Here is a 55,640-nt window from a genome sequence, read left to right on the forward strand (position 1 = left end):
CACGCGCCGCTGGAGGGCCGGATGTCGATCGACCTCGGCCGCCAGCGCCTCCCGCTGCCCGAACCCCTCAGCCCCGATCACCAGTTGCTCCGCATCCAGCAGGGCCGGCGCATCATCGTCGGACTGCGCTCCGAAGCGGTCCGGATCGCCCCGCCCAGCCAGGCCCGCCCCGGTGAGGTCGCGCTCAGCGGCATCGTCGAGCACGTCGAGTACCAGGGGCACGAGGCGCTCGTCCACCTCAACACCGGTTCGCAGCCCGCCGTGGTGCCGGACCTGGAGTCGGCCCGCCCAGACCGTGGCAGTGTGCGCAGGCGCCGTGGCGGCCAGGGCGGGGCCGGCGTCCTGGAACGGCTCAAGGAACGCGCCACCGGTCAGTCCGGCGCGTCCGTTGCCGTCCTCGACGATCCGGGACTCGAGCCGCTCCCGGCCGGCGTGCACAGCCCCGACCGTCCCGCGGTCACCTCCAGCGACCTCGTCGTCCGCACCGGTCCCGACATGCGGCTGCGCACCGGGGGCCAGGTCCCGCTCCTGGTCGACCTGGCGCACCTGTACGTCTTCGACCACCAGGGCCGCCGGATCTGCCCCCTCCCGAGGGACGTCCCGGGCCTGGAGGTGTAGGGCGACGGCACCGCGGCCCGCCCGCCGCCCGCCTCCCCGACGGTCTCACCGAGGCCGTGGGCGGCGGACGGGCCCCGGCACGTGACGGACGTCTCTGGCGCCAGAAAACTAACGGCGCTAGTTTAGGGCGCGGACGACCTCGTCCGTCACCGCGTCCGGGAGGAACAGCCATGAAGGCCCATGACGGTATGTACATCGGCGGCGCATGGCGGCCCGCCGCCGGAGCGGACACCATCGCGGTGGTGAACCCGGCGGACGAACAGGTCATCGCACACGTCCCGGCCGGCACGGCCGAGGACGTCGACGCCGCCGTACGCGCCGCCCGCACGGCCTTCCCCGGCTGGGCCGCGACCCCGCCCGCCGAACGGGCCGCCCGGATCGGCGCGCTGCGCGACGTGCTGGCCGCCCGCAAGGACGAGATCGCCGAGACGGTCACCGCCGAACTGGGCTCGCCGCTGCCGATGTCGCAGATGGTGCACGCGGGTGTGCCGGTGCTGGTCGCCGGTTCGTACGCCGAACTGGCCGCGACGTACGCCTTCGAGGAGCGCCACGGCAACTCCACCGTGTTCCTGGAGCCCGTCGGCGTGGTCGGCGCGATCACCCCGTGGAACTACCCGCTGCACCAGATCGTCGCCAAGGTGGCCCCCGCGCTCGCCGCCGGCTGCACGGTCGTCCTCAAGCCCGCCGAGGACACCCCGCTCACCGCGCAGCTCTTCGCCGAGGCCACGGAGGAGGCCGGTCTGCCCGCCGGTGTCTTCAACCTCGTCACCGGCCTCGGCCCGGTCGCCGGACAGGCCCTCGCCGAGCACGAGGACGTCGACCTCGTCTCCTTCACCGGCTCCACCGCAGTCGGCAGGCAGATCGGTGCCACGGCGGGCGGCGCGATCAAGCGCGTCGCGCTGGAGCTCGGCGGCAAGTCCGCCAACGTCATCCTGCCCTCGGCCGATCTGGCCAAGGCGGTCAACGTCGGCGTCGCCAACGTGATGTCCAACTCCGGCCAGACGTGCAGCGCCTGGACCCGGATGCTGGTGGACGCCGACCGGTACGAGGAGGCCGTCGCCCTCGCCGCCGCGGCCGTCGCCAAGTACGTACCCGGCGAGCGGGTCGGTCCGCTCGTCAACGCCAAGCAGCAGGCCCGGGTGCGCGGTTACATCGAGAAGGGCATCGAGGAGGGCGCCCGCGTCGTGGCGGGCGGCCCCGAGGCGCCGCTCGCCACCGGGTACTACGTCAGCCCCACCGTGTTCGCCGACGTCACCCCGGAGATGACTATCGCCCAGGAGGAGATCTTCGGCCCGGTCGTCTCGATCCTGAAGTACGAGGACGAGGCGGACGCGCTGCGCATCGCCAACGGCACCGTGTACGGGCTCGCGGGCGCCGTCTGGGCCGGCGACGACGCGGAGGCCGTCGCCTTCGCCCGCCGGATGGACACCGGTCAGGTCGACATCAACGGCGGCCGCTTCAACCCGCTCGCCCCCTTCGGCGGCTACAAGCAGTCCGGCGTCGGCCGCGAACTCGGTGCGCACGGCCTCGCCGAGTACCTTCAGACGAAGTCCCTCCAGTTCTGAGTCCGATCCCCGATACCGCACCCCGATCAGTAAGGAGCCAGTCCGTGGTCCGCGCCGCCGTACTGCCCGCCGTCGGAGCTCCGCTGGAGATCACCGACATCACCCTGCCCGAGCCCGGCCCCGGCCAGGTCCGCGTCCGTCTCGCCGCCGCCGGGGTCTGCCACTCCGACCTCTCACTGTCCAACGGCACCATGCGGCTGCCCGTCCCCGCCGTCCTCGGCCACGAGGGAGCGGGCACCGTCGTGGCCGTGGGCGAGGGCGTCGGCCACCTCGCCCCGGGCGACGGCGTCGTCCTGAACTGGGCGCCGTCCTGCGGAAGTTGCCACCACTGCGGCATCGGTGAGGTCTGGCTCTGCACCAACGCCCTGGCCGGTGCGGCGAACATCCACGCCCGCACCGCCGACGGCACCGAACTGCACCCCGGACTGAACGTCGCCGCCTTCGCGCAGGAGACCGTGGTCGCCGCGAACTGCGTGCTGCCCGCCCCGGACGGCATCCCGCTCACCGACGCGGCCCTGCTCGGCTGCGCGGTGCTGACCGGGTACGGCGCGGTCCACCACAGCGCCCAGGTCCGCGCCGGCGAGTCCGTCGTCGTGTTCGGCATCGGCGGCGTCGGCCTCGCCGTGCTCCAGGCCGCCCGGATCGCGGGCGCGTCGAAGATCATCGCGGTGGACGTCTCCCCGGAGAAGGAGGACCTCGCACGCCGGGCGGGTGCCACGGACTACGTGGTCGCCTCCGCCACCACGCCCCGCGAGATCCGGGGGCTCACCGGTGGCCAGGGCGCGGACGTGGCCGTCGAGTGCGTCGGCCGGGCCGCCACCATCCGCACCGCCTGGGAGTCCACCCGCCGCGGCGGCCGCACCACGGTCGTCGGCATCGGCGGCAAGGACCAGCAGGTGACGTTCAACGCCCTGGAGATCTTCCACTGGGGCAGGTCCCTGACCGGCTGTGTGTACGGCAACAGCGACCCGGCCCGCGACCTGCCGGTGCTGGCAGACCACATCCGGGCGGGCCGCTTCGACCTCTCGATGATGGTCACCGAACGGATCGCGCTGGACGGCATCCCGGCGGCCTTCGACAACATGATCGCCGGCAAGGGCGGCCGCGCCCTGGTGGTCTTCTAGACCCGTTCCGGTCCGGATTCCGGCCGGACGGTGGTGGGCAGCCGGGCCTCCGTCTCGCCCTGCTCGAAGAGCCGGGAGGCCGGGCCCACGATCAGCGGGTCCGGCTCCCCGGCCACCGCCGCGTCCCTGTCCGGGTAGTCGAAGCGGTGCAGGACGTGCCGGATCGCCTCCAGCCGGGCCCGCTTCTTGTCGTTGCTCTTCACCACGGTCCACGGAGCGTCCGCGGTGTCCGTGTGGAAGAGCATCAACTCCTTGGCCTCCGTGTACGCGTCCCACTTGTCGAGCGAGGCGAGGTCGACGGGGCTCAGCTTCCACTGCCGCACCGGATCGGTCTGCCGGCTCCTGAACCTGTTGCGCTGCTCGTCGCGCGAGACGGAGAACCAGAACTTCACCAGATGGAGGCCGTCGCGGGCGAGCATCCGCTCGAACCCCGGGGCCTGGTGCATGAATTCGAGGTACTCCGACGTCGAGCAGAACCCCATCACCCGTTCCACGCCGGCCCGGTTGTACCAGGACCGGTCGAACATCACGATCTCCCCCGCCGCCGGCAGATGCGTCACGTACCGCTGGAAGTACCACTGGGAGCGCTCGCGTTCGGTGGGCTTCTCCAGCGCCACCACCCGCGCACCACGCGGATTGAGGTGCTCGGTGAACCGCTTGATGGTGCCGCCCTTGCCGGCGGCGTCCCGCCCCTCGAAGAGGATGACGAGCCGTTCGTCGTGCTCCTTGATCCAGTGCTGGAGCTTGAGCAGCTCGATCTGCAGGGCGCGCTTGTCCCTGTCGTACGCCTTGCGGCCGAGCTTCGTGGTGTACGGATAGTCCTCCCGCCAGGCGTCACGGGCCCGGCCCTCGGGCGTCACCGGCACCGGGTCGCCGGCCCCCTTCGCCTTCTTACGGCCGGTCCGCTGCCTGGCGCTCCGCGTCATGAGGGGGTCCTTCCGCCGCAGGGGCCGGATTCTTCCGCGTCGCACCAGTCTGCGGACGCTTCCGGGAGACCGCCACCCCGGCCAGACAGAGCAGTCCGCCGGCGACGGTGAGCAGTGCCGGGACCTCGTCCAGCAGGAGCCACGACATCAGCACCACGAGCGCCGGCACCGCGTAGGTGGTGGCGCCCATCCGTCCCGCCGTGGTGCGGGCGAGGGCGTAGGCCCAGGTGGTGAAGGCCAGCGCGGTGGGGAAGAGTCCCAGGTAGACCATGTTCAGGGTGGCCGACAGGGGTGCGTCGGCCGCGTCGGAGACCAGCGCACCGGCGAACGGCAGACACGCCACGGTCCCGACCAGACAGCCGAACGTGGTGATCTGCAGCGCCGAGCCGTGCCGCAGCGCGGGCTTCTGCCCGACGACTCCGCCCGCGTACGCCACCGCCGCCAGCAGACAGAGCAGCACACCCAGCACCGAGGAACTTCCGTGGCCCGACATGGACAGTCCCACCACCGCGGCGCCCGCGAAGGACACGCCCATGCCCAGCAGCAGCCGGCGCGGCAGTCCCTCGCCGAGCAACCGGGAGCCGAGCAGGGCGATCAGCAGGGGCCCGATGTTCACGACCATCGCGGCGGTGCCCGCGTCCACCTGCTGCTCACCCCAGTTGAGCACCACCATGTACAGCCCGAACCACAGCAGCCCGGACCAGAGGATTCCCGGCCAGGCCGCGCGTGAGGGAAGACCCTCCCGGCGTACGAGCAGGAGGGTGCCGAGCGCCAGGGAGCCGGCCAGCAGCCGTCCCAGGGCCAGGGCGCCGGGGGAGTAGGCCTCGCCCGCGCTGCGGATGGAGACGAAGGCGGAGGCCCACAGCACCACGGTGGTGCAGGCGGCGGCCGTGGCCCGCCGGTCCCGGTGTTCCGGAGGCGCGGCGGCGGAGGGGAGCGTCGTCATGGACCTGACCGTAGGGCCAGGACGGTTCGGTGCCCACCGAATAGTCGGAGCTCCGGCCGGAGCGCCCCTAGGGCCTTTCGTTTGGATCATGCCGGGCTCGCGGGGTCCGGCACCGCACCTCGCGGAGTTGTCGTCGGTCGCCATGGCTCCGCCATGACTCCCTCCTCCGCCTTGCGATGCGCGGCACCGGACCCCGCTCCCTGATCCGGCCTGATCCAAACGAAAGGCCCTAGCGCACGTTCTGCGCGGGAGGGGCGTACTGGAGGGCGAGTCCGTCGATCAGCGCCCGCAGGCCCGTCTCGAAGGCCCCCTCGTCGACCTGCTGACGGCGTTCCGCCAGCAGATGTGCCTGGCCCAGGTGGGGATAGTCGGCCGGGTCGTACGCCGTCTCGTCGTCCACGAAGCCCCGGGCGAACGAGCCGAGTGCCGATCCGGTGATGAAGTAGCGCATCAGGGCGCCGATGTAGGTGGCCTGGGCGGGTGGCCAGCCCGCGCGGACCATGGCGCCGAACACCGCGTCGGCGACCCGCAGGCCGGCCGGGCGGCGGCCGGGGCCCTGCGCGAGCACCGGGACGATGTGCGGATGTGCGGCGAGCGCCGCACGGTAGGAGACGGCCCAGTCGTGCAGTGCCGCCCGCCAGTCACGGGCGTCGGACGCGTCGAACATCGACAGGTCGACCTGTGCGGAGACGACGTCGGCGACCGCGTCCAGGATCTCGTCCTTGTTGCGGAAGTGGTTGTAGAGCGACGGCCCGCTGACCCCGAGCTCGGCCGCGAGGCGGCGCGTCGAGACGGCGTCGAGCCCCTCGGCGTCCACGAGGGCGCTCGCCGTGTCGACGATGCGGTCTCTGCTGAGGAGGGGCTTGCGCGGGCGGGCCATGCGGCACATAGTAGGCCCTGCACACCTAAAACTAGCAGTGCTAATTAAAGTGAGGGTCGAAGGATGAACCTGGAGCTCAGCGAGGAGCAGGAAGCCGTCCGGCAGCTCGCCAAGGACTTCGTGGCCCGTGAGATCGCCCCGCACGCCGTCGAGTGGGACCGGGCCGAGAACATCGACAAGTCGATCGTGAAGAAGCTGGGCTCCCTCGGCTTCCTGGGGCTGACGGTCTCCGAGGAGTACGGCGGATCGGGCGGCGACCACCTCGCGTACTGCCTGGTCACCGAGGAGCTCGGCCGCGGGGACTCCTCGGTCCGCGGCATCGTCTCGGTCTCCCTGGGCCTGGTCGCCAAGACCGTCGCCGCGTGGGGCGACGAGGACCAGAAGCGGCAGTGGCTGCCGCGGCTGACCTCCGGTGACGCGGTCGGCTGCTTCGGCCTCACCGAACCGGGCACGGGATCGGACGCCGGGAACCTGACGACCAGGGCTGTGCGGGACGGCGGGGACTACGTCATCAACGGCAGCAAGATGTTCATCACCAACGGCACCTGGGCCGACGTGGTGCTGCTCTTCGCCCGCACCAAAGACACCCCCGGCCACAAGGGCGTGTCCGCCTTCCTGGTGCCGGCCGACACCCCCGGCCTCACCCGGCGCACCATCCACGGCAAGCTCGGTCTGCGCGGCCAGGCGACCGCCGAACTGGTCCTGGAGGACGTCCGCGTCCCTGCCTCCGCCCTCCTGGGCCCCGAGGGCAAGGGTTTCTCCCTCGCCATGTCCGCGCTCGCCAAGGGGCGGATGTCGGTCGCTGCCGGCTGTGTCGGCATCGCCCAGGCGGCCCTGGACGCGGCCGTGGGGTACGCGGGCGAGCGCGAGCAGTTCGGCAAGTCCATAGCGAGCTACCAGCTCGTCCAGGAACTCATCAGCGACATCTCCGTGGACGTGGAAGCGGCCCGCCTGCTGACCTGGCGGGTGGCCGACCTGATCGACCGCGGCCAGGACTTCGCGACCGCCGCCTCCCGGGCGAAGCTCTTCGCCTCCGAGGCCGCCGTCCGCGCCGCGAACAACGCCGTCCAGGTCTTCGGCGGCTACGGCTACATCGACGAGTACCCGGTCGGCAAGCTGTTGCGCGACGCCCGGGTGATGACGCTCTACGAGGGCACCAGCCAGATCCAGAAGCTGATCATCGGCCGCGCCCTGACGGGGGTCTCCGCCTTCTGAGCCGCCGCGTGACCCGAACGGGTGTCTGAGTACGGATCTGAGTACGCGGACGGATGTGGTGTCCGCCACATCGCCCGATGCTGGGCTGCATGAGTGAGACGACAACGGTCAAGCAGCAGAACACCGCCGCCTTCTACGGCCAGGCCGTCGCGTCCTTCGGGATCGCGATGGGGGCGGTGACTCTCGGAATCTACTTCCTCGACGCCGACGTCTGGGTGCGCGCCTTCCTCGCCATCGGCGTTCTCTACCTCGTCACGTCCGCCTTCACGCTGGCCAAGGTGATCCGTGACCGGCAGGAGGCCGGCCAGATCATCAGCCGGGTCGACCAGGCCCGGCTGGAGAAGATCCTCGCCGAGCACGACCCCTTCCAGAAGCTCTGACGATCTCCCCACAGGATCTCTAAGCGCTTGCTCAGGATCGGGGTATGGTGTTCGTCCTGCTGACTGAGAGGGGCGACCGAAGATGAGCACGGCGGAGGAGACCGACGGCGAGAACACGCCGTGGGCCGAAGTGACGCCCGAGGCCGCCCGGCGGCTCCTCGTCGCGGCCGTCGACGCCTTCGCCGAGCGCGGGTACCACGCGACCACCACCCGGGACATCGCGGGCCGCGCCGGAATGAGCCCCGCGGCGCTCTACATCCACTTCAAGACCAAGGAAGAGCTGCTTCACCGGATCAGCAGGATCGGGCACGACCGGGCCCTGACCCTCCTGGAGTCGGCGGCCGACGGTGAGGGCACGGCCACCGAGCGGCTCGCGGGCGCCGTGCGGGCCTTCGTCCGCTGGCACGCCGAGCGGCACACCACCGCACGCGTGGTCCAGTACGAGCTCGACGCGCTCGCCGAGGAGCACCGCACCGAGATCGTCGAACTGCGCCGCAGGAGCGACGCGGCGGTGCGCCGGATCATCGGCGAGGGTGTGGCGGCGGGCGAGTTCGACGTCGCCGACGTGCCCGGCACCGCGCTCGCCGTGCTCTCGCTCTGCATCGACGTGGCGCGGTGGTTCAACGCGCAGGGCAGCCGCACGCCGGACGAGGTGGGGGAGCTGTACGCGGGGCTCGTGCTGCGGATGGTCGCGGCCGGGCGCTGACGCCGACACGCGGTGCGGTCCGGACCCCCGCGGGGGTCCGGACCGCATCCGTACGGCTCAACCGCATCCGTACGGCTCAGAAGTAGTAGCGCGACACCGACTCGGCGACGCACGCCGGCTTCTCGCCGCCCTCGCGCTCGACCGTGACGACGGCGGTGACCTGCACGCCGCCGCCCGCCTCCTCGACGCTCTTCAGGACGGCCGTCGCCCGCAGCCGGGAGCCCACGGGCACGGTGGAGGGGAAGCGGACCTTGTTGGTCCCGTAGTTGATGCCCATCTTGATGTTCTCGACCTGCATGACCTGCGGTACGAGCGCCGGCAGCAGCGAGAGCGTGAGGTAGCCGTGCGCGATCGTCGTGCCGAACGGCCCGCCGGCGGCGCGCTCGGGGTCCACGTGGATCCACTGGTGGTCGCCGGTGGCGTCGGCGAAGAGGTCGATCCTCTTCTGGTCGACCTCCAGCCAGTCACTGTGCCCCAGCTGCTCGCCCACGCCGTCGCGCAGCTCCTGCGCGGACGTGAAGATCCTCGGCTCTGCCATGTCCCTGGTCCCTGCCTTCCCACTCTCGACCGGATGTCTAAGCGCTTGCTCAGCATGGTTGGAGGGTGCGTTCCTGTCAACGACGGACCGTCCGGGAACGGGCCACGTAGGGTTCGATGAGTGCCCCAGATCCCACAGACACTCCATGAACTCACGGTCGGCCAGCTCTCCGCGCGCAGCGGCGCCGCGGTCTCGGCCCTGCACTTCTACGAGGCCAAGGGCCTGATCAGCAGCAGCCGTACGAGCGGCAACCAGCGCCGCTACACCAGGGACGCCCTGCGCCGGGTCGCCTTCGTCCGTGCGGCGCAGCGGGTCGGCATCCCGCTGGCCACCATTCGCGACGCCCTGGCCGAGCTCCCCGAGGAGCGCACGCCGAACCGCGACGACTGGGCCCGGCTCTCCGAGGCCTGGCGCTCCGAGCTGGACGAGCGGATCCAGCAGCTGGCCAGGCTGCGCGACCACCTCACCGACTGCATCGGCTGTGGCTGCCTGTCGTTGGAGAACTGCGTCCTGTCCAACCCGGACGACATCTCCGGTGACCGGATGAGCGGCTCGCGTCTGATGCCGGAGGGCAAGGCCGCGGGAAGGCGGTGAGGGCTCGGGCGGTGTGACCCCGTCCGGCTGCTCCGGGCGCCGGACGGGCTGCTCCGGGCCTCAGGCGATCGCTGCCAGGTCGCTACGCCGGTTCCGCCGGGCCTTCGCCAGCGCGTCCGGGGTGAGCACGGGCTGCGGCACCACGATCCCGCACCCGGTGCAGACGGGACCGGACCACGGTTCGCTGTCCAGGTCCTGCCGCCAGACGATGCGGGCCTGCGCGCACACCGGGCAGCCGGTGCCCGGCTCCGACTCCAGGGCCGAGATCAGCCGGACCAGTACCTCCGCGAGCGGCGCCGCCGGGTGGACCGCCGGGTCCTCGCACCGCGCGACCCCGTTCCCGCCCCAGGTGCGCCGGTGCCAGTCGTCGAACGCGGCCGGGCGGCGCAGTCCCTCGTGCTTCTCCCGCTTGCGGCGCTCGGCGAACCCCGCCTCGTAACCGAGCCAGACCGCCCGCGCGGTCTCCAGCTCCTCCAGCGCGCGCATCAGCCGCGCCGGGTCGGGCGACCGGTCCTCGGGGCCCATTCCGTGCCTGGCGCACAGATGGTCCCAGGTCGCCCGGTGACCGTACGGTGCGAAGCGTTCCAGGCATTTGCGCAGCGAGTACCGCCGCAGTGCCAGATCGCTCCGCGGATCGCGGACCTGTCTCGCAAGACTCCGGAAACCGGCCATGGCGCCGCCACCTCCGTCGCTCGTACTCCGTTGCCCGTACTTCGGCGTCAGTGAGTGGACGTACGCCTGCCCGGATCGGCTCCATTCAAAGGCCGGTCCGTCCAGCATCTGAGATGACTACTCGTCAGGCAGCGGCGTGTGGCGATTCGGAAAAGGTGACCGATGTTCACCTTACCCGTGGGTCATACCGCCGGTAACCTCCGGCGCACCGGCCTCTCCGAGGAGCACGCATGCCCCCACGCACCCGCATGTCCCTACCCACCGGCAGGACGCGAGCCGCCACCGTCGCGGCCGTCCTCGCCCTCGGCTCGTCCCTGTTGGCCTCCGCGCCCCACGCGGGCGCCGCCGAGGCGGATCCCGTCCCCGTCGTCGACTACTGCCAGGGGCAGTGCGACGACATCCTGCCGCCCGGCGAGAACGGCAACGCCACCCTCGTCGAGATCCTCGGCAACAAGGCGTTCGGCACCCATCCCGCGCACAGCGACGACCAGCTCGACCGTTACGACGGCCTGGTGGCAGGACACACCGGCCTCACCGACCAGAAGCTGAACGACTTCTTCAACGACGCCTCGTTCGGCGTCGCGAAGGACCAGGTCGAGTCCGTCACCGCGCCGCGCGACGACGTCACCATCACCCGCGACAAGGTGTCGGGCGTCCCGCACATCAAGGGCACCACCCGCTACGGAACCGAGTTCGGCGTCGGCTTCGCGGCCGGTCAGGACCGGCTGTGGCTGATGGACCTCTTCCGCCACATCGGACGCGGAGAACTGACCTCGTTCGCCGGCGGTGCGCTGGCCAACCAGGGCCTGGAGCAGCAGTTCTGGCCGCAGGCCCCGTACACCGAGGCCGATCTGGAGGCCCAGGTCGAGTACATCAGGACCCATGAGGGCGCCCGCGGCGAACAGGCGATGGCGGACGCCCAGGCCTACGTGGACGGCATCAACTCCTACCGGGAGAAGTCGAAGAAGGGCCGCTACTTCCCCGGTGAGTACGTCCTCACCGGCAAGATCGACGCCATCACCAACATAGGTGAGATCCAGCCGTTCAAGCTCACCGACCTGATCTCGATCGCCTCGGTCGTCGGCGGCCAGTTCGGCGGCGGTGGCGGCGGCGAGGTGCAGGCCGCGCTGTCCCTGCTGTCGGCCCAGCAGAAGTACGGCGTCGCCGAGGGCACCGAGGTCTGGGAGTCGTTCAGGCAGCGCAACGACCCCGAGGCCGTGCTGACCATCCACGACGGCACCTCGTTCCCGTACGCGAACAAGCCCGACAAGGCCGTGGGGGCGGCGCTCCCCGACCCGGGCTCCGTCACCACCGAGCCGCTCATCCACGACCGCACCGGGTCCGCGGGCACGAACGCGAAGGCACCCGTCAAGGCACCTGCCACGCTCAAGAAGGCCCAGGGCATCTACGACGACGGGGTCATCCCCGAGGGCTCGCTCCCGGGCTCCGGTTCCGGCGCGCAGAAGCGCGGCATGTCCAACGCCCTGCTGGTCTCCGGCAAGCACACCGCGAGCGGAAACCCGGTCGCCGTGTTCGGGCCGCAGACCGGCTACTTCGCCCCGCAGCTGATGATGCTCCAGGAGATCCAGGGCCCCGGCATCAGTGCCCGCGGTGTCTCCTTCGCCGGCGTCGGCATGTACATCCAGATGGGACGCGGCCAGGACTACGCCTGGAGCGCCACCTCGGCCGGCCAGGACATCACCGACACGTACGCCGTCGACCTGTGTGAACCCGACGGCTCCACGCCCACCAAGGACTCCACGCACTACCTCTACCGCGGGACCTGCACCGCCATGGAGAAGCTGGAGCACACCAACTCCTGGAAGCCGACCGTCGCCGACTCCACGGCGAAGGGCTCCTACCGGATGCAGGTGTGGCGCACCGGCTACGGCATCGTCACCCACCGCGCGACGGTGGACGGCAAGCCCGTCGCGTACACCACCCTGCGCACCACCTACCGGCACGAGGCCGACTCCATCATCGGTTTCCAGATGCTCAACGACCCGTCGTACGTCACCGACGCCGCCTCCTTCCAGCGGGCGGCGAGCAACATCGACTACGCCTTCAACTGGTTCTACGCCGACTCCCGCACCGCCGCCTACTACAACAGCGGCATGAACCCGGTGCGCGCCCCGGGCGTCGACCCGGCCCTGCCCGTCAAGGCCGGGAAGGCGTACGAGTGGAAGGGCTACGACCCGGCGGCCAACACCGCCGAGCACACCCCGTTCGCCGAGCACCCGCACTCCAGCGGCCAGGACTACTACGTGTCCTGGAACAACAAGCAGGCCGAGGGGTACGCCTCCGCGGGCTTCGGGCTCAGCGCCGTGCACCGGGCCGACCTGCTCGACGACCGGGTGTCGAAGCTGGTCGAGGAGGGTGGCGTGACCCGTGCCTCCCTCACCCGGGCGATGGCGGACGCCGCGCTCACCGATCTGCGCGGCGAGCAGCTGCTTCCCGAGCTGCTCAAGGTGATCCGCTCCCAGCCGGTCACCGACCCGGAGCTGAACACCGTGGTCCAACAGCTGGACTCCTGGCGGGCGTCGGGCGCCCAGCGCAAGGAGAGCAGCCCCGGCTCGCACGCGTACACCCACGCCGACGCGGTCCGTGTGATGGACGCGTGGTGGCCCGAGCTGATCGAAGCGGAGTTCAAGCCCGGGCTCGGTGACGACCTGTACGGGGCGCTGACCGCGAACCTGGCCACCGACGAGTCCCCGGCCGCCAGCCACGGGCCGAGCGGCGCGCACAGCGGTTCCGCGTTCCAGTACGGCTGGTGGGGCTTCGCCGACAAGGACCTGCGCCAGGTGCTCGGGCAGCCGGTCAAGGGCCCGCTGGCCAAGTCGTACTGCGGCAACGGCGATCTGAGCGCCTGCCGCACGGCGCTGCTGACCTCCCTGAAGCAGGCGGCGGCGGTGCCGGCGGGCGAGGTGTACCCGGCCGACGACACCTGCAAGGCCGGTGAGCAGTGGTGCACCGACTCGATCATCCACCGGGCACTCGGGGGGATCGCGCAGAAGGCGATCCACTGGCAGAACCGGCCGACGTACCAGCAGGTGGTGGAGTTCCCGGTGCACCGTTGAGCCGAACAAGCTGCCGGGCGGGCAAGTCCAGCCCGTCCGGCAGCGATCCAAGCCTGTCCGGCGGGCAAATCAAGCCCGTCCGGCGATTGAGGACAAAACCGGTTCGCCGGGCGGGCCCGCGCACAACGGCCCGCCCGGTGACCGGGCTCACCGGTACTGCAAGTACCGTCTCCGCACCGCCCGGAACGCGGCGAGATCCGCCGCCCACGCCCCCACGACCTCATCCGTGTCCGCACCCGCGTCGATCATCGTGCGGACCCGGGTGTTGCCCGTGAGCTTGTCGATCCAGTTGTCCGCCCGCCAGGCGAACCCGCTCCACGACTGCTTCGCCGTGACGAGCAGCGCGATCCCGGTGCGCACCGGGTCGAACACCTCGCGGTCCAGCACGTGCACCTGGACCCCGCCCACCGTCTTGCCCTGGAACTTCGAGAACGTCGGCGCGAAGTACGCCTCGCGGAACGCCACTCCTGGCAGGTCCAGCGCGTTGGCCGCGGCCGCCCAGGTGTGGTCGACGCCCTCCGCGCCGAGCAGCTCGAAGGGGCGTGTCGTGCCGCGCCCCTCGGAGAGGTTCGTGCCCTCGAAGAGGCAGGTGCCCGAGTACACCAGCGCGGTCTCGGGCGTCGGCATGTTGGGGCTCGGCGGCACCCACGGCAGCCCGGTCCCGTCGAAGAAGTCCGCGCGCGACCACCCCGACATCTTCACGATCTCCAGCTCGGCCGGACGGTCCGCGAGGAACTCCCCGTTGAACAGCAGCGCCAGCTCGGTGACCGTCATGCCGTGCGCCTGGGAGATCTCCCGGCGCCCCACGAAGGTGCCGAACGCGGGGTCGAGCACGGGCCCGAGCGCGGCCCGTCCCGTCACCGGGTTCGGCCGGTCCAGCACGACGAACCTCTTCCCCGCGAGGGCGGCCGCCTCCAGGCAGTCGTACAGCGTCCAGATGTAGGTGTAGAAGCGGGCGCCCGCGTCCTGGATGTCGAAGACGATCGTGTCCACGCCGGACGCGGTGAAGACGTCGGCGAGGGCCTGCCCGCTCTTCAGGTACGTGTCGTAGACCGGCAGACCGGTCGCCGGGTCGTCGTACCGCCCCTCCGAGCCGCCCGCCTGGGCCGTGCCGCGGAAGCCGTGCTCCGGGCCGAAGACAGCGGTCAGGTTCACGCGCTCGTCCGGGTGCATCACGTCGACGATGTGGCGCACATCGGACGTGATCCCGGTGGGGTTGGTGACCACACCGACCCGCTGCCCCTTCAGAGTTGCGTAGCCGTCCGCCGTCAGCCGGTCGAAGCCGGTACGGACCCGGCCGTGCCCGCCCCCGTGCCCCTTGCCGGGCGAGGGGAGGGCGGCCGCGGGTCCGGCCGAGGCGGCGGTCGCCGCGAGCGCTCCCACCGCGCCGCCGGCGGCCAGCAATCCACGTCTGGACAGGCTCATTCAGCTACCTCCATGATCGCGACGTCTGTCATGGTCACGCACGCTAGCGCGCGTGACGGCCGCAGGGAATGAGCCGGACGGGACAGCTGTGCATCGAGTGGCGGATGACTCGCCCGCACCCCTTCCCCGACGACATACCGACTGGTTAGTCTGCTGGGGCAGTCGGCTGAGAGAGGCGGGACCGATGAGTACGGTGCAGGGCGCGGGCGTGGTGGTCACGGGGGCCGGAGGCGGCATCGGAGCCGCACTGGCCCGCAGATTCGCTGCCGAGGGCGCACGGGTCGTGGTCAACGACCTCGACGAAAGCCGGATCAAGGCACTGGCCGAGGAGATCGGCGGCACCGCGGTCGCAGGCGACGCCTCGCAGATCGTCGAGGCCGCCCGGGACGCGCTCGACGGCATCGTGGACGTCTACTGCGCCAACGCGGGCCTGGCCTCGCCCGGCGACGTCTTCGCCGACGAGGAGGTCTGGGCCGCCGCCTGGGACGTCAACGTGATGGCGCACGTCCGCGCGGCCAGGGCGCTGCTCCCGGACTGGCTGGAGCGTGGCAGCGGCAGGTTCGTCTCCACGGCCTCCGCCGCCGGGCTGCTGACGATGATCGGCGCGGCGCCGTACAGCGTCACCAAGCACGGCGTGGTCGCCTTCGCCGAGTGGCTCTCCCTCACCTACCGCCACCGCGGCGTCAAGGTCCACGCGATCTGCCCGCAGGGCGTGCGTACGGACATGCTCACCGCCGCCGGATCGGCCGGGAAGCTCGTGCTCGCCCCCAGCGCGATCGAGCCCGAGGACGTGGCCGACGCCCTCTTCGACGCCATGGCCGAGGACCGCTTCCTCGTCCTGCCGCACCCCGAGGTCGCCGGCTACTACCGAGCGCGTGCCAAGGACACCGACCACTGGCTCGGCAACATGAACCATCTCCAGCAGAAGTGGGAGGGGTCCGGCGCATGAGCGAGTCGATCTACGCGGCCCAGCCCTGGCTCCCCCTGCTCAGCAAGGCCCAGCGGGCCCCCGTCAGCCCCGCCGAGACCCTGGTGCACGCCTTCCGTGACTCCGCGTCCCGGGCCCCCGGCCATCCCGCGCTCGCCTACTTCGACGGACGCCTCACCTACCGCGAGACCGACGACCTCTCCGACTCCGTGGCCGGGCACCTCGCCGCCCGGGGCCTGCGGCGCGGCGAGCGGGTCGCGATCATGCTGCAGAACTCCCCGCAGTTCGTGCTCGCGCTGCTCGGCGCCTGGAAGGCCGGGGCGACGGTCGTCCCGCTCAACCCGATGTACAAGTCCGCCGAGGTCGGTCACGTACTGAAGGACGCCGACGTCGCGGCGCTGATCTGCTCCGACCGGGCCTGGGAGGCGTATCTGCGGGGCACCGCGGCCGGTGCCCCGTCCGTACGGATCGCCGTCACCGCCTGCGAGCTGGACCTCCAGACGAAGAACGACGAGCGGGTGCTGAACTTCGAGCGGCTGCCGGCCGCCGACGACGCCGACGACCTGGTGGCTGTCGCCCGGCAGGGCCTCGCGGCCCCGGCGGACCGGGACCTCACCGCCGCCGACGTGGCGCTGATCAGCTACACCTCCGGGACCAGCGGCACCCCCAAGGGCGCCCTGAACTCCCACGGCAACATCATGGTCAACGCCGAACGCCAGCGCACCGGCCACCCCATCGCCGAGGGCTCCGCCTACTTCGCCCTCGCCCCGCTCTTCCACATCACCGGCATGGTCTGCCAGCTGGCCGCCTGCCTCGCCAACGCGGGCACCCTGGTCCTGGCGTACCGCTTCCACCCCGGCGTCGTCCTCGACGCCTTCGCCGAGCACCGCCCCGCCTACACCGTCGGCCCGTCGACCGCCTTCATGGCGCTCGCCGCGACCCCGGGCGTCACACCCGGGCACTTCGCCTCCTTCGAGGTGATCTCCTCCGGCGGCGCACCGCTGCCGCCCGCGCTCGTCGAGAAGTTCCGGGCGGGCTTCGGCCCGTACATCCGCAACGGCTACGGCCTCACCGAGTGCACCGCGCCCTGCGCCTCCGTGCCGCCCGAGCGCGAGGCACCCGTCGACCCGGTCTCCGGCACCCTCTCGGTCGGTGTGCCAGGACCGGACACCGTCGTGCGGATCATCGACGAGAACGGGGCGGACGTGCCCTTCGGCGAGCAGGGCGAGATCGCGGTGCGCGGCCCGCAGGTCGTCTCCGGCTACTGGCGGCTGCCCGAGGCCACCGCCGCCGCGTTCCCGGACGGCGAGCTGCGTACCGGAGACATCGGCTTCATGGACCGCGAGGGCTGGCTCTACGTCGTCGACCGCAAGAAGGACATGATCAACGCCTCGGGCTTCAAGGTCTGGCCGCGCGAGGTGGAAGATGTCCTGTACACCCACCCCGCCGTCCGCGAGGCCGCGGTCGTGGGCGTTCCCGACCCCTACCGCGGCGAGACGGTCCGCGCCTACGTCAGCCTGCGGCCCGGCTCCTCGGTCGAACCCGGCGAATTGGGTGCGTACTGCAAGGAACGGCTTGCCGCGTACAAGTATCCGCGCGAAGTCGAGATCCTGACGGAACTTCCCAAGACCGCAAGTGGGAAGATCCTCAGGCGGGAACTGCGTTCACCTCGCTAGAACCGGTTCACGCAACTCAACGCGACTCACGCAACTCACGGAAGGAAGGTGGCGGCTATGGCCAAGGCGACGGACGGGAGCGGTACCCCCGTCCCCCAGCGGCTGCTGGCCGCCGCCACCCGGCTCTTCGCCGAGCAGGGGTACGACCGCACCTCGGTCCAGGAGATCGTCGAGGCGGCCGGCGTCACCAAGGGCGCGCTCTACCACTACTTCGGCTCCAAGGAGGACCTCCTCCAGGAGGTCTACGCGCGGGTGCTGCGGCTCCAGCAGGAGCGGCTCGACGCCTTCGCGGACGCCGACGCCCCGGTCGAGCAGCGGCTGCGCGATGCCGCGGCCGACGTGGTCGTCACCACCATCGAGAACCTCGATGACGCCTCGATCTTCTTCCGCTCGATGCACCATTTGAGCCCGGAGAAGAACAAGCAGGTACGGGTGGAGCGGCGCCGCTACCACGAGCGCTTCCGGGCACTCGTGGAGGAGGGCCAGCGCAGCGGGGTGTTCTCGACGGCCACCCCGGCCGACCTGATCGTCGACTACCACTTCGGCTCGGTCCACCACCTGTCGACCTGGTACCGGCCGGACGGCCCACTGACCCAGCAGGAGGTCGCCGACCACCTCGCCGACCTGCTGCTGCGCGCGCTGCGGCCGTAGGGACGTCTTCTCAGGAGCCGCCGCCCGCCAGCCGGCCCAGCAGCGCCTCCGCCGCCGGATTGCGCGGCCGGGGCGCCCGGCCCACCAGCACCACGGTCCGGCCCGGCTCCGGCTGGCGGATGCTCACGCACGGCAGCCCGGCGTCCTCGCCGATCCGGCGCGGCACGATCGCGACGCCGATGCCCGCCCGTACGAGGTCGACGAGCAGCCGGATCTGCGTCACGTCACAGGTGATCCGGCGCTCCAGACCGCAGTGCGCGGCCAGCCGCCGCACCGCCGTCTCCAGGCCGGTCCCCGCACGGAAGTCCACGAACGGCTCGGCGGCCAGGTCCCTGATCAGGGTCCGCCCGGCCGTCGCGAGCCGGTGGCCCGGCGCCGTGATCAAAACCAGGTCCTCCTGCCAGGACGCGAACGCCGCGATGCCCTCCGGGAGTTCGGCCGCGTCGGGCGCGAGATAGGCGAGATCCAGCTCGCCCGCGCGTACCCCCGCGACCAGTTCGGGTGTCGTCGCCTCGCGCAGGGAGATCTGCACCCCGGGCCACAACCGGTGGAACGAGGCGAGCTCGGCGGCCAGGTCCACACACGTCAGCGTCTGGATCGTGCCGATCCGCACCCGCCCGGTGGCCAGCCCGGAGACGGCCGCCACCGCGTCGCGTGCCGCGTCCGTCCCGGCCAGCACCGTCCGGGCCGAGGGCAGCAGTGCCCGGCCGGCCTCGGTCAGCACCACCCGGCGGCCGGTCCGCTCGAACAGATCGGCCCCCAGCTCCCGTTCGAGGTTGCGGACGGAGGTGCTCAGCGCGGACTGCACGATCAGTTCCGCGCGGGCGGCGGCGGTGAAGCTGCCGTGCGTGATCACCGCCATGAAGTGGCGGAGCTGACGAATCTCCATCCATCTACGGTAGCGATCGCAGCCAGCGAATCCATCTGTTGGACCGAAGCGAGTGGCAGGGCGAAGCTGGATACATGGCTCACATCCAGGTTTCGACACGAGTTCCCGCTCTGTGGAACGTGGCCTACGGGCCGCAACGGCCGAGGGCCGTCCGGATCCTCGCCCGGTGCCTGCTGAGGGTGCGGGCCTTCGCCCGCGAGCTGGCCCTCGCCGACCACGTACCGTACGGCGGCTACTGACGAAGGCCCGAAAAGCTGTTGGTGCAGCCTCGGCGCCCCTGGTTAGCATCCGACGATGCGGACACCGGTCGACGACGAGATCCACGCCCTGGGCCGACTGCTCGGGCCCACGGGCCCCGGGCAGCGTCACGCGGCGCTGATCCGGCTGGCCGAGCACATCACCGGGTGCCCGCCGTGCGACGACGGCGAGGCGGACGCACTCGCCGGGCTCCTGCCCGCCTCACTCACCGGACTGCCGGAGGCCGATCTCCTCCTGGCAGAGCTCTACGAGCGGCTCGGCCACCGGCTGAGCGGCCGCCCCCGGCCGCCGTGGCGCACGGCCGGGCACCTGCCGGCACGCGTACGGATCGCCTGGCTGCGCGCCGATGTGCTGCACGACCCCGAGGTGCTCCGCGACGAGCCCCCGGGCGAGCTCCTGTACCAGGCCGTGCGGGGTGCGGAGATCACCGGCGCGTACCGGCCGGCGCTCCTGGTGGACGAGCTGGCGGGCAGCGGCGACCCGGTCCTTCAGGCCGAGGCGCTGCGGCTGGCCCGGGAAGGGCTGCACGCCGGACTGCTGGCCCCGGCGCTGGTCCGGGAGAAGCTGATCGCCCTGCTGGGAGCCGGCGGACCCTCGGTCGTCGCGGGCGCGCTGGATGCCATCGCCGAACCGTGGGCGGCGGTGGACCCGTTGCCGCCCGGCCTCTTCGCCCCCTTCCTCTTCCGTGATCCGGTCCGTGATCCGGCCCCTGATCCGGTCCCTGATCCGGCCGGGCAACCGGCGCAGGACGCTGTGCGGGAGTGGCCCGCGGTGGCCGCCGCCGCCCTCGCGGCCGCCGCGCGCCACGGCCACCGGGCCCTCCTGTTCCGGGTCGTCGCGGACCCTCACCTCGCGCCGGGCCTTCGGCGACGCGGGATGGAACTGCTCGGCGAACTGGCGGACCGCGACGACATCGGCGAGCTGACGGCCGTCGCCGCCCGCGATCCTCTGCTGCTCGGCGGCCCGGCCGTGGTCTGCCTGCGCGGTCTCCACCGCCGCGGGCACTTCCCGGACGGCCCGCACGTCCGCGCCGTCATCGGCCTGGCCCTGTCCGACCACTCGATCCCGCCCCGCGACGTGGCGACGGTCCTCTTCACCTCCCGGAACGAGACGCTGCGCGTCCTCACGGACGCGCCGGCCGACGATCCGGACTGGCCGCGACGGCTCACCCTGCTCGTCGCCCTGGCCGGGCAGGGGGCCGGCGACCTCCCGGTCGGGGACGCCGTCGCCCGCGTACTGCCCTCGGCCCCCGCACCCGGGCCCTTCCTCGACGCGATCCGCGAACTGCGCCACGCGGACGCCGAGGAGGCCGTCATCGCCCTGCTCCCCTCGGCGCCGGCCGCGGCCCTGGACACGCTGGAGGCGATCGGCGGCGACCGGACGGTACGCGCCCTGTGCGAGGGACTGGGCCTGCCCACGGGCGGGACGGCGCCGCACCTGCGCCCCGTACGCAACCGGGCCCTGGAACTCCTGTGGCAGCTGAACCGCGATCCGGACCGGCGCCGTGCCCTTCTCACCCGCCTCGACCCGGTCGATCTGCCGCCGCGCATCGCGGCCGACCTCGGCGGACCGGACGCGCGGGAGCTGGCCCTTCTGAGCTCCCACCTGGACCCGGACGCGCCGGTGGCGTCCCTGTGCCGGCTGGCGGCCCACGGCGACGCCACCACCCTCCCGGTCATCGCCGACCTGCTGCTGCGCGTCGTGGCCGGGCAGGCCGCGGCGAGGAGCCCGGGCGCGGCTCCCCGGACCGGGGAGCACGGGCAGCCTGCCGGTGAGCCCGCGGTGCCGCAGGAGGTCCTGGACGCCGTGGGCGCCCTCGGTCGCCGGCTCCACGAACGGGGCGCGATCAGGCCAGTCTGCCTCCTCGGTGCCGCGGACGCGCGGGAGGCCGGGCACGCGCTGGTCGCGACGGTGGCGCTGGACCTGCTGGACCGCCCCGGCCTGTCCGACGACGAGCAGGTGGTCCTGCTCGAACTGCTGCTCAGGGCGCCCTGGAAGGGCACCCGCGCGCGGGCGCACCGACTGCTGCGCCACCGGGACCGGCACGTCCGCAAGCACGCCGTCGCACTGCTCGCCCAGGACGCGACGGGCGAGGACGCCCAGGCGCTCTCGGCGACGCTGATCGCGCTGACGAGGGCCGAGGACATCCAGACCGTCCGGCAGGCCCTGCTCGCCCTGGGCCATGCCCGGGCCCACTGGGCGAGCGCCGCCATCGCCGGCTGCCTCGACCACCCGAACATGAACATCAGGAAGACGGCGGCCGAGGCGCTGGTCCGGGCAGGCGCACCGGCGGCGCTCCCGAAGCTCCTCTCCCGGCTCGGACAGGACAGCAACCCCGGTCTGCGCGAGGCCCTCGTCGCGGCCCTGCGCGCCCTCCTCGGCGACGCCTACGCGGCCACCCTCGTGGCCGCTGCCGAACACACCCGGGACGACGCCACCCGTCGCCTGCTGCTGGAGGACCTCGACGGCGTCCTCGTCGCACGCTCGCTCCTCGCACCGGACGAGCAGCGGTCGCCGGCGGCGCTCCCTCTCGCCCCGGTGGCGTCCCGCCCGGCCGCGCCGGCCTCCGGCACCGTGAAGGATCCGGCACGGACCGTGGCCCGCCAAGGGAACACCGGACCGGCCGCCGGAGGCCGGTCGGCGGCCGCCCGTGCGGCGGACCGTGACATCGAGGCCCTGGTGACCGGGGGCTGGGACGCCGAGATCGCGCTGCGCCTCGCCGAGCTGGATGAGCTGCCCGGACCCTTCCGGGCGAGAAGGCTGCGGCCCATGGTGGGCGACTGGCTCGCGCTGGCGGGCTCCCGGCCGTTGACCCGGGACAAGGGGCTCCGGAGCAAGGTCCTGCGGTTCGTCCTGTGGTTCTGCGCCGGGCCTCGGAGTGACGAAGAGCTCAGGGCGTTCTCCCGGTCCGCCCCCGTCCTGCTGGACGCGCTGGCCGATGCCCGGGACGGGGACCGGCACGATCTGATCGCCGTGCTCGAAGCGGTCGCCCCGCTGCTGACGGCCACCGCGAAACCGGACGCCGTCGCCGCGGTACGCGCCCTGGGTCCCGCGCCGGCGATGCCGAGCCGGTCCACGCTGACCCTGCTGCGCCGCCTCGGTGCGGTACCGGTCCGCGCCGATCTCGACCGGGCCCTCTCGGATGCCCGGCTTGACGCCGACCCCTGGCGGGCCGAGACCACCGTGCTCGGGGAGGCCTTCGCCGTACCGGCGCCCGACGCCGCCGCGCCCGTGCCCGCCGGGACCAGGGCCTGGCGGGCCGCGCTGGCCGACGCGGTCCGGGCACCGGACGCCCTGGCGGAGTTCCGCCGCACGGACGACGGCACGGTCCCCTCGCGGGACCGGCTGGCCGCGCTGATCGAGGCGCACCGCGGTGCGGGCAGGGGGATCCGCGCCGCGCTCATCGACTGGATGACGTGGCTCCAGCCCCTCGACGCGCCACCCTGGACCCTCGCGGAGACCGCCCGCACACCGGAGCCGTCACCGCGCCGGGTCCGCGTCGACGACCTGGACCAGCCGCGTTCGGCGGCCCTGCGGGAGCGGCTGCTCGCCATGCTGGGGTCGGACGAGGCGGAGCGCAGGCAGACCGCGGCCGAGGCGCTGGCGCGGTGGCCCGAGCCTGAGGCCCGCCTGGTCGTGCTTCGCGCGTACCTCGGCGGCCGGATCGGTCTGCCCGCCGGAGCGGGCCCCGCCCGCGCGCTCGGCGCCATCGGCGAGAGGGAACTGCGCGGCGACGGGATTCTGCGCGACCGGGTGGCACGTATGGCCGCGGAGCTCGGCCCGTGGGAGAGGGAACGGCTGGTCCCGCTGCTGCTGGAGTGGTGGGAACACGCACCGCCCGCCGTGGCTCGCGCCGCCGGGGACGCGTTGCTCGCGTACCCCGCCGACGCGCTGGCCGAAGCGCTGGGAGACCGCCTCGACGCCGGGGCCTGGGGCTTCCTGGACCTGCTCGCCGGCCGCCCGCTGCTGCGTACCGCGGCGCTGACACGGATCTGCCGGCGCCTGCACACCGAAGGACGCGCCGAACTCGCCGACCGGCTGCGCCTCGTGGACGGACCGTTGCGGGGTCCGGAGGCCGGGCAGCAGGACGCGGCGGCACTTGAACTCCTGCGTGACCGCGGCGAGGCCGTCCCCGCCGCGAGGAGACACCGTCCGGCCCGGCAGGAACTGCTGGACCTGGCCGCAACCGGCACGCCGGAGCAGATCTGCCGGGCGCTCACGGAACTGGCCGAGGCGCACACCGGCCCCGAACCGGACACGGACCCACAACTCCTGAATCTGCTCGGCGAGTTGCTGGTACACCCCCGGCCCAAGGTCCGGCTGCGCGCCCACCGGACCTCACGGGCGATGCTCGGCCGGACGCCTCATCTGCGCCACACCGAACTCCTGCTGGACGACCCACGGCCGGACGTGGTGCGCATGGCGGCCGGGACGCTCTGCCGGGCGGGCTGGGAGCCGTCGCTCCCCGCGGTGGCAGCCCTGCTCGGGCACCCGCACGCCGTCGTGCGCGAGGCGGCCGCCGAAGGGCTCGTCGAGCTGGGCGGGGCGGCGGTCCCGGCACTCCGGCATGCCTCCGCCCGTGCCCGGCCCGACCGGCGCTCCCTGTACACGGACGTACTGGAGCGGATCGGGGCCGGCGAAGACTGACGTGATCCGCCGCCACCGGCCGGCCGGGCCACCCCCTACAGGTACTTCTTGATCTCCCGCCGCGCCAGCGACCGCTGGTGCACCTCGTCCGGGCCGTCGGCCAGCCGCAGCGTCCGCGCCGCCGCCCACAGTTCGGCCAGCGGGAAGTCCTGGCTGACCCCGCCCGCGCCGTGCAGCTGCACCGCCTGGTCGAGGATGGCGACCACCGCACGCGGGGTGGCGATCTTGATGGACTGGATCTCGGTGTGCGCACCGCGGTTGCCGACGGTGTCCATCAGCCAGGCGGTCTTCAGCACCAGCAGCCGCAGTTGCTCCACCGTGACCCGGGCGTCCGCGATCCAGTTCTGCACGACGCCCTGCTGGGCGAGCGGCTTGCCGAAGGCCGTACGGGCCACCGCGCGCCGGCACATCAGCTCGATGGCGCGCTCGGCCATGCCGATCAGCCGCATGCAGTGGTGGATGCGGCCCGGTCCCAGCCGCGCCTGGGCGATGGCGAAGCCGCCGCCCTCCTCGCCGATCAGGTTGGCGGCCGGCACCCGCACGTTGTCGAAGACGACCTCGGCGTGGCCACCGTGGTAGTGGTCCTCGTAGCCGTACACCTTCATGGCGCGCTTCACCGTCAGGCCCGGGGCGTCGCGCGGGACGAGGATCTGCGACTGCTGGCGGCGGATGTCCTCGCCGTCGGGGTCGGTCTTGCCCATCACGATGAAGATCGCGCAGTCCGGGTTCATCGCTCCGGAGATGTACCACTTGCGCCCGTTGATGACGTAGTCACCGCCGTCCCGGGTGATGCGGGTCTCGATGTTCGTCGCGTCCGACGAGGCGACCTCCGGCTCCGTCATCGCGAACGCGGACCGGATCTCACCGGCCAGCAGGGGCTCCAGCCACTGCTTCTTCTGCTCCTCGGTGCCGAACTGCGCCAGCACCTCCATGTTCCCGGTGTCCGGCGCCGCGCAGTTCAGCGCGGTCGGCGCCAACTGCGGGGAGCGGCCCAGGATCTCCGCCAGCGGGGCGTACTGGAGATTGGTGAGCCCACCGCCGTACTCGGCGTCCGGCAGGAAGACGTTCCACAGCCCCTGCCGCCGGGCCTCGGCCTTGAGGTCCTCCACCACCTGTGGGGTGTCCCACGGTGACGCCAGCTGGGCGCGCTGCTCCTCCGCGGTCTGCTCGGCCGGGTAGACGTGCTCGTCCATGAAGGTGAGCAGCTTGGCGCGCAGCTCTTCGGTACGGGCGTCGAATGCGAAGTCCATGGGGTGGGTCAGCCTTCCTGGAGGGTGGTGAGGCCGTGCTCGATGAAGACGGGGACGAGGTCGCCGATGCGGTCGAAGCCGCCGCCGACCGTCTGGCCCAGGGTGTAGCGGTAGTGGATGCCCTCGAGGATCACGGCGAGCTTGAACCAGGCGAACGCCGTGTACCAGGAGATGCCGGTGGTGTCCCGGCCGGAGCGGGCGGCGTAGCGCTCGATCAGCTCGGCGGGGGAGGGGTGGCCGGCTGCACCGCTGGTGGTGGAGACCGGTGACTCGGGCAGGCCCAGGTCGGAGCTGTACATCACCAGCAGCCCGAGGTCGGTGAGCGGGTCGCCGAGCGTCGACATCTCCCAGTCGAGGACGGCCTTGATCTCGTCGTCGGACCCGATCAGCACGTTGTCCAGGCGGTAGTCGCCGTGGATGACCGTGGGGGCGGGGGAGCCGGGCAGCTGCCGGCCGAGCGCCGCGTGCAGCTCGTCGATGCCGGGCAGTTCGCGGTTGCGGGAGGCGTCCAGCTGCTTGCCCCAGCGGCGCAGCTGCCGGTCGAGGAAGCCCTCGGGGCGCCCGAAGTCACCGAGGCCGACAGCCTCAGGGTCGACGGCGTGCAGCTCCACGAGGGTGTCGACCAGACCCAGCACCGCCTTGCGGGTGCGCTCGGCGCCCAGCGGGGCGAGCTGCTCCGCCGTGCGGTACGGGGTGCCCTCGACGTACTCCATGACGTAGAAGGGCGAGCCGATGACCGAGTCGTCCTCGCAGAGCAGCAGGGTTTCGGGGACCGGGACGGCCGTGGGGTGCAGCCCGCTGATCACCCGGTGCTCACGCTTCATGTCGTGCGCGGTGGCCAGGACATGACCCAGCGGTGGCCTGCGGACCACCCATCGGCCGGTGCCGTCCGTGTCCGTGACGACATAGGTCAGGTTCGAGCGGCCGCCCTCGATGAGCCGGGCGTCGAGCGGTCCGTTCACCAGACCCGGCCGCTCGCGGTCGAGATGTCCGCGCAAGCGGTCGAGGTCGAGACCTGGCGGGTGGACTGGGCTCATCGTGCGCACCTCCGGGAGGATAAGACGTCGGGGTTCATGATGCCGACCAGTCGGTATGTCGTCCAGTGAACTCCCGGAACGGAATATGTTCCTCCGGTCCGAATGACGGGCGGACCCTGGCATTCAGTCGTATGGCTGAATAGAGTTCACGTATGAACACAGACTGGTTGATCGACGAAGTCCGGCTGACCCCGATCCTCATCGCCGACCCGCCGCTCCTCAACACCCAGGGCGTCCATCAGCCGTACACCCCACGGCTCATCGTGGAGGTCGTCACCCGGGGCGGCGTGACCGGCATCGGGGAGACCTACGGCGACGGCAAGTACCTCGACCTGGCCCAGCCCCTCGCCACGGCCCTGGTCGGACGTCCGGTCAGCGATGTGAACGGCCTCTTCGCCCTCGCCGACGAGGTGTGCGGAGATTCACGCGCGGCCGACGAGCGGGTCGACGCGGGCGGGCTCCGCGGAGTCCAGACCGCGGACAAGCTGCGCCTCTCGGTGGTCTCCGGCTTCGAGGTGGCCTGCCTGGACGCCCTGGGCAAGACCCTCGGCCTGCCGGTGCACGCGCTGCTCGGCGGCAAGGTCCGCGACGCCGTCGAGTACAGCGCGTACCTCTTCTACCGCTGGGCCGGGCACCCGGACGGCGGCGAACACGACGACTGGGGCGCGGCCGTCGACCCGGCCGGGGTCGTCGCCCAGGCGCGGCGCTTCGCCCGCGAGTACGGGTTCTCCTCCTTCAAGCTGAAGGGCGGTGTCTTCCCGCCCGAGGAGGAGATCGCCGCGGTCCGCGCACTGGCCGAGGCGTTCCCCGGGCAGCCGCTGCGTCTGGACCCCAACGGTGCCTGGTCCTCTCAGACCTCGCTGTACGTCGCCGAGCAGCTGAAGGACGTACTCGAATACCTGGAGGACCCGGCGAGCGGCACGGAGCTGATGGCCGCCGTCGCGGCCGGCACCGACGTGCCGCTGGCCACGAACATGTGCGTCACCACGCTCGCCGAGGTCCCGGAGGCCTTCGCCCGGAACGCCGTGCAGGTCGTCCTCTCCGACCACCACTACTGGGGCGGGCTGCACCGCACCCGCGAACTGGCCGGGATCTGCCGCACCTTCGGCGTCGGCCTCTCCATGCACTCCAACACCCACCTCGGGATCAGTCTCGCCGCCATGACGCACGTCGCGGCCACCGTCCCCAACCTCGACTTCGCCTGCGACAGCCACTACCCCTGGCAGACCGAGGACGTCATCACCGCCCGGCACGTCTTCGCGGACGGCCGCCTCACCGTCTCCGACGCCCCGGGACTCGGTGTCGAACTCGACCGGGAACGCCTCGCCGCGCTGCACCGCCGCTGGCTCGACGACGACGGCACGATGCGCGAGCGCGACGACGCCGCCGCGATGCGCAAGGCCGAGCCGGGATGGACGACGCCCACGATCCCGCGCTGGTGACGGCCTGAGTTGCGGGCGGTCCGCGCCGCCGCGAGTGTCGGTACATGAAGGCGATCAGCTACAGCGGGTACGGCGGGGCCGACGTCCTGGAGTACGGGGAGCGACCCGACCCCAAGGTCGGCCCCGACACCGTCCTGGTGAAGGTACGGGCCGCAGCGGTCAACCCGGTCGACCGTGTCGCCCGTGCGGGACACCTCGACGCCGTGCTGGAGCCGGTCTTCCCGGTGATCCCCGGCTGGGACGTCTCGGGGGTCGTCGTCCAGCCCGGCATCGCCGTCGACGAGTTCGCCGTCGGCGACGAGGTCATCGGCTACGTGCGGGAGGACTTCCTCAGCCGGGGCACCTTCGCCGAGTACGTGGCCGCGCCCGTGCGCACCCTGGCCCGCAAGCCCCTGAGCCTGAGCTTCGAGGAGGCGGCCGGTCTGCCGCTGGCCGGTCTCACCGCCTACCAGGTGCTGTACCGCTCGCTGCACATCCGCAACGGCGACACCGTCCTCGTCCACGCGGCGGCCGGCGGCGTCGGCTCGCTGGCCGTACAGATAGCCCGCCACACCGGATGCCGGGTCATCGGCACCGCGAGCGAGCGCAACCACGAGCATCTGCGGCAGCTCGGCGCGGAGCCCGTGGCGTACGGGGACGGCCTCGCGGACCGGCTGCGGGCGCTGGCCCCCGACGGGATCGACGCCGCCTTCGACACCGTGGGCGGGGAGGCCCTGCGGGTGTCCGCCGAGACGCTCGCACCGGACGGGCGCCTGGCCTCCATCGTCGACGACGAAGTGTTCTCGTACGGCGGCACCTACGCGTTCGTGCGGCCCGACGCCAAGGACCTCGCCCATCTGGCGGAGCTGGCCGAGCGGGGCATCGTCTCGGTCCATGTGGACCGGGTCTTCCCGCTGGCCGAGGCGGCGGAGGCCCACCGGCTCAACGCCGAGGGCCGTACCCGCGGAAAGATCATCGTCACCGTCGACTGGGAGAGCTGACCCCGGGCGGACCGCTCAGAACAGCATCGCCGCGGCGAACACGGCCAGCGCGACCGTGCACGCCGCGGCCGTCAGTGCCGCGCGGGACGCGAGCGGCTGCGGGCGCGCGGCCCCCATGCCCTGCACCCGCCGGTTCGCCACCCGCAGGAACCCCAGCCAGGCCAGCACACTCAGCGACAGCGCCACCACCCCGGCCGGTGTGACCCCGCCGTGCAGCGTCTGCTTGCCCGCCAGCAGCGCCACCACCGTGCAGGACAGCGTCGTACGCCGCCAGGCCAGCCTGGTCCGCTCGGGCTGGAGCCCCGGGTCGCGCTCCGCCGCGCTCACCGGCCCTCCCAGCGGAACAGGACCACCACCACCATGGCCACGGCCACCACGGCGACCGCCAGACTCAGCAGCGTCGGGAAACGCGACACCGGCAGGTCCTCCCCGCGCCGCATCGCCCGCTCGCACCGCACCCAGTGGTTGACGGCCCGCAGCGCACACAGCACCCCCGCCGCAAGCAACGCGAGGGCCAGACCCGCGCGCACGCCCCACGCCAGCTCCGGCAGGAACTGGTCGACCGCGAAGCCGCCGCCGATCAGGGCGAGAGCCGTCCGGATCCAGGCGAGGAACGTCCGCTCGTTGGCGAGCGAGAAACGGTAGTCGGGCGTGTCGCCCTCTTCGCGGATCCGCTGCGGCGCGAACCACAACCGCAGACCCTGCACAAATTCCTTCACATTCGGACCTATCTGCCGCTTTGCCGGCCGCTTCAGGGTGAGGTCCGGAACGCCTGGAGCCGCCGGTAACTCTCCAGCCCGTCCGGCACCCACTGCCAGTCGCCGAGCCGCTGCTCCAGCTCCGCATCGGTGAGGAAGGTGTGCCAGGCGACCTCCTCCACCTGCGGCTTCACCGGAAGCTCGCACCGTACCCGGTAGACGGACGACCACCAGCTGTGCCCGCCGCCCTCGTAGCGGAACGTGAACAGCGGCTCGGGACGCGGCAGGCCCGTGACACCCAGCTCCTCCTCGGCCTCCCGCAGCGCCGCCTCGTCGTAGGACTCACCGGCACCCACGACCCCGCCGACGAACATGTCGTAGTGCGAGGGGAAGACCAGCTTGGTGGAGGTCCTGCGGTGCACGAAGATCCTGCCGTCGGCGTCCCGGGCCTCGATGAAGACGCAGCGATGGCGCAGGCCCCGCGCGGTCGCCTCACCGCGCGGGGCCCGCCCCACGACCACATCGTTCTCGTCGACGATGTCCAGGATCTCGTCAGAAGGATTCATGCCCTCATCCAACAGCAGGCCGCAGGCCCCCCGGCGGCGGGCAGGCCTCAGCGTGGCTGGAGGCTCTGCGTACGGCGTCCGCCCACGGGCCCCTCCGGCATGGCCGGATGAAGCCCCAGCAGCACGATCCCGGCCACGATCGCCGCGAGTCCCGCCGCCTGCCAGGCCAGGGCGCCCGTGTCGGTCCGCACCTGGTCGCCCAGGAAGCCGATCCCGCAGGCGATCCCGGCCAGCGGCTGGGCCGCGGTCAGCGCCGGCAGGGACATCCGCAGCGGGCCCGTCTCGAACGCGCTCTGTACGAGGATCAGCCCCGTCACCCCCAGCACCAGCACCGCGTACGGCTGCCAGCCCGTGACGAGCGCCGCCCATCCGCCGTCCGAGAGCCGCTCACCGCTGACCCGGGTGAGGGCGTCCTGGAGTCCGTACAGCAGCCCCGCCGCCACCGCGAGCAGCGCGGGGGACACCCCCGACCGTGAGCGCTTGGCGAACGCGGTCAGCAGCAGGGCCAGGCCCACCACCACACCGATCACCAGCCAGTGCCGCAGCGGACTCGACACGGCCTGGCCGCCCTTCGGCTCACCCGCCACCAGGAACGCGGCGACCCCGCCGGCCAGCAGCCAGAGCCCCGCCCAGCCCTGCCGGCCCAGCCGCTGACCCGTACGGTGACGGGACAGGGCCATCGCGAAGAGAAGATTGGTGGCCAGGAGCGGTTCGACGACGGAGACCTCGCCCTTGCCCAGGGCCAGGGCGCCCAGCACCATGCCGCAGACCATCAGGCCGATACCGGCCAGCCAGCTGCGCACCCGCATCAGGTCGAGCAGCAGCCGGGGCGAGAGGTAGTCGCGCCTGGGGGCGTGGCGGGCGGCGGCCTGCTGGAGCACGAAGCCGAAGCCCAGACAGCAGGCGGCGCTCACAGCGAGCACGAGGACCAGCACCGACACGCTTCTCCACCCCAAGTCAGGCCGGAAGAGGGTGATTTGTTTCGACGATAGCGCCTGGGGCCCGCAGGTGCGGCCGGAGTGCGGCCGACCGGGCGGTTGACGCCGGGACGACCGGTGCCCAAGATCTGACGCACGAGTAACTTCGCGAGCGGCCGCACGGGTGACGTGCGTCCTTCCGCCGGACCGCGGCCCGGTCGGCCCCGACAAGGATGGAACCCATGGCGTACGACGCTGACGTGATCGTGATCGGGGCAGGACTCGCGGGGCTGGTCGCCACCGCGGAACTCGTCGACGCGGGCCGTTCGGTCATTCTGCTCGACCAGGAACCCGAGCAGTCGCTCGGCGGCCAGGCGCACTGGTCCTTCGGCGGCCTCTTCCTCGTCGACTCGCCCGAACAGCGCCGCATGCGGATCAAGGACAGCCATGAGCTGGCCCTCCAGGACTGGTTCGGCACGGCCGGCTTCGACCGCGAGGAGGACCACTGGCCGAAGAAGTGGGCCGAGGCGTACGTCGACTTCGCCGCCGGTGAGAAGCGTTCCTGGCTGCACCGGCAGGGCATGCGGTTCTTCCCCGTCGTCGGCTGGGCCGAGCGCGGCGGCTACGACGCGAACGGCCACGGCAACTCCGTCCCCCGCTTCCACATCACCTGGGGCACCGGCCCCGGCGTCGTCGCCCCCTTCGAGCGCCGGGTGCGCGAGGGCGTCGCCAAGGGACTCGTCACCTTCCGCTTCCGCCACCGCGTCACCGGCCTCGGCCGCACCGGAGGCACCGTCGACACCGTGAGCGGCGAGATCCTGGAGCCCAGCGACGCGGCCCGCGGCACCGCGAGCAGCCGGGAGGCGGCCGGCACCTTCGAGCTCACGGCCCAGGCGGTGATCGTCACCTCCGGCGGCATCGGCGGCAACCACGACCTCGTCCGCAAGCAGTGGCCCGAGCGGCTCGGCACCCCGCCCGCCAAGATGCTCTCCGGCGTCCCCGCGCACGTCGACGGGCTGATGCTCGGCGTCACCGAGGACGCCGGCGCCCACCACATCAACCGCGACCGGATGTGGCACTACACCGAGGGCATCGAGAACTGGAACCCGATCTGGGCCAAGCACGGCATCCGGATCCTGCCCGGCCCGTCCTCGCTCTGGCTGGACGCCCGCGGCAAGCGGCTGCCCGTCCCGCTCTTCCCCGGCTTCGACACGCTCGGCACCCTCGAACACATCATGCACAGCGGCCACGACTACACCTGGTTCGTCCTGGACCAGAAGATCATCGGCAAGGAGTTCGCCCTCTCCGGCTCCGAGCAGAACCCCGATCTGACCGGCAAGTCCATCCGCGACGTGATCGGCCGGGCCCGCGCGGACGTGCCGGGACCCGTCAAGGCGTTCATGGACCAGGGCGCGGACTTCGTCGTCGAGAAGGACCTCGGCGCCCTGGTCCGCGGCATGAACGCCCTCACCGGCGAAGGGCTCATCGACGAGGACGACCTGCGCCGCGAGATCACCGCCCGCGACCGGGAGATCGCCAACCCCTTCACCAAGGACCTCCAGATCACCGCGATCAGGGGCGCCCGCACCTACCTCGGCGACAAGCTCATCCGTACGGCCGCGCCGCACCGCATCCTCGACCCCAAGGCCGGGCCGCTGATCGCCGTCCGCCTCAACATCCTGACCCGCAAGTCGCTCGGCGGGCTGGAGACGGACCTGTCCTCCCGCGTCCTCACCGCCGACGGCAGCCCGCTGGCCGGGGTGTACGCGGCCGGCGAGGCGGCCGGGTTCGGCGGCGGCGGGGTGCACGGCTACCGCTCCCTGGAGGGCACCTTCCTCGGCGGCTGCATCTTCTCCGGCCGGGCAGCGGGCCGCGCGGCAGCGGAGGCGGTCGGCTGAGGAGTCCCCACCGGCGTGGCGCGCATCCGCGCGTCCGTCCGGTGGGGTTCGGGGCGGGGAACCGTGCACGGGCGCCGAATGCGGGCACGGTAAGGGGATGCCTGGAGTAGCCGACCCCGTGATCAAACTCGTCCGGCGCACCACCGAACCCGTGGGGGCCCAGACCCTGCGTTCCACGGGAGCGGCGGTGATCGCCTACGCCGTGGCGACGGCGACACTGTCCCAGCCCGCACCCCTGACCGCCCCGCTCACCGCGCTGCTCGTCGTCCAGGTCACCCTCTACGCCACCCTCACCACGGGGATCCGGCGGGTGAACTCCGTGATCGTCGGGGTGCTCATCGCGAGCGGGTTCAGTTCCCTGGTGGGGCTGTCCTGGTGGAGCCTCGGGCTGACGATCTTCACCTCGCTGATCATCGGCCGGCTGGTCCGGGTGAACGAGTTCGTCCCCGAGGTGGCGATCAGCGCCATGCTGGTGCTCGGCGTCGCCCAGGTCGCCGACACCGCGTGGGAACGCGTCTTCGAGACGCTGATCGGGGCAGGCGTGGGGCTGTTGTTCAACCTGCTGTTCGCCCCGCCCGTGTGGGTGCAGACGGCGGGGGCGTCCATCGACGGCCTGGCCCGCGAGATGGGGGAGCTCTTCCGCGACCTGGGAGGCGACCTGGGCGGCCGGGTCACCGTAGAGCAGGCGGCCGAACGGCTGCACCGGGCCCGCCGCATCGACCACGACATCGTGGCGGTGGACGCCTCGCTGCGGCAGGCAGAGGAGAGCCTCATGCTCAACCCGCGCGTACGGCAGGGGCTGCTCTACCGCGTGGTGCTGCGCACCGGCCTGGACACGCTGGAGATCTGTGCCGTGGTGCTGCGGGTGATGGCCAGGACGCTGACCGACCTGGCCAAGGAACGGGTCGGTGAACCCCTCTTCCCCGCCGATGTGGCCGCCGGGCTCACGGACCTGTCCAGGCAGCTGGCGGAGGCCATCGAGAGCTTCTCCCTGTTGATCACCACCCCGGTCGCCGCGAGCGCCGAAGGGGCCGAGACGAGGCTGGCCGAGGCGCTGACGATCAGTCGCGCGACCCGCGACCGGGTGGCGGACATGCTGCTGGCGGCGGTCCAGGAACACCCCAGGAAATGGCAGCTGCACGGGGCGCTGCTCGCCGAGGTCGACCGCATCCTGGACGAGCTCGACATCGAGAAGCGCACCGAGCGCCTCGGCAAGGAGCTGGACCGCCGCTCGGGCGAGATGCACGAACGCCATCCCCGTCTGCTCACGGTCAGGCGTCGCCTGGGGTTCGTCCGGGACGCGGACCAGGGGGGGTGAGGATGCGGCCGGTCAGGCCGGTTCGATGAGTTCGACGACCCGGAACCGTTCCGCCACGACCAGCGTGTCGTCGTCGACCGTGAACTCCGGGTCGCCGAGCGCCTCACGCATCTCGTCGCTGTGCCAGAACCGTTCGTGGCCCGCCCGCCACCCGGCCACCGAGGTGTCGCCCTCGCCCTCGTCGAGGACATGCTGCAGATCGACGTCCCCGAGCCGCAGGATCCGCACCTCGGTGATCTCCAGCACCGCGATCTCCTGCCCGTCCGAGTCGATCAGGGCGGACCGCTCGCCCACCGGCGGCGGCTCCTCCTTCTCCACCTGGTACTCCACGAACAGTCCGGTCGTCGACACCTTCCGGCCGTCCAGCACCGCGGCGACCAGCTGATCGCGCAGCGGACCGGGGAAGACGAGAAGGAAGGGCTTGAGCGCTTCACGGTTCGGCATGGCGCAAGTCTGGCATCCGCGTCTCCCCGCCGGCGGGGAGAATCTGACGGGACGGTGACGGACCGCCGTCATGGCCTCCTCCACGTGTCTCAGTGCACGTCTTCGAAGACCTCTGTGCTGGTGTTCTGTCAGGGAAACCGCATGCGCGTGAATGGGGGAAGGGAGGGTGGCGACCAGTACGAATGTTCTGATATACGGCTATAACCCGACTGTCGTACCGTGCTCGGTATGCAGCTTCGGTACACCTTCCGTGTGTACCCGAACGGGCCTCAGCGTGCGGCGCTGTCGCAGGCGTTCGGGTGCGCCCGCGTCGTGTTCAACGACGCACTGCGTGCCCGCAAGGATGCCCACGCGCAAGGGCTGCCGTTCCCGAAGTCCGGGGAGTTGTCGAAGCAGGTCATCACCGAGGCGAAGAAGACCGTGGCCCGGGCGTGGTTGGGTGAGGTGTCGGCGGTGGTGCTGCAGCAGTCGCTGCGGGACCTGGACACCGCGTTCACGAACTTCTTCGCATCACTGAAGGGTGTCCGTAAGGGTACGAAGGTGGCGGAGCCGCGGTTCAAGTCCCGTAAGGACAGCCGGCAGTCGGTCCGCTTCACGAAGAACGCCCGGTGGAGGATCACCCCTTGTGGGGATCTGGTGTTGCCGAAGATCGGTGCGGTGCGGGTGAAGTGGTCCCGCGCTCTGCCCTCGGTCCCCGCCACGGTGACGGTTATCAAGGATGCGGCCGGACGGTACTTCGCCTCCTTCGTCGTCGAGACCGAACCCGAAGCCCTGCCCGCTGTGGATGCGGTGGTCGGGATCGATCTCGGGCTGGGGCACTTCGCGGTCCTGTCGGACGGGACGAAGGTGAGCAGTCCGCGGTTTCTGCGGCGGGCGGAGAAGAAGCTGAAGCGGGATCAGCGCTCCCTGTCCCGGAAGGTGAAGGGTTCGAGGAATCGGGAGAAGGCGCGGGTGAAGGTGGCCCGGGCTCATGCGCAGGTGGCTGATGCGCGGCGTGAGTTCCATCACCAGTTGTCCACACAGGTCATTCGCGAGAACCAAGCGGTGGCTGTTGAGGACCTGGCGGTGAACGGGCTTGCCCGCACACGCCTGGCGAAGTCCGTGCATGATGCGGGGTGGGCGTCGTTCGTCGCGATGTTGGAGTACAAGGCCGCCCTGTACGGGCGGGTCTTCGTCCGGATCGGTCGTTTCGAGCCGACCAGTCAGGTCTGTTGTGTCTGCCGCGTCAAGGACGGTCCCAAGCCCCTGCACATCCGGGTGTGGCAGTGCCGGGGGTGCGGGGCGGTTCTGGACCGGGATATCAACGCGGCGGTCAACGTCGCACTGGCCGCCGGACTGGCGGTGTCAGCCTGTCGAGCGCAGGTAAGACCGGGGTCCCTGATCCCGGCGCAGCGTGAAGAAGCAGGAACCCACCGAGACGGTTTACCAACCGTGGTAGGAATCCCCGTCCTGTGAGGACGGGGAGCGGAAGTCAATACTCCGTCGCCACGTCCGGACCGCAGAAGAGCGCCGCCGACTACCGGCTGACCGTCGGCGGCCTGGTCGACCGCCCGGCCACATACACCCTGGACGCCCTGAAACACATGGACCAGACCCGGATCGTCCGGGATCTCCAGTGCGTCACCGGCTGGCGGGTGCCGGAGACCTCCTTCGAGGGCGTACGGCTCTCCGTCCTGCTGGACGCGGCGTGGAGGTCGCCCGAGCGGTCCTGGCCATGGCGGGCACCGGGCTGCTGATGTGGTTCACCGGTCTCGCCCCGCTGATGTGGCGGACCGGTGCGACGTTCGTCCACGACTGGCTGGCGCTCGCGATCGGCATCGTGCTGGGCGGACATGTGGCGATGGCGCTCGCCGACCCGGAGGCACGCCGTGGCATGCGTACCGGGTGGGTCGAGCGCCAGTGGGCCCGTCGCGAGCACCCGCTGTGGCGGGAGCCGGGGGAGCGGTCCCTAGAGGACCAGTGACAGGAGCAGGATGAAGGCCAGCGAGACCACGGAGATGATGGTCTCCATCACCGACCAGGTCTTCACCGTCTGGCCGACGTCCATCCCGAAGTACTCCTTCACCAGCCAGAACCCCGCGTCGTTGACGTGGCTGAAGAAGAGCGAGCCCGCGCCGACGGCGAGGACCAGCAGGGCTGCGTGCGAGGTCGACATGTCGGCCGCCAGCGGGGCGACCAGACCGGCCGCCGAGATGGTGGCCACGGTCGCCGAGCCGGTCGCGAGCCGGATGCCGACGGCGATCAGCCAGCCGAGCAGCAGCGCGGGGATCGACCAGTCCTCGGAGAACTCCAGGATCATCTGACCCACACCGGCGTCGATCAGCGTCTGCTTGAAGCCGCCGCCCGCGCCCACGATGAGCAGCACGCCGGCGATCGGGGCGAGGGACTTCTCCACGGTGGTGGAGAGCCGGCCCTTGGTGAATCCGGCCGCGCGGCCCAGCGTGAACATGCCCACGATGACCGCTGCGAGCAGCGCGATGAGCGGCGAGCCGATCACATCGGTGACCCGCTGGAGACCCTGCTCCGGGTCGTCCACCACGATGTCGACGAGGGCCTTGGCCAGCATCAGGACGACGGGCAGCAGAATCGTCGCCAGGGTGGCGCCGAAGCTCGGCCGGCGGTCCAGGTCCTCGGACGGGCGCTGCGGGATCATCTTCTCCGGCGCCTTGATGTCCACCCAGCGGGCGGCGTAACGGGAGAAGACCGGACCGGCGATGATCACCGTCGGGATCGCGACCAGGACACCGAGGGCCAGCGTGACGCCCAGGTTGGCGCCGAGGGCGTCGATCGCCACCAGCGGGCCGGGGTGCGGGGGAATGAGCCCGTGCATCACGGACAGGCCGGCCAGGGCCGGGATGCCGATCCGCATCAGGGAGTAGTTGCCGCGCTTGGCGACGAGCAGCACCACCGGGATCATCAGCACGATCCCGACCTCGAAGAACAGCGGCAGACCGATGATCGAGGCGATCAGGACCATCGCCCACGGCATGGCCCGGTTGCTTGTCTTCGCCAGGATCGTGTCGACGATCTGGTCCGCGCCGCCGGAGTCGGCGAGCAGCTTGCCCAGGATCGCGCCGAGCGCGATGAGGACGCCGACACCCGCGACGGTTGAGCCGAGGCCCGCGGTGAAGCTCGCTATCGTCTTCGCCGGCGCGGCGCCGGCGAACGAACCGAGCGCCAGCGAGCCGATGGTCAGCGCGAGGAACGCGTGCATCTTGAACTTGGTGATGAGGAGAACGATGACGGCGATGCCCGCCAGGACGGCGATGCCCAACTGCGCGTTGCCGGCCGAAGTGATGGGTTCGACGGCGTCCGCTGCCAGCGTCTCGACGCTGAGACTGGTCACGGTGATGATCCTTAGGTATCGAGCCGGCGCAACGCGGCGACGGCTCGCTGGGTGATTTCCTCGGGGGAGCCGGACACGTCCACGGCGACGCCCGCCTCGTCGTCCTCCAGGGGCTGGAGGGTGGCGAACTGCGAGTCGAGGAGTGTGGTCGGCATGAAGTGGCCCTTGCGGCCCGCCATCCGCTCCTCGATGAGCGACCGGTCGCCGCTCAGATGGAGGAAGACGGCACCGGGGGCCTCGCTGCGCAGCCGGTCGCGGTAGGCGCGCTTGAGCGCCGAACTGCTGACCACCCCGCCGAGCCCCGCCCTGCCGTGTGCCCACTGCCCGATCGCGTCGAGCCAGGGCCACCGGTCCGCATCGTCCAGCGGGGTGCCGGCCGACATCTTGGCGATGTTCGCCGCGGGATGGAAGTCGTCGCCCTCGGCGTACGGAACGCCCAGTTCGGCGGCGAGCAGGGGACCGATCGTGGTCTTGCCGGTCCCTGCGACGCCCATCACCACGACGACGTGGGGGGTGCTCATTACGGTGCCTCGCTGTCTTCTTCGATGTCGCCCTCGACACCGGTCCGTCGCGCTACTGAAACCTATACGTACGACTTATTCAAGATGCTGTGACATAAACGTCGTACTTTTTGTTCCCCGCGGGATCTTGGAGGGGCTTCCCGGAGCGGCTCTCCGAAGGTGCCCCCGTACTCTGTGTCCATGACCACACAGAGCCAGGGGCTGCATACGCATGTGCTGGACGCCCTGGGTCTGGAGATCGCCGCGGGTGAGCACCTGCCCGGTCAGGTCCTGCGTACGGACGAGCTGGCCCAGCGCTTCGACGTGTCCCGCACGGTCGTACGGGAAGTGATCCGGGTCCTGGAGTCCATGCACCTGGTCGAGTCCCGGCGCCGCGTCGGCGTGACCGTACGGCCGACCGAGGCGTGGAACGTCTACGACCCGCAGGTCATCCGGTGGCGGCTGGCCGGCGCCGACCGCCCGCGGCAACTGCGCTCGCTGACCGTCCTGCGCTCGGCGATCGAACCCGTCGCGGCCTCGCTCGCCGCCCGCAACGCCACCCCCGAACAGTGCGCCGAACTCACCGAACAGGCCCTGGGCATGGTCGCCACCTCGCGCGGCCAGCAGTTGGAGGGGTACCTGGAACACGACATCGCGTTCCACCGGATCGTCCTCAACGCCTCCGGCAACGAGATGTTCGCGCGCCTCGGTGACGTGGTCGCCGAGGTCCTGGCGGGGCGCACCCACCACCAGGTGATGTTCGAGGACCCCGACCCGGCGGCCGTCACCCTCCACGTCCGGCTCGCCGAAGCGGTGCGCGAGGGCGACCCGGCGGCGGCGGAGCGGCTGACGAAGGAGATCGCGGTCGGCGCCCTGCACGAACTGGACGTGCTCGCGCCGTGACCCGGCTCGCCTACGAACTGGACGTGCTCGCGCCGTGACCCGGCTCGCCTACGAACTGGACGTGCTCGCGCCGTGACCCGGCTCGCCTACGAACTGGACGTGCTGCAGCCGCGCGGCAGCCGCGGCGAGCGTCATCTCCAGCGCCGCCGGGTAGCCGCTGCGGCTCATCTCCGCGACCAGCACCGGTGCGGTGGCCGCGATGTTGGGGTGCGTGTCCGCCGGCTGCCGGGCGTAGATCTCGGGCCAGGCCTGCACCTCCAGGGCCCTGGCCTGCTCCGGGAGTGCCAGCGTGGACGCGTCCAGCGCCGCGAACGACAGGGTCTGGTCGACGAAGACGTGGTAGACCCGCACCGCCTCCGCATCCGGGAACCCCGCACCCCGCAGCACCCCGAGGATCGCCTCCACCGAGCGGATCTCGTGGGTGCGCCCGGTCACCCGCGCGCAGGTCAGCAACGCCGCCTGCGGGTGGGCCAGATAGTCCGCGTGCATCCGCAGCCCCAGCGACCGCAGATCGGCCCGCCAGCCACCCGTCGGCCGCCAGCTGCGCAGCGTCCGCCCGATCAACTCGTCGGCCACCGCCAGCAACAGCTCGTCCGTGTCGCGGAAATACCGGTAGAACGCGCTCGGATCGCACCCCAGGGCGGCGCCCAGCCGGCGCACGGTGAGCGCCGCCGCCCCGTGCTCGCCGATCAGCCGAAGCGCCGTCTCCACGATCAACTGCTCCGAGAGGACCGTGCCCTGCTTGGTGGGCCGTCTGCGGCGCCGCTCGCCCTCCGGCACCACCCGCTCGCTCGCGTTCATGGCGGCACCTTATGACAACGGCGTTGACGTGCGGAACCCCCGAGGAGTTCGATGTGCCGCCATCGGGGCCGAAAAGCGCCCCACGGTGAAGGAGCGACCGTGACGTCCTACCGCGAGGAACCAGCCGGACCGGCACAGCCACCCACAGCCCTGCGCAAGAGCCTCGGTGTGGTGGACGGGTTCGCCATCGCGGCCTCGTCGACCGCGGCCACCACCAGCATCGGCATCGGACTCGGCGTCACCGCGGGCGCGGTCGGCCTGCACCTGCCGATCATCATGCTGCTGGCCTTCCTGCCGATCCTGGGCATCGCGAGCGCGTACTCCCGGCTCAACCGGGTCGAGCCCAACATGGGCAGCGGCTACGTCTGGGCCGGCCGCTCGCTGAGCCCCTGGCTCGGCTTCCTCGTCGGCTGGATCGGCATCGTCTCCACGATCGTGTTCCTCGCCTACACCACCACCGTCACCGGCTCCGCCCTGCTCCAGCTCGCGGGCGAGAGCGGACTGCACCAGGTCTCCGGGATCCGGCTCGACCCCGATTCCACCGCCCAGTCGACCGCGCTCGGCATCGTCGTACTCGTCGCCGTCACCTTCACCGCGGTCACCGGCCTGCGGTCGGCCGCCAACCTCCAGAAGTACCTCCTGGTCTTCGAGTACGTCGTCCTGCTCGGCTTCTGCGGATACGGACTGTTCGCCGGCACGCACCCCTTCAGCCTCGACTGGATCAACCCGTTCACGATCCCCTCCGTGGAACAGCTCGCCCAGGGGCTTCTGCTCTCCGTCTTCTGTTTCTGGGGATTCGAGTCCACGTTCAGCGTCACCGAGGAGATCCGGGACCCGCAGGACGCCTCCAAGGCCGGGCTCATCACGCTCTTCACCATGCTGGGTCTGTTCCTGCTCGGCTCCTTCGCCTTCCAGCGCGTCCTGTCGCTCGACGAGCTGACCGGCCACGGGGCCCAGGGGCTCACCTACTTCGGCGGCCGGATCGCCGAACAGCCGCTGGCCGCGCTCCCGTTGATCGCCCTCACCCTCTCCGCGGTCGCCTCGCTGCAGTCCGGGGTGATCCCGACGGTGCGCGGCATGTTCGCGATGGGCCGCGACCGGACGCTCGGACCCCTGTGGACCAAGGTCAGCCCGCGGTACGGAACGCCCGCGGCCGGCACCGTCGCCGTCGGCTGCGTCGCCGCCGCCATCGCCGTTGTCTCGCTCGTCGTCCCGAAGGTCGGCGACCTGATCCTGGCGTCCGTGAACGCGATCGGGGTCGTCGTCTCCCTCTACTACGCCCTCACCGCGCTGGCCGCCGCGGCGCGCTTCCGCGGCGCGTTCCGGGAGAGCCGTTCCCTGGCGGTGCGGGCGGTGGTACTCCCCGTGGCCAGCGCCCTCGTCCTGCTCTCGCTCGGCGGCTACCTCTGCTGGACCTTCGCCACCTCGGCGGACCACTTCGAGGTCAGCCCGGACAATGGCTGGTTCATGCTGTTCTGCCCGGCCGTCATGCTGCTGACCGGTTTCGTCGCGGCCGCCTGGGCCAAGTGGGCAAGGAAATCCCCGTACTTCGTCACCGGCCGGTCCGTGGTCCCGGACACGCTCGCGGAGCCCGCCCCCGGCCCGGCCTGACCCCCCCACCCGCACCCTGCCCCCGCCACCACCCGAGAACGGAACCACCATGCCCCGCACCCCCGCCGATCTCGTCTTCACCGGCGGCCCCGTCCACACGATGGACGCCGCCCGCACCCGCGCGACCGCGGTCGCCGTCATCGGCGACCGGATCACCGCGGCCGGCCACGACGAGGTCCGCGAACTCATCGGCCCCCGCACCGAGGTGGTGGACCTCGCCGGACGCCTCCTGATCCCCGGCTTCCAGGACGCCCACATCCACCCGGTCACCGCCGGGCAGGAACTCGCGCAGTGCGACCTCACGGGCGCGGGCGACGCCACCGCCACCATCGCCGCCGTACGGGCCTACGCCGACGCGAACCCGGATCGCGAGTGGATCACCGGCGGCGGCTGGTCCATGGACGCCTTCGACGGCGGCGCCCCCACCCGGCACCAGCTCGACACCGCCGTACCCGACCGCCCCGCCTGCCTGGTCAACCGCGACCACCACGGCGCCTGGGTCAACAGCCGGGCCCTCACGCTGGCCGGGATCGACCGCCACACCCCCGACCCGGCCGACGGCCGCATCGAGCGCGACGACCGGGGCGAACCCACCGGACTCCTCCAGGAGGGCGCCATGGACCTGGTCGCCCGTCACGCCCCGCGCTCCACCGCCGCCGACCGCCTCGCCGGCCTGCTCCGCGCCCAGCGCCTGCTCCACGCGTACGGCATCACCGCCTGGCAGGACGCCATCGTCGGAGTCTACGGCGCGATGGACGACGTGTCCGACGCCTACCTGACGGCGGACCGCGACGGCTCACTCACCGCCCGCGTCACCGGAGCCCTGTGGTGGGACCGCGAACGCGGCACCGAGCAGATCCCCGGACTCGTCGCCCGGCGCACGGCGCTGACCGGCAGGAACTTCCGCGCCGGATCGGTGAAGATCATGCAGGACGGGGTCGCCGAGACCGGCACCGCCGCCCTCCTCGCCCCGTACCTCGACGCCTGCGGCTGCGCCACCGCCAACAGCGGCACCAGCTTCGTGGACCCCGTCGAACTGCGCCGGTACGTCACCGAACTGGACGCCCTCGGCTTCCAGACCCACTTCCACGCCCTGGGCGACCGTGCGGTGCGCGAGGCCCTGGACGCCGTCGAGGCCGCCCGCACCGCCAACGGGCGCACCGACACCCGGCCCCACCTCGCCCACCTCCAGATCGTCCACCCCGACGACATCCCCCGCTTCCGTTCCCTCGGCGCCACCGCCAACATCCAGCCGCTCTGGGCCGCCCACGAACCCCAGATGGACGAGCTGACCATCCCCTTCCTCGGCGGGGAACGGGCCGCGCTCCAGTACCCGTTCGCCGCCCTGCTCCGCTCCGGCGCGACCGTGGCCGCGGGCTCCGACTGGCCGGTCAGCAGCGCCGATCCGCTGCACGGCGTCCACACCGCGGTCAACCGTGTCGCGCCCGGCGGCGACGGCCCCGTCTTCCTCCCCGGGCAGCGGATCTCCCTGACCGAGGCGCTGGCCGCGTACACGGCGGGTTCGGCGTACGTGAACCACCTGGACGACACGGGCAGCATCCGCGCCGGAGCCCTGGCCGACCTGGTGGTCCTGGACCGCGACCCCTACGCCGCACCGCCCGAGGAGATCGCCGAGACGCGGGTTCTGGCCACGTACGTGGGCGGCCGCCGGGTGTACGGGGACTGACCCGGGAGCGCGCCGCCGCCGGACGGTGGTGCTCCGGCGGCGCGCTCCCGCGGCTCCCTCGCACCGCGTACCGTTGTTCGTGATCGATCTCAGGAAAAGTCGCAAAAGGGAGACCACGGGAATGGCGCAGCACGTACAAGGGGTCATCGCACCGGGGAAGAACGAGCCGGTACGGGTCGAGACGATCGTGATTCCGGACCCCGGCCCCGGTGAGGCCGTGGTGAAGATCCAGGCGTGCGGCGTCTGCCACACCGACCTGCACTACAAGCAGGGCGGCATCAACGACGAGTTCCCCTTCCTCCTCGGCCACGAGGCCGCGGGCGTCGTGGAGTCCGTGGGCGACGGCGTCACCGACGTCGCGCCGGGCGACTTCGTCGTCCTCAACTGGCGCGCCGTGTGCGGGCAGTGCCGCGCCTGTCTGCGCGGTCGCCCCTGGTACTGCTTCGACACGCACAACGCGAAGCAGAAGATGACCCTGCTGGACGGCACCGAGCTCTCCCCGGCCCTCGGCATCGGAGCCTTCGCCGAGAAGACCCTCGTCGCCGCCGGCCAGTGCACCAAGGTCGACCCCGAGGTCTCCCCGGCCGTCGCCGGGCTCCTCGGCTGCGGTGTGATGGCGGGCATCGGCGCCGCCATCAACACCGGCCAGGTCGGCCGCGGCGACTCGGTCGCGGTCATCGGCTGCGGCGGTGTCGGCGACGCGGCGATCGCGGGCGCCCGGCTGGCCGGCGCGGCAAAGATCATCGCGGTGGACATCGACGACCGCAAGCTGGAGACGGCGAAGACGATGGGTGCCACGCACACCGTCAACTCCCGCACCGGCGACCCGGTCGAGGCCATCCGTTCGCTGACCGGCGGCAACGGCGCCGACGTCGTCATCGAGGCGGTCGGCCGCCCGGAGACGTACAAGCAGGCCTTCTACGCCCGCGATCTCGCCGGCACCGTCGTCCTGGTCGGCGTCCCCACCCCGGAGATGCAGCTCGAACTCCCGCTCCTGGACGTCTTCGGCCGCGGCGGCTCGCTCAAGTCGTCCTGGTACGGCGACTGCCTGCCCTCGCGCGATTTCCCGATGCTGATCGACCTGCACCAGCAGGGCCGGATCGACCTCGGCGCTTTCGTCACCGAGACCATCGCCCTCGGCGACATCGAGCAGGCCTTCGCCCGGATGCACGACGGCGACGTCCTGCGCTCGGTGGTGGTCTTCTGATGACCGCCCGCATCGACCACCTCGTCACCTCCGGCACCTTCGCTCTCGACGGCGGTGAATGGGACGTCGACAACAACGTCTGGATCGTCGGCGACGACACCGAGGCCGTCGTCATCGACGCCGCCCATGACGCCGCCGCCATCGAGGCCGCACTCGGTGGACGCACGCTGCGCGCCATCATCTGCACCCACGCGCACAACGACCACATCGACGCGGCCCCAGCACTCGCCGACGCCACCGGCGCACCGATCCTGCTCCACCCCGACGACCTGCCACTGTGGAAGCAGACCCACCCGGACCGCGCCCCGGACGGCGAACTGACCGACGGCCAGGAACTGCCGATCGCCGGGACGACCCTGAAGGTCCTGCACACCCCCGGGCACGCCCCGGGCGCCGTCTGCCTGTACGCCCCCGAGCTGTCCACCGTCTTCACCGGTGACACGCTCTTCCAGGGCGGGCCCGGCGCCACCGGACGGTCGTTCTCCCACTTCCCGACGATCGTCGCCTCGATCCGGGACCGGCTGCTCGCCCTGGACCCGGCGACCGCCGTCCGCACCGGACACGGCGACTCCACGACCATTGGTACGGAGGCCCCGCACCTGGACGAGTGGATCACCCGCGGCCACTGAGGTCCCGACGGCCCTAGGGCGTGTTTCGAAAGTCCCGCCTGCCGGGCGGCGTCTGGCACTTCCCCGAGCTCTCGGCTTCGCTCGAGCAGGGGAGACCCCATTGCTCGCGGCGTTGCCGAAAAGTCCTGGTAGCTCCGCTACGAGGACTTCCCGGCGCCTTGCGATCGCACGCACCAGACGCCGCCCGGCCCGCCCTCCGGGCGGACGGCGCTACTTTCGAAACACGCCCTAGCCCTGCGGCCGCGCGGAGAGCCGCAGCCCGCTCTCGAAGCGGTGCGGCTCTCCCGTGACCGGGTCCGTGAACTCCAGGACCCTGGCCAGCAGTTGCAGCGGACGCGAGAAGTCGTCCGGCGCACCCTCCGCCTCGACCACGGGATAGACGGGGTCGTGGACGAGCGGCAGCCCGAGGCTGTTCATATGGACTCGCAACTGGTGCGTCCGCCCGGTGGCGGGCAGCAGCCGGTAGCGGCCGAGCCCGTCCCGGTGCTCCAGCAGCTCGATCCGGCTCTCGCTGTTCGGCTCGCCGGGCTCCTCGCGGGCGGCGATCACTCCGCGCTCCTTCACGATGCGGCTGCGCACGGTGCGGGGGAGTGCCGGCCCGGGGTCGTACGGCGCCACCGCCTCGTACTCCTTGCGCACGAGGCGGTCCCGGAACAGCGTCTGGTACGCGCCCCGTTCCTCCGGCCGCACCACGAAGAGGACGAGGCCCGCGGTCAGCCGGTCCAGCCGGTGGGCGGGCTGCAACAGGGGCAGTCGCAGCTCGCGGCGGAGCCGGGCCACCGCGGTCTCGGTGATGTGCCGGCCGCGCGGTGTCGTCGCCAGGAAGTGCGGCTTGTCCGCGATGACCAGGTGCGCGTCCCGGTACACCACACCGACCGGGAAGGGCACGGGCTCCTCCGGCGCGAAGTCCCGGTGGAACCAGACGTACCGGCCCGCCGCGTACGGCTCATGACCCGTCACCGCGCCCTGGACGGAGACGAACCGGCCCCCGGCGAGCATCGCGTCGACCTGCTCCGCCCCGATCGCGTCGGCGAACCGCGCCAGCAGGTGGTCACGGACCGTCGGCCACCGGCCGTCCGGGTCCTCCGGAAGCCGCACCCGCACCGGATCGACCCCGTCGCGCTGCGGCAGCGGCGAGGGCGGAGGCTTGGCGCGGCCCCTCATCGGGGCCCGCCGGACGCCCAGGTGCTGGTTCTCATGGTGCCCGGCATCCTTCCACAGCCACGGGGGCCACGCGGGCGGCTCATGCCTTCGGAAGCGTCACCTTCAGTGGCCCGCAGCCGATGCGTTCGGCCTCCGCCGCGGCGAAGTCCGGCAGCAGATCACTGGTGAGCGCGAACCGGGGCGGGACAGGTGTGGGGGATCAGGTGTGGGGGATCAGCCCAGCGCCGAGAAGAGATACGAGAACTCCGCCGGCGCCGCGTCCAGCCGGTGCTCCGGCAGCACGCCCGGCCCGCACGACTGCGAGCCGATGCCCTGCAACGCGTGGTCCAGGTTGACCCAGACACGGTCCCCGGCCACCAGATCCGGTACGTGCTCCGCCGCGTCCAACTGCTCGCTCGTCCAGCGCCGCGCGGTGAACCAGAACGGCGTGCCGCCCTCCGCCCGCAGCCCCGCGCCGCCGGAGTCCGTCAGCTCGACCCAGCGGACGTCGGCCCGGGCCCCGTTCTCCTGGGGCCTGACGTACGGGGTCTGGAGCGCGTCCACCGCGCTCTGCCACGTTCCGAGCATCGCGGCCGCCCGGGTGTCCGGGTACGCCTCACCCGGCCCGCCGCCGAACCACCGCGCACCGCCGTACGCCGCGGGCAGCCCGAACCGGATGCCGAGCCGGGGCAGCGGCACCCGCCAGTCGCCCTCCGGCGCCACGGACACCGTCAGCCCGATCCGGTCCCCGGCGGCCGTCCACCGGTACGTGGTCCGCAGCCCCAGGTCCCAGCCCGCCGGGGCCACCCGGGTCCGTACCGTCAGCGCGTCCCCGTCCGTCTCGACCGCGTCGACGCGGTGCCGCATCCGGTGCAGCCCCGACTCCCGCCAGCGCAGCCCGTACCGTTCGTCCGGCTGCCACGGCGCCCCGTTGTCGTTGTCGGTGGGCGCCCGCCACACGTCCAGCCGCAGCGCCTCCACCGGAACCCCGCCGATGCGCAGCGGAGCCCCGGTCGCCGCGTCGAAGACGCCCGGTCCGAGGGTGATCACGCCACCGGAGCGCACCGGCCGCCCACCGGCCGGTGGTGCCGGGGCGGCCGGCGCACCCGTCTCCACCTGCCCCCACGCCACCACGTGCCCGCGCTCGCCCCAGGCGCTGTCCTCGGCGAGCACGGCGCGTACCGTCCACAGGCCGTCGCCCGCCGCGTCCGGTACGACCTCGGCCGAGGCGCCGGGCGCGAGGTCCGGCACCCGCAGGGTGCCGGAGGCGACGACCGTTGCGTCCACCTCCTGCGACCAGACGAAGTCGAGGTGCTCCAGCCCGGCGAAGTCGTAGCCGTTGGTGACCGCGAACGCGCCGGACGAGGAGCCCGGTCCGATCCGCACCGGCTCGATGACCTTCTTGTACTCGACGAGTCCGGGGGAGGGCGTGCGGTCCGGGAAGAGGAGGCCGTCACAGACGAAGTTGCCGTCGTGCAGCTCCTCACCGAAGTCCCCGCCGTAGGCGAAGCCGTACTCGGGATGGGCGAAGCCGTGGTCGATCCACTCCCAGACGAAGCCGCCCTGGCACCGTTCGTACCGCTCGAAGAGCCGCTGGTACTCGCTCAGGCCGCCCGGCCCGTTGCCCATGGCGTGCCCGTACTCGCACATGATGAACGGCATCGCACGCCGCCGGGCGTCGAGTTCGGCGTTACCCCACGGCACCTCCGCCCGCTTGCCGATGAGTTCGACCTCGGCGTGCGTCGGATACATCCGTGAGTACAGGTCGACGTCCTTGCAGGAGAGATCGCCCTCGTAGTGCACCAGTCGCTCCGGGTCACGCCCTCTGATCCACTCGGCCATCGCGGCCAGGCCGCGGCCCGACCCGCACTCGTTGCCCAGCGACCAGATGATCACCGAGGCGTGGTTCTTGTCGCGCTCGACCATGCGGGCCGCCCGGTCCAGCAGTGCGGGGGTCCACCTCTCGTCGTCGACCGGGTTGCCGCGCCACTCCAGGTCGACAAAGCCATGTGTCTCCAGATCGCATTCGTCGATCACCCAGAGACCCAGCTCGTCGCACAGGTCGAGGAACGCGGGGTGCGGCGGATAGTGGCTGGTCCGCACGGCGTTGATGTTGTGCTGCTTCATCAGCACCACATCGCGCCGCATGGTCCGCGCGTCGACGGCCCGGCCCGTCTCCGGGTGGAACTCGTGCCGGTTCACCCCGCGGAACAGCAGTCGCCTGCCGTTGACCTTGATGACGCCGTCCTCGGCCACGACCGTACGGAAGCCGATCCGCAGGGGCGTCCGCTCGCCGGCCGTGACCAGCTCCGCGTCGTACAGCCGGGGCGTCTCGGCGGTCCACGGCTCGACCGGCAGGGTCACGGACTCGCCCGCGGCGATGTCGACACCCAGCTCGGGCACCAGGACCCGGCCCTGCGCGCCCTCGCACTCCACCCGCAGCGTCCCGGAGCCCGCCCGGTGGTCGAAGCCCGCGTGCACGAAGAAGTCCCGGGCGGCGCCCCGCGGGCGGTGCAGCAGGGTGACCTCGCGGAAGATGCCCGGCAGCCACCACTGGTCCTGGTCCTCCAGATAGCTCCCCGACGACCACGCGTGCACCCGTACGGCGAGGACGTTCTCGCCGGGGTTCAGCAGATCGCCCACGGCGAACTCGTGCGGCAGCCGGGACCCCTTGAACTCGCCCAGCTCCCGCCCGTTGAGCCAGACCCGGGCGCAGGACTCCACCCCGTCGAACCGGAGCACGAACTCGCCGTCCCGCGGCCGGTCCCCGGGCAGCGTGAACGTCCGCAGATGGTCACCCGTCGGGTTCTCGGACGGCACCCGCGGCGGATCGACGGGGAAGGGATAGACGACGTTCGTGTACGCGGGAGCGCCACCGGCACCCTGGAGCACCCAGTGACCGGGCACCGCGACCGTCCCCCACGCCGAGGCGTCGAACCCCGGCCGGGCGAAGGACTCGTCCTCGCTTCGGGCCCGGGGTGAGAGCCGGAAGGCCCACTCGCCGCTGAGGGACATCCGCCAGGCATCGGACGTCGCGTACCAGGCCCGGGGCGCGAGCCCGCCGGAACCGGGGCTCGGGTCCTCGTACCAGGACAGCGTGTCGGTGTCGGTGCGGCTCATGGTTCTCCTCGCTCGGAATCACCCTTCTCGGAGGGGACGTTAACGAGGAGTGAACCGTTTCAACAAGGGTGGGGGCGGGGATGGCGAAGCTCCCGCGGCGTCGCTCCCCGGGTTGCGGGGGGTGCCGATCCGCCGCCCGACTCGGAGCCCGTCGGGTCCCGCGCAACGCAAAGTGCCGATCAGGACTTCTCCTGATCGGCACTTCGTTCTGTGTCCGAGGGGGGACTTGAACCCCCACGCCCGATAAAGGGCACTAGCACCTCAAGCTAGCGCGTCTGCCATTCCGCCACCCGGACTAGGTGTCTGTCTCGCGGGCCCGGCCCGTTCCGACGTGGAAAACCATAGCAAACATTGGGAGGTGCTCGATCACCCCCGGTCGGGTGTGACGGGCGTGTGACGGGGGGTGGGCGGCCTTGGGCGGGCGGGCCGGGCGCGGGAGGATGAGGGGGAGCACCGCAGCGACAGTGGAAGGAACCAGCGTGAGCGAGACCAAAGCGGCCAGGACCGGCCCGGGCGAGAGCGCCGAGAACGAGGTGGTCGATCTCTGTCGTGACCTGATCCGGATCGACACCAGCAACTACGGGGACCACTCGGGGCCGGGCGAGCGGCTCGCCGCCGAGTACGTCGCAGAGAAGCTTGCGGAGGTCGGGCTCGAGCCGCAGATCTTCGAGTCCCACAAGGGCCGCGCCTCCACGGTGGCGCGCATCGAGGGCGAGGACCCGTCCAAGCCGGCGCTGCTGATCCACGGCCACACCGACGTCGTCCCGGCCAACGCCCACGACTGGACGCACCACCCCTTCTCGGGAGAGATCGCGGACGGCTGCGTGTGGGGCCGGGGCGCGGTCGACATGAAGGACATGGACGCGATGACCCTGGCGGTCGTTCGCGACCGCATGCGCAGCGGCCGCAAGCCCCCGCGCGACATCGTGCTCGCCTTCCTCGCGGACGAGGAGGCGGGCGGTACGTACGGCGCGCGGTACCTCGTGGACAAGCACCCCGACCTGTTCGAGGGCGTCACCGAGGCCATCGGGGAGGTCGGCGGCTTCTCCTTCACGGTCAACGAGAACCTGCGGCTCTACCTCGTCGAGACGGCGCAGAAGGGCATGCACTGGATGCGGCTGACCGTGGACGGCACCGCCGGCCACGGCTCGATGACCAATGACGACAACGCGATCACCGAGCTGTGCGAGGCGGTGGGGCGGCTCGGCCGGCACAACTGGCCGGTGCGGGTGACCAAGACGGTGCGCTCCTTCCTGGACGAGCTGTCCGACGCGCTCGGCACCCCGCTCGACCCGGAGGACATGGACGCCACGCTGGCCAAGCTGGGCGGCATCGCCAAGATGGTCGGCGCGACCCTGCGCAACTCCGCTGCCCCCACCATGCTCGGTGCGGGCTACAAGGTGAACGTGATCCCGGGGCAGGCGACCGCCCACGTCGACGGCCGCTTCCTGCCGGGGTACGAGCAGGAGTTCCTGGCCGACCTCGACCGGATCCTCGGCCCGCGCGTCAAGCGCGAGGACGTGCACGGCGACAAGGCGCTGGAGACCGACTTCGACGGCTCCCTCGTGGACGCGATGCAGATCGCGCTCAAGGCCGAGGACCCGATCGCGCGCGCGGTCCCGTACATGCTCTCCGGCGGTACGGACGCCAAGTCCTTCGACGACCTGGGCATCCGCTGCTTCGGCTTCGCCCCGCTGAAGCTCCCGCCCGAGCTGGACTTCGCCGGCATGTTCCACGGTGTGGACGAGCGGGTCCCGGTCGAGGGCCTGAAGTTCGGTGCGCGGGTACTCGACCGCTTCATCGACAACAGCTGACCGACATCTCGTCGCAATAATCGCCAGCGTGTACGTACCTAACCGGAACGAGTGAAAGGGATGGATCGCTCGTAGCCCGACTACTTCTTCCTCGTTACAGGTGATGCGGTCCGCGGCTGGGACCGCATTTGCCAACTAGGAGGAATAATGATCAAGAAGATCGTCGCCGCTGCGGCTGTCACCGGTGGTCTGGTTCTCGCGGGTGCCGGCATGGCCGTCGCCGACTCGGGCGCCCAGGGTGCCGCCATCGGCAGCCCCGGCGTGCTCTCGGGCAACGTCGTTCAGGTTCCCGTCCACGTTCCCGTGAACGTGTGCGGCAACACGATCTCCGTGATCGGGCTGCTGAACCCGGCCTTCGGCAACACCTGCGTCAACGCCTGACGTTGTGCGTCAACCCGTAAGGGTTTGAGCCCGCTCGGCCCCGGAGCGCACTCCATGTGCTCCGGGGCCGTCGGGTCCTTTGCCTCCGCACGGTCAAGTCCGGGGGTATTCCGGAAGGTAGAAGGCAGGAAACAACCTATGCGACAGGTCACGCGTAAAGGCCTGATCACCATGGCGGCTGCGGGCGGCGTCCTCGCGCTCAGTGGCGGTTACGCGCACGCCGACGCGGGAGCGGTCGGCGGCGCATCGAATTCCCCGGGGGTGCTTTCAGGGAATTCGGTACAGATCCCCGTCGAGGTGCCGGTCAACGTCTGCGGCAACTCCGTGAACGTCGTGGGACTGCTCAACCCCGCGGCCGGCAACGCCTGCGGGAACGGCTCGGGCGGTGCGGCCGCCGGCCATCACGGTTCGACCGCCGGGTCCTCGTCCTCGGGCAGCCACGCCTCGGACAACGGCCGGGCGTCGGACGACCGCGGTCAGGGGGTGCGGGCGGGCACCGGGAAGCACCGGGCCGTCGGCAGCGACAACGGGGGCGGGGCAACCGCCGAGGGGGTCGCGAAGGGCTCACCCGGCCTGCTCTCGGGCAACCAGATCCAGGTGCCGATCGACATCCCCGTGAACGCCTGCGGGAACAGCGTCACCATCGGTGGTCTGCTGAATCCCGCCCTGGGCAACACGTGCGAGAACGACAGCACGCCGCCGGTCGTCCCGGAGACCCCTGTCACCCACGTGACACCGCCGACGCCCGGGCCGCGCACCATCCCGAACGCGCCCGAGCCGCAGACCCTGCCGGCGAGCACGCCGCAGCTCGCGCACACCGGGGCGGGCGGGCTCGACCTGCTCATCCCGGCGAGCGCGGGACTGCTGCTGGCCGGTGCCGGCACGGTGCTGTACCGCCGCGCCAAGGCCGCCGCCTGACGGCAGCAGGCAGCACGGCGAAGGGAACGGGCCCCGCGAACAGCGGGGCCCGTTCCGTTTCACCAGGTGGCCCGTAGCTGGCGGATGATCCGCCGCCGCAGCCGCACCCGGCGACTGCCGTCCAGGCGCAGCGTCAACCGGTCCAACTCCCAGTGCCCGTACTCGGCATGGTCGGTCAACAGGCGGGCCGTCTCCTTCCGGGACACCCCGCGCGGCACGTACACGTCGACAAATTCGTATTCCGGCATCGCATCTATTGTGCGGGCAGAGCCCGTGTACGGATAGCGTCTGCCCTATGTCTGATGCTGCGCAGCCCACTGCTGCCGAGGTACGCGCCGCCGCCGATGCGGTCAAGGCCGCGATCGACCACCACCTCGCGGCGGTCGAACGCCGGTCCGGGGACGACGACCCCGCTGTCTACGACGCGTTCAACGCACTGGCCGCTGCGGCCGAGGTCTACGACGAACTCCTCTACGACCGCCATGACGAGGTCACCCCCTTCGAGATCCCGGGGGTGGAGGACTCCCTGCCGCCGTACACCGGCCCGGAGGAGCCGAACGCGCTCAGTGTGCTGATCCGCCGCGACTACGCGGTGGTGGAGCCGCAGCGGCTCCTCGCACAGGCGCAGCGCCTCGCCGACGTGGACCCCGACGACCGCGGCAGGGACAGCGCGGCCGTGGTCGGCAGCAGCGTCCACGCGGCCCTGGGGGTGCTCTTCGGGGAGTACGAGGCGGACGAGATCGCCTCCCGGCACACGGAGTTCGGTCTGGAGGAGGGCGATTCCACGCTCTGGGTCGCGGCCGTGGACGAGCTGCCGGAGCCGGGGGAGTGGCTCGGGGCCCCGTTCGACGACGCGGACCCGCAGCTGGTCGTCTGCCGCTTCGATGTCAGCGCCGTCTTCGACGAGGACGACCTCGACGAGGAGCTGGACGGTCTGACGAGGGACCGGACCTGATCCCTCCCTCCCGCGTCTGACGGAGCCGTACCGAAGGGCCGGACGCGACGCGTCCGGCCCTTCGGTAATCAGCCGTCGGACGCCTCCAGCAGTGTGCGCAGCCGGGTGGTGCGGTCCTGGGCGGGGGACTGGGCCACGGCGCGGGGCAGGGCCTGGTCGACCCCGTGCACCACGGACAGATGCCGTTCGCCCCGGCTGAACGCGGTGTAGACCCAGGGGCGGCTCAGCCCCTGAGCCGCGTCACCGGGCAGGACGACGACGACCGCGGGCCACCGCATCCCCGCCGCCTGGTGGGCGCTCAGTGCCCAGGCGTGCCGGACGGAGGCCGCCACCCGCTCCTGCGGAACGACGACGGGGCTCCCCGCACAGTCCAGATGCAGGCCCTCGGCGTCGGCCGAGACGACCACGCCGGGCACGGTCCTGCCCGGCGCGGGGACGTGGGCCACCCTGTCCCCCGGGTCGAAGCCGCCGAAGCGGCCGGGGCCCGGGTTGAGCCGCTGCTTGAGCGCCTCGTTCAACGCCCGGGTGCCCGCCGAGCCGCCGTGGCCGACGGTGATGACCTGGGTGTCCGAGGACGGCACCCCGATGGCGCGCGGTACGGAGTCGGCGACCAGCTGCACCGTGCGGTGCACGGCCTCGCCCGCGTCGCGCACGGGGACGATCACGACCTCCTTGCCGGGCGCCTCCACCTGGTTCAGCTCCCCGATGCCGATCCCGGAGACCAGCTCGCCGATCGGGCCCGGGTCCGGGGTGCGGGAGACGACCTGGGGGCAGGCGCGGGCGGCCAGCACATCGGCGAACACCCGCCCCGCACCGGCCGACGCCAGCACGCCCGGATCGCCGCTGAGCACCAGGCGGGTGCCGTCGGCGAGGGACTCCACCAGCATCGCGCCGGTCTCCACGTCCAGCTGCGGGGCGTCCAGCACGACGAGCAGGTCGAGGGCCAGCGCCCCCTCCGCGTCCCGCCCGGGGCCCTCCGTGCCGGAGAGCAGCCCGGCGAGCGTGACGGCCGGCAGCGGCCGGCCGCGGCTGCCCGCCGCCCCGGCCAGCCGCTCCCGGCCGTCCACGCTGTGCGTGGCACCGAGGGCCCGCAGGCCGAGTCCGTCGGCGGCGGCGATCAGCGCCGCGGGTTCGGCCCTCGCCGCCTCGCCTCCCGTGTGCGCGACGAGGCCGTGGGCCGCTGCCGCGCGGATCAGTTCGGCTGCCGAGGGAGAGAGGGCGGCAGCGGCGGCGTCCGACCAGTCGGCGTCCTTCTCGCAGGCGTTGACCAGCCGCGCGAGTCCGTCGGCGAGGCTCTCCTCCGCCAGCGCGTACCGGTCGAGCCCGAGGAACACCTGAACGGGCTCCGCCCCGGCCGTCGGCTCCGAACCCTCGTCGCCCGCGTCGCCCGCGTCGCCTGCCTCGCCTGCCTCGTCGGTCTCCTCGCCCTCCGGACCGTCCTGGAAGACCAGGACGACGCCCTCGGCGATGGCGTGCTGCACCGCCGCGTCGGGGTCGGTCACCGCCCGCCCGGCGAGTGCGGCGCGCACCTGCTCGGCGTCCAGCGCGGTGTGGCCCTGCAGCGCGGCGCGCTCCAGCAGCCAGCCCACCAGGGCAGCGGTCCGCCGCTCGTCGTCGGGTCCGCATTCGGCGCCCAGCAGCGCCCGGGCGAAGCCGTCGGCCTGCTCCGGGCCGACACCGGGCAGGGACAACAGCTGCCACGGGTCCTCCCGCAGGGCCTCGTCGGCCTGTGCGCCCAGGGTGGCGGCCGCGGGGCCCGCGAGGGCCGGTGGAGCCCCTCCCTCGGTCAGCACGGCCGCCACGGCGGCCACGGCCTCCGGCGAAGCGCCCCGGGACGCGTGGACGGGCTCGGGAGTCCGCTCGCGCACCGGCGCCGGCGCGGGGACGCTCCGGCGGGCCGGGGACGGGGCGGGGGAGTCGAAGAACGCCGCGCCGGGCTTCTCGCCGCTCTCCACGGCCCGCACGGCCGCCAGCAGGTCGGCCGCCGGGCCGCTCAGCTTCGTACCGGCGGCGATGGGGCCCTCCTTCTCGGCCTTGCGCTTCTCGATCCGCTCCAGCAGCTCGCGCTGGGCGGCCAGTTCCGCCTCGGCCTCGGAGGGCGCCGCGGCAGTGGCGGCGTCACCCTCGGCGCTCCCGTCCGCGTCCGCGACGGCGTCCGTGGAGGCCTCGTCCGCCTTCCCGGGGCCGTCGGCCGCCGCCTCGTCCGAGCCGTCGTCGCCGGCCCCCGTGACGGCCTCCTCGGCGGGTGTGGGCGCGGTGGCGGGCTCGTCCGTGACGACCTCGTCGTCGGTGGCCGAGGGGCCGGGGGATTCCCCCCGGGGAAGCGCAGTCACAGCGTGCTCCAGTCCTGGTCGGGATAG

At 71.9% G+C, this 55,640-nt stretch carries 49 protein-coding genes, 1 tRNA gene and 2 pseudogenes (2 of these 52 cut by a window edge); 29 read left to right on the plus strand and 23 right to left on the minus strand.

Annotation, left to right across the window (positions count from 1 at the left end; all coding sequences use genetic code 11):
* The 3 genes from ACIBJG_RS24240 to ACIBJG_RS24250 form a co-directional block, all read left to right on the plus strand.
* Positions 1 to 618 carry the 3' portion of an ABC transporter ATP-binding protein gene (locus tag ACIBJG_RS24240; RefSeq protein ID WP_399310325.1) on the plus strand. The gene continues 741 nt to the left of window position 1, outside the view, so the window shows 618 of its 1,359 coding nt (coding positions 742–1,359); its start codon lies off the left edge, out of view; the stop codon is at positions 616 to 618.
* 170 nt (positions 619 to 788) lie between these two features.
* Positions 789 to 2,183 (plus strand): aldehyde dehydrogenase family protein, encoded by a 1,395-nt coding sequence (locus ACIBJG_RS24245; protein WP_399310327.1) that lies wholly within the window; start codon positions 789 to 791, stop codon positions 2,181 to 2,183.
* Between the two features lie 44 nt (positions 2,184 to 2,227).
* Positions 2,228 to 3,307, plus strand: a complete 1,080-nt coding sequence (locus ACIBJG_RS24250; protein ID WP_399310329.1) for a Zn-dependent alcohol dehydrogenase — start codon at positions 2,228 to 2,230, stop codon at positions 3,305 to 3,307.
* On the opposite strand, the gene ppk2 is transcribed toward ACIBJG_RS24250, so the two are convergent.
* The 3 genes from ppk2 to ACIBJG_RS24265 form a co-directional block, all read right to left on the minus strand.
* Positions 3,304 to 4,233, minus strand: a complete 930-nt coding sequence (ppk2, locus tag ACIBJG_RS24255; protein WP_399310331.1) for a polyphosphate kinase 2 — start codon at positions 4,231 to 4,233, stop codon at positions 3,304 to 3,306. The two genes, ACIBJG_RS24250 and ppk2, sit on opposite strands and share 4 nt — an antisense overlap.
* The gene (locus ACIBJG_RS24260) at positions 4,199 to 5,179 is read right to left on the minus strand and encodes a DMT family transporter (protein WP_399310333.1); all 981 of its coding nucleotides are present in this window, start codon (positions 5,177 to 5,179) and stop codon (positions 4,199 to 4,201) included. The genes ppk2 and ACIBJG_RS24260 overlap by 35 nt, the downstream gene beginning before the upstream one ends.
* A 229-nt stretch (positions 5,180 to 5,408) precedes the next feature.
* A complete protein-coding gene (locus ACIBJG_RS24265) occupies positions 5,409 to 6,059 on the minus strand; it encodes a TetR/AcrR family transcriptional regulator (protein ID WP_399310334.1) in 651 nt (216 codons plus the stop codon).
* 63 nt (positions 6,060 to 6,122) lie between these two features.
* Between ACIBJG_RS24265 and ACIBJG_RS24270 the strand changes: the two genes are divergently transcribed.
* From ACIBJG_RS24270 to ACIBJG_RS24280, 3 genes are all read left to right on the plus strand, one after another.
* Positions 6,123 to 7,274, plus strand: coding sequence for an acyl-CoA dehydrogenase family protein (locus ACIBJG_RS24270; RefSeq protein WP_399310336.1), 1,152 nt, complete (start codon positions 6,123 to 6,125; stop codon positions 7,272 to 7,274).
* 89 nt (positions 7,275 to 7,363) lie between these two features.
* Complete coding sequence (locus tag ACIBJG_RS24275; RefSeq protein WP_148016097.1) at positions 7,364 to 7,654, plus strand: YiaA/YiaB family inner membrane protein; 291 nt, start codon at positions 7,364 to 7,366, stop codon at positions 7,652 to 7,654.
* Between the two features lie 82 nt (positions 7,655 to 7,736).
* Entirely contained in the window at positions 7,737 to 8,360 is a 624-nt protein-coding gene (locus tag ACIBJG_RS24280; RefSeq protein WP_399310338.1) for a TetR/AcrR family transcriptional regulator, read from the plus strand.
* Between the two features lie 76 nt (positions 8,361 to 8,436).
* Here the strand turns inward: ACIBJG_RS24280 and ACIBJG_RS24285 are convergent, their stop codons facing one another.
* On the minus strand, positions 8,437 to 8,898 hold the full coding sequence (locus ACIBJG_RS24285; protein WP_399310339.1) for a MaoC family dehydratase: 462 nt from the start codon (positions 8,896 to 8,898) through the stop codon (positions 8,437 to 8,439).
* Positions 8,899 to 9,018: 120 nt separating this feature from the next.
* Between ACIBJG_RS24285 and soxR the strand changes: the two genes are divergently transcribed.
* The gene (gene soxR / locus ACIBJG_RS24290; protein WP_399310341.1) at positions 9,019 to 9,492 is read left to right on the plus strand and encodes a redox-sensitive transcriptional activator SoxR; all 474 of its coding nucleotides are present in this window, start codon (positions 9,019 to 9,021) and stop codon (positions 9,490 to 9,492) included.
* Between the two features lie 60 nt (positions 9,493 to 9,552).
* Here soxR and ACIBJG_RS24295 read toward each other — a convergent pair whose 3' ends face one another.
* Positions 9,553 to 10,164 carry a hypothetical protein gene (locus ACIBJG_RS24295; RefSeq protein ID WP_399310342.1) on the minus strand — a complete coding sequence of 204 codons (612 nt, stop codon included), beginning with the start codon at positions 10,162 to 10,164 and terminating at the stop codon, positions 9,553 to 9,555.
* 230 nt (positions 10,165 to 10,394) lie between these two features.
* On the opposite strand from ACIBJG_RS24295, the gene ACIBJG_RS24300 reads away from it, so the two are divergent.
* A complete protein-coding gene (locus ACIBJG_RS24300; protein WP_399310343.1) occupies positions 10,395 to 13,241 on the plus strand; it encodes a penicillin acylase family protein in 2,847 nt (948 codons plus the stop codon).
* 147 nt (positions 13,242 to 13,388) lie between these two features.
* Here the strand turns inward: ACIBJG_RS24300 and ACIBJG_RS24305 are convergent, their stop codons facing one another.
* On the minus strand, positions 13,389 to 14,666 hold the full coding sequence (locus tag ACIBJG_RS24305; RefSeq protein ID WP_399310345.1) for an exo-beta-N-acetylmuramidase NamZ domain-containing protein: 1,278 nt from the start codon (positions 14,664 to 14,666) through the stop codon (positions 13,389 to 13,391).
* A gap of 184 nt (positions 14,667 to 14,850) precedes the next feature.
* Here ACIBJG_RS24305 and ACIBJG_RS24310 point away from each other — a divergent pair, with 184 nt between their 5' ends.
* Genes ACIBJG_RS24310 through ACIBJG_RS24320 form a run of 3 tightly spaced genes read left to right on the plus strand, consistent with a single transcriptional unit; the run spans position 14,851 to position 17,921 of the window.
* Positions 14,851 to 15,615 carry an SDR family oxidoreductase gene (locus ACIBJG_RS24310; protein ID WP_399310347.1) on the plus strand — a complete coding sequence of 255 codons (765 nt, stop codon included), beginning with the start codon at positions 14,851 to 14,853 and terminating at the stop codon, positions 15,613 to 15,615.
* A complete protein-coding gene (locus tag ACIBJG_RS24315) occupies positions 15,612 to 17,270 on the plus strand; it encodes a class I adenylate-forming enzyme family protein (RefSeq protein WP_399310349.1) in 1,659 nt (552 codons plus the stop codon). Before ACIBJG_RS24310 ends, ACIBJG_RS24315 begins: the two co-directional genes overlap by 4 nt.
* Positions 17,271 to 17,327: 57 nt before the next feature.
* Complete coding sequence (locus ACIBJG_RS24320; protein WP_393056257.1) at positions 17,328 to 17,921, plus strand: TetR/AcrR family transcriptional regulator; 594 nt, start codon at positions 17,328 to 17,330, stop codon at positions 17,919 to 17,921.
* Positions 17,922 to 17,931: 10 nt separating this feature from the next.
* Here ACIBJG_RS24320 and ACIBJG_RS24325 read toward each other — a convergent pair whose 3' ends face one another.
* On the minus strand, positions 17,932 to 18,810 hold the full coding sequence (locus tag ACIBJG_RS24325; protein WP_399310351.1) for a LysR family transcriptional regulator: 879 nt from the start codon (positions 18,808 to 18,810) through the stop codon (positions 17,932 to 17,934).
* A 74-nt stretch (positions 18,811 to 18,884) separates the two neighbouring features.
* Between ACIBJG_RS24325 and ACIBJG_RS24330 the strand changes: the two genes are divergently transcribed.
* Both ACIBJG_RS24330 and ACIBJG_RS24335 read left to right on the plus strand, forming a co-directional pair.
* Entirely contained in the window at positions 18,885 to 19,049 is a 165-nt protein-coding gene (locus ACIBJG_RS24330; protein WP_399310352.1) for a hypothetical protein, read from the plus strand.
* 55 nt (positions 19,050 to 19,104) lie between these two features.
* The gene (locus tag ACIBJG_RS24335) at positions 19,105 to 23,715 is read left to right on the plus strand and encodes a HEAT repeat domain-containing protein (protein ID WP_399310354.1); all 4,611 of its coding nucleotides are present in this window, start codon (positions 19,105 to 19,107) and stop codon (positions 23,713 to 23,715) included.
* Positions 23,716 to 23,750: 35 nt separating this feature from the next.
* Here ACIBJG_RS24335 and ACIBJG_RS24340 read toward each other — a convergent pair whose 3' ends face one another.
* Together ACIBJG_RS24340 and ACIBJG_RS24345 are read right to left on the minus strand one after the other, a co-directional pair.
* A complete protein-coding gene (locus ACIBJG_RS24340; protein WP_399310355.1) occupies positions 23,751 to 24,965 on the minus strand; it encodes an acyl-CoA dehydrogenase family protein in 1,215 nt (404 codons plus the stop codon).
* Between the two features lie 8 nt (positions 24,966 to 24,973).
* A complete protein-coding gene (locus ACIBJG_RS24345; protein WP_399310357.1) occupies positions 24,974 to 26,002 on the minus strand; it encodes a phosphotransferase family protein in 1,029 nt (342 codons plus the stop codon).
* A 152-nt stretch (positions 26,003 to 26,154) separates the two neighbouring features.
* Between ACIBJG_RS24345 and ACIBJG_RS24350 the strand changes: the two genes are divergently transcribed.
* Positions 26,155 to 27,444, plus strand: coding sequence for a glucarate dehydratase family protein (locus tag ACIBJG_RS24350; RefSeq protein ID WP_399310358.1), 1,290 nt, complete (start codon positions 26,155 to 26,157; stop codon positions 27,442 to 27,444).
* Positions 27,445 to 27,488: 44 nt separating this feature from the next.
* Positions 27,489 to 28,424, plus strand: coding sequence for an NADP-dependent oxidoreductase (locus tag ACIBJG_RS24355; protein WP_399310360.1), 936 nt, complete (start codon positions 27,489 to 27,491; stop codon positions 28,422 to 28,424).
* A 15-nt stretch (positions 28,425 to 28,439) separates the two neighbouring features.
* Here ACIBJG_RS24355 and ACIBJG_RS24360 read toward each other — a convergent pair whose 3' ends face one another.
* The 4 genes from ACIBJG_RS24360 to ACIBJG_RS24375 are packed head-to-tail and all read right to left on the minus strand — an operon-like array spanning position 28,440 to position 30,629.
* Positions 28,440 to 28,751, minus strand: coding sequence for a DUF202 domain-containing protein (locus ACIBJG_RS24360; protein ID WP_399310362.1), 312 nt, complete (start codon positions 28,749 to 28,751; stop codon positions 28,440 to 28,442).
* The gene (locus tag ACIBJG_RS24365; protein ID WP_399310363.1) at positions 28,748 to 29,143 is read right to left on the minus strand and encodes a YidH family protein; all 396 of its coding nucleotides are present in this window, start codon (positions 29,141 to 29,143) and stop codon (positions 28,748 to 28,750) included. Before ACIBJG_RS24365 ends, ACIBJG_RS24360 begins: the two co-directional genes overlap by 4 nt.
* A 32-nt stretch (positions 29,144 to 29,175) precedes the next feature.
* Positions 29,176 to 29,688, minus strand: coding sequence for an NUDIX hydrolase (locus ACIBJG_RS24370; protein ID WP_399310365.1), 513 nt, complete (start codon positions 29,686 to 29,688; stop codon positions 29,176 to 29,178).
* Between the two features lie 47 nt (positions 29,689 to 29,735).
* Positions 29,736 to 30,629: a DMT family transporter gene (locus tag ACIBJG_RS24375; protein WP_399310367.1), complete on the minus strand. Its 894-nt coding sequence runs from the start codon at positions 30,627 to 30,629 to the stop codon at positions 29,736 to 29,738.
* A 218-nt stretch (positions 30,630 to 30,847) separates the two neighbouring features.
* Between ACIBJG_RS24375 and ACIBJG_RS24380 the strand changes: the two genes are divergently transcribed.
* Together ACIBJG_RS24380 and ACIBJG_RS24385 are read left to right on the plus strand one after the other, a co-directional pair.
* Positions 30,848 to 32,503 (plus strand): FAD-binding dehydrogenase, encoded by a 1,656-nt coding sequence (locus ACIBJG_RS24380; protein ID WP_399310369.1) that lies wholly within the window; start codon positions 30,848 to 30,850, stop codon positions 32,501 to 32,503.
* A 97-nt stretch (positions 32,504 to 32,600) separates the two neighbouring features.
* Positions 32,601 to 33,821 carry an aromatic acid exporter family protein gene (locus tag ACIBJG_RS24385; protein WP_399310370.1) on the plus strand — a complete coding sequence of 407 codons (1,221 nt, stop codon included), beginning with the start codon at positions 32,601 to 32,603 and terminating at the stop codon, positions 33,819 to 33,821.
* Positions 33,822 to 33,833: 12 nt separating this feature from the next.
* Here ACIBJG_RS24385 and ACIBJG_RS24390 read toward each other — a convergent pair whose 3' ends face one another.
* A complete protein-coding gene (locus ACIBJG_RS24390) occupies positions 33,834 to 34,265 on the minus strand; it encodes an ASCH domain-containing protein (RefSeq protein ID WP_399310371.1) in 432 nt (143 codons plus the stop codon).
* A gap of 228 nt (positions 34,266 to 34,493) precedes the next feature.
* On the opposite strand from ACIBJG_RS24390, the gene ACIBJG_RS24395 reads away from it, so the two are divergent.
* The 3 genes and pseudogenes from ACIBJG_RS24395 to ACIBJG_RS24405 form a co-directional block, all read left to right on the plus strand.
* The gene (locus ACIBJG_RS24395) at positions 34,494 to 35,720 is read left to right on the plus strand and encodes an RNA-guided endonuclease InsQ/TnpB family protein (protein ID WP_399310373.1); all 1,227 of its coding nucleotides are present in this window, start codon (positions 34,494 to 34,496) and stop codon (positions 35,718 to 35,720) included.
* 5 nt (positions 35,721 to 35,725) lie between these two features.
* Positions 35,726 to 35,953: pseudogene (locus tag ACIBJG_RS24400) on the plus strand (molybdopterin-dependent oxidoreductase); the annotation flags it as partial.
* Positions 35,923 to 36,228, plus strand: a pseudogene (locus ACIBJG_RS24405) (formate dehydrogenase); the annotation flags it as partial. The pseudogenes ACIBJG_RS24400 and ACIBJG_RS24405, both read left to right, overlap by 31 nt.
* Here the strand turns inward: ACIBJG_RS24405 and ACIBJG_RS24410 are convergent.
* Complete coding sequence (locus tag ACIBJG_RS24410; protein ID WP_399310374.1) at positions 36,214 to 37,611, minus strand: GntP family permease; 1,398 nt, start codon at positions 37,609 to 37,611, stop codon at positions 36,214 to 36,216. The pseudogene ACIBJG_RS24405 and the gene ACIBJG_RS24410 overlap by 15 nt on opposite strands.
* A gap of 11 nt (positions 37,612 to 37,622) precedes the next feature.
* Complete coding sequence (locus ACIBJG_RS24415; RefSeq protein WP_399310375.1) at positions 37,623 to 38,132, minus strand: gluconokinase; 510 nt, start codon at positions 38,130 to 38,132, stop codon at positions 37,623 to 37,625.
* A gap of 180 nt (positions 38,133 to 38,312) precedes the next feature.
* Here ACIBJG_RS24415 and ACIBJG_RS24420 point away from each other — a divergent pair, with 180 nt between their 5' ends.
* Positions 38,313 to 39,014: a FadR/GntR family transcriptional regulator gene (locus tag ACIBJG_RS24420; protein WP_399310376.1), complete on the plus strand. Its 702-nt coding sequence runs from the start codon at positions 38,313 to 38,315 to the stop codon at positions 39,012 to 39,014.
* Between the two features lie 48 nt (positions 39,015 to 39,062).
* Here ACIBJG_RS24420 and ACIBJG_RS24425 read toward each other — a convergent pair whose 3' ends face one another.
* A complete protein-coding gene (locus tag ACIBJG_RS24425; RefSeq protein WP_399310378.1) occupies positions 39,063 to 39,815 on the minus strand; it encodes a TetR/AcrR family transcriptional regulator in 753 nt (250 codons plus the stop codon).
* Positions 39,816 to 39,914: 99 nt separating this feature from the next.
* Here ACIBJG_RS24425 and ACIBJG_RS24430 point away from each other — a divergent pair, with 99 nt between their 5' ends.
* From ACIBJG_RS24430 to ACIBJG_RS24445, 4 genes are all read left to right on the plus strand, one after another.
* Complete coding sequence (locus ACIBJG_RS24430) at positions 39,915 to 41,426, plus strand: APC family permease (RefSeq protein WP_399310379.1); 1,512 nt, start codon at positions 39,915 to 39,917, stop codon at positions 41,424 to 41,426.
* A 49-nt stretch (positions 41,427 to 41,475) separates the two neighbouring features.
* A complete protein-coding gene (locus ACIBJG_RS24435; protein WP_399310380.1) occupies positions 41,476 to 43,113 on the plus strand; it encodes an amidohydrolase in 1,638 nt (545 codons plus the stop codon).
* A 121-nt stretch (positions 43,114 to 43,234) separates the two neighbouring features.
* Positions 43,235 to 44,320 carry an S-(hydroxymethyl)mycothiol dehydrogenase gene (locus ACIBJG_RS24440; RefSeq protein ID WP_399310382.1) on the plus strand — a complete coding sequence of 362 codons (1,086 nt, stop codon included), beginning with the start codon at positions 43,235 to 43,237 and terminating at the stop codon, positions 44,318 to 44,320.
* Positions 44,320 to 44,949: an MBL fold metallo-hydrolase gene (locus ACIBJG_RS24445; RefSeq protein WP_399310384.1), complete on the plus strand. Its 630-nt coding sequence runs from the start codon at positions 44,320 to 44,322 to the stop codon at positions 44,947 to 44,949. Before ACIBJG_RS24440 ends, ACIBJG_RS24445 begins: the two co-directional genes overlap by 1 nt.
* A 228-nt stretch (positions 44,950 to 45,177) precedes the next feature.
* Here ACIBJG_RS24445 and ACIBJG_RS24450 read toward each other — a convergent pair whose 3' ends face one another.
* From ACIBJG_RS24450 to ACIBJG_RS24460, 3 genes are all read right to left on the minus strand, one after another.
* The gene (locus ACIBJG_RS24450; RefSeq protein WP_399310386.1) at positions 45,178 to 46,113 is read right to left on the minus strand and encodes a pseudouridine synthase; all 936 of its coding nucleotides are present in this window, start codon (positions 46,111 to 46,113) and stop codon (positions 45,178 to 45,180) included.
* Positions 46,114 to 46,326: 213 nt separating this feature from the next.
* Entirely contained in the window at positions 46,327 to 49,212 is a 2,886-nt protein-coding gene (locus ACIBJG_RS24455; protein WP_399310388.1) for a glycoside hydrolase family 2 TIM barrel-domain containing protein, read from the minus strand.
* 211 nt (positions 49,213 to 49,423) lie between these two features.
* Positions 49,424 to 49,508 (minus strand) — tRNA-Leu (locus tag ACIBJG_RS24460).
* Positions 49,509 to 49,691: 183 nt separating this feature from the next.
* On the opposite strand from ACIBJG_RS24460, the gene ACIBJG_RS24465 reads away from it, so the two are divergent.
* The 3 genes from ACIBJG_RS24465 to ACIBJG_RS24475 all read left to right on the plus strand — a co-directional run bounded on the left by ACIBJG_RS24465 (position 49,692) and on the right by ACIBJG_RS24475 (position 52,325).
* Entirely contained in the window at positions 49,692 to 51,026 is a 1,335-nt protein-coding gene (locus ACIBJG_RS24465; protein WP_399310390.1) for a M20/M25/M40 family metallo-hydrolase, read from the plus strand.
* A 147-nt stretch (positions 51,027 to 51,173) separates the two neighbouring features.
* Positions 51,174 to 51,407: a chaplin ChpH gene (gene chpH / locus ACIBJG_RS24470; protein WP_123528131.1), complete on the plus strand. Its 234-nt coding sequence runs from the start codon at positions 51,174 to 51,176 to the stop codon at positions 51,405 to 51,407.
* Between the two features lie 138 nt (positions 51,408 to 51,545).
* Entirely contained in the window at positions 51,546 to 52,325 is a 780-nt protein-coding gene (locus ACIBJG_RS24475) for a chaplin (RefSeq protein WP_399310392.1), read from the plus strand.
* Positions 52,326 to 52,384: 59 nt separating this feature from the next.
* Here ACIBJG_RS24475 and ACIBJG_RS24480 read toward each other — a convergent pair whose 3' ends face one another.
* Complete coding sequence (locus tag ACIBJG_RS24480) at positions 52,385 to 52,573, minus strand: DUF5703 family protein (protein WP_136328229.1); 189 nt, start codon at positions 52,571 to 52,573, stop codon at positions 52,385 to 52,387.
* 47 nt (positions 52,574 to 52,620) lie between these two features.
* Here ACIBJG_RS24480 and ACIBJG_RS24485 point away from each other — a divergent pair, with 47 nt between their 5' ends.
* On the plus strand, positions 52,621 to 53,280 hold the full coding sequence (locus ACIBJG_RS24485; protein ID WP_399310393.1) for a hypothetical protein: 660 nt from the start codon (positions 52,621 to 52,623) through the stop codon (positions 53,278 to 53,280).
* Positions 53,281 to 53,348: 68 nt separating this feature from the next.
* Here ACIBJG_RS24485 and ACIBJG_RS24490 read toward each other — a convergent pair whose 3' ends face one another.
* Both ACIBJG_RS24490 and ACIBJG_RS24495 read right to left on the minus strand, forming a co-directional pair.
* Positions 53,349 to 55,613, minus strand: a complete 2,265-nt coding sequence (locus ACIBJG_RS24490; protein ID WP_399310395.1) for a helix-hairpin-helix domain-containing protein — start codon at positions 55,611 to 55,613, stop codon at positions 53,349 to 53,351.
* Positions 55,610 to 55,640, minus strand: the 3' end of a protein-coding gene (locus ACIBJG_RS24495) for an aldo/keto reductase (protein ID WP_399310397.1). It continues 953 nt past the right edge of the window; the window shows 31 of its 984 coding nt (coding positions 954–984); the start codon falls outside the window, past its right edge; its stop codon occupies positions 55,610 to 55,612. Before ACIBJG_RS24495 ends, ACIBJG_RS24490 begins: the two co-directional genes overlap by 4 nt.

It is taken from the genome of Streptomyces sp. NPDC050422 (genome assembly GCF_044458665.1).
Classification (GTDB): Bacteria; Actinomycetota; Actinomycetes; order Streptomycetales; family Streptomycetaceae; genus Streptomyces.

What these genes read in the sequence shown, in the direction of transcription:
- ACIBJG_RS24440 (WP_399310382.1), top strand. Translation starts at nt 43,235, where the DNA reads ATGGCGCAGCACGTACAAGGGGTCATCGCACCGGGGAAGAACGAGCCG.
- ACIBJG_RS24245 (WP_399310327.1), top strand. Translation starts at nt 789, where the DNA reads ATGAAGGCCCATGACGGTATGTACATCGGCGGCGCATGGCGGCCCGCC.
- ACIBJG_RS24275 (WP_148016097.1), top strand. Translation starts at nt 7,364, where the DNA reads ATGAGTGAGACGACAACGGTCAAGCAGCAGAACACCGCCGCCTTCTAC.
- ACIBJG_RS24310 (WP_399310347.1), top strand. Translation starts at nt 14,851, where the DNA reads ATGAGTACGGTGCAGGGCGCGGGCGTGGTGGTCACGGGGGCCGGAGGC.
- ACIBJG_RS24380 (WP_399310369.1), top strand. Translation starts at nt 30,848, where the DNA reads ATGGCGTACGACGCTGACGTGATCGTGATCGGGGCAGGACTCGCGGGG.
- ACIBJG_RS24475 (WP_399310392.1), top strand. Translation starts at nt 51,546, where the DNA reads ATGCGACAGGTCACGCGTAAAGGCCTGATCACCATGGCGGCTGCGGGC.
- ACIBJG_RS24390 (WP_399310371.1), bottom strand. Translation starts at nt 34,265, where the DNA reads ATGCCGAACCGTGAAGCGCTCAAGCCCTTCCTTCTCGTCTTCCCCGGT.
- ACIBJG_RS24305 (WP_399310345.1), bottom strand. Translation starts at nt 14,666, where the DNA reads ATGAGCCTGTCCAGACGTGGATTGCTGGCCGCCGGCGGCGCGGTGGGA.
- ACIBJG_RS24370 (WP_399310365.1), bottom strand. Translation starts at nt 29,688, where the DNA reads ATGAATCCTTCTGACGAGATCCTGGACATCGTCGACGAGAACGATGTG.
- ACIBJG_RS24350 (WP_399310358.1), top strand. Translation starts at nt 26,155, where the DNA reads ATGAACACAGACTGGTTGATCGACGAAGTCCGGCTGACCCCGATCCTC.
- ACIBJG_RS24270 (WP_399310336.1), top strand. Translation starts at nt 6,123, where the DNA reads ATGAACCTGGAGCTCAGCGAGGAGCAGGAAGCCGTCCGGCAGCTCGCC.
- ACIBJG_RS24455 (WP_399310388.1), bottom strand. Translation starts at nt 49,212, where the DNA reads ATGAGCCGCACCGACACCGACACGCTGTCCTGGTACGAGGACCCGAGC.
- ACIBJG_RS24480 (WP_136328229.1), bottom strand. Translation starts at nt 52,573, where the DNA reads ATGCCGGAATACGAATTTGTCGACGTGTACGTGCCGCGCGGGGTGTCC.
- ACIBJG_RS24325 (WP_399310351.1), bottom strand. Translation starts at nt 18,810, where the DNA reads ATGGAGATTCGTCAGCTCCGCCACTTCATGGCGGTGATCACGCACGGC.
- ACIBJG_RS24445 (WP_399310384.1), top strand. Translation starts at nt 44,320, where the DNA reads ATGACCGCCCGCATCGACCACCTCGTCACCTCCGGCACCTTCGCTCTC.
- chpH (WP_123528131.1), top strand. Translation starts at nt 51,174, where the DNA reads ATGATCAAGAAGATCGTCGCCGCTGCGGCTGTCACCGGTGGTCTGGTT.
- ACIBJG_RS24485 (WP_399310393.1), top strand. Translation starts at nt 52,621, where the DNA reads ATGTCTGATGCTGCGCAGCCCACTGCTGCCGAGGTACGCGCCGCCGCC.
- ACIBJG_RS24265 (WP_399310334.1), bottom strand. Translation starts at nt 6,059, where the DNA reads ATGGCCCGCCCGCGCAAGCCCCTCCTCAGCAGAGACCGCATCGTCGAC.
- ACIBJG_RS24435 (WP_399310380.1), top strand. Translation starts at nt 41,476, where the DNA reads ATGCCCCGCACCCCCGCCGATCTCGTCTTCACCGGCGGCCCCGTCCAC.
- ACIBJG_RS24385 (WP_399310370.1), top strand. Translation starts at nt 32,601, where the DNA reads ATGCCTGGAGTAGCCGACCCCGTGATCAAACTCGTCCGGCGCACCACC.
- ACIBJG_RS24280 (WP_399310338.1), top strand. Translation starts at nt 7,737, where the DNA reads ATGAGCACGGCGGAGGAGACCGACGGCGAGAACACGCCGTGGGCCGAA.
- ACIBJG_RS24395 (WP_399310373.1), top strand. Translation starts at nt 34,494, where the DNA reads ATGCAGCTTCGGTACACCTTCCGTGTGTACCCGAACGGGCCTCAGCGT.
- ACIBJG_RS24330 (WP_399310352.1), top strand. Translation starts at nt 18,885, where the DNA reads ATGGCTCACATCCAGGTTTCGACACGAGTTCCCGCTCTGTGGAACGTG.
- ACIBJG_RS24335 (WP_399310354.1), top strand. Translation starts at nt 19,105, where the DNA reads ATGCGGACACCGGTCGACGACGAGATCCACGCCCTGGGCCGACTGCTC.
- ACIBJG_RS24420 (WP_399310376.1), top strand. Translation starts at nt 38,313, where the DNA reads ATGACCACACAGAGCCAGGGGCTGCATACGCATGTGCTGGACGCCCTG.
- ACIBJG_RS24320 (WP_393056257.1), top strand. Translation starts at nt 17,328, where the DNA reads ATGGCCAAGGCGACGGACGGGAGCGGTACCCCCGTCCCCCAGCGGCTG.
- ACIBJG_RS24340 (WP_399310355.1), bottom strand. Translation starts at nt 24,965, where the DNA reads ATGGACTTCGCATTCGACGCCCGTACCGAAGAGCTGCGCGCCAAGCTG.
- ACIBJG_RS24345 (WP_399310357.1), bottom strand. Translation starts at nt 26,002, where the DNA reads ATGAGCCCAGTCCACCCGCCAGGTCTCGACCTCGACCGCTTGCGCGGA.
- ACIBJG_RS24300 (WP_399310343.1), top strand. Translation starts at nt 10,395, where the DNA reads ATGCCCCCACGCACCCGCATGTCCCTACCCACCGGCAGGACGCGAGCC.
- ACIBJG_RS24315 (WP_399310349.1), top strand. Translation starts at nt 15,612, where the DNA reads ATGAGCGAGTCGATCTACGCGGCCCAGCCCTGGCTCCCCCTGCTCAGC.
- ACIBJG_RS24285 (WP_399310339.1), bottom strand. Translation starts at nt 8,898, where the DNA reads ATGGCAGAGCCGAGGATCTTCACGTCCGCGCAGGAGCTGCGCGACGGC.
- ACIBJG_RS24295 (WP_399310342.1), bottom strand. Translation starts at nt 10,164, where the DNA reads ATGGCCGGTTTCCGGAGTCTTGCGAGACAGGTCCGCGATCCGCGGAGC.
- ACIBJG_RS24260 (WP_399310333.1), bottom strand. Translation starts at nt 5,179, where the DNA reads ATGACGACGCTCCCCTCCGCCGCCGCGCCTCCGGAACACCGGGACCGG.
- ACIBJG_RS24355 (WP_399310360.1), top strand. Translation starts at nt 27,489, where the DNA reads ATGAAGGCGATCAGCTACAGCGGGTACGGCGGGGCCGACGTCCTGGAG.
- ppk2 (WP_399310331.1), bottom strand. Translation starts at nt 4,233, where the DNA reads ATGACGCGGAGCGCCAGGCAGCGGACCGGCCGTAAGAAGGCGAAGGGG.
- ACIBJG_RS24425 (WP_399310378.1), bottom strand. Translation starts at nt 39,815, where the DNA reads ATGAACGCGAGCGAGCGGGTGGTGCCGGAGGGCGAGCGGCGCCGCAGA.
- ACIBJG_RS24415 (WP_399310375.1), bottom strand. Translation starts at nt 38,132, where the DNA reads ATGAGCACCCCCCACGTCGTCGTGGTGATGGGCGTCGCAGGGACCGGC.
- ACIBJG_RS24450 (WP_399310386.1), bottom strand. Translation starts at nt 46,113, where the DNA reads ATGAGGGGCCGCGCCAAGCCTCCGCCCTCGCCGCTGCCGCAGCGCGAC.